The 57,671-nt window shown below is 43.8% G+C and carries 52 protein-coding genes (2 of these 52 running past the window's edge); 23 read left to right on the forward strand and 29 right to left on the reverse strand.

The features are described from left to right. From DN53_RS02130 to DN53_RS02145, 4 genes are all read left to right on the forward strand, one after another. Nucleotides 1-41, forward strand: the 3' end of a protein-coding gene (locus DN53_RS02130; RefSeq protein WP_129652764.1) for a nuclear transport factor 2 family protein. The gene continues 475 nt to the left of window position 1, outside the view; 41 of the gene's 516 nt are visible here — the last part of the coding sequence; its start codon lies beyond the left edge, outside the window; its stop codon occupies nt 39-41. Between the two features lie 27 nt (nt 42-68). Continuing rightward, a complete protein-coding gene (locus tag DN53_RS02135) occupies nt 69-836 on the forward strand; it encodes a hypothetical protein (RefSeq protein WP_129652765.1) in 768 nt (255 codons plus the stop codon). Nucleotides 837-963: 127 nt separating this feature from the next. Next, a complete protein-coding gene (locus DN53_RS02140; protein ID WP_129652766.1) occupies nt 964-1,857 on the forward strand; it encodes a DUF4382 domain-containing protein in 894 nt (297 codons plus the stop codon). Between the two features lie 121 nt (nt 1,858-1,978). Next, nucleotides 1,979-2,584, forward strand: coding sequence for an FMN-binding negative transcriptional regulator (locus tag DN53_RS02145; RefSeq protein WP_129652767.1), 606 nt, complete (start codon nt 1,979-1,981; stop codon nt 2,582-2,584). 11 nt (nt 2,585-2,595) lie between these two features. Here the strand turns inward: DN53_RS02145 and DN53_RS02150 are convergent, their stop codons facing one another. Next, nucleotides 2,596-4,386 carry a PorP/SprF family type IX secretion system membrane protein gene (locus DN53_RS02150; RefSeq protein WP_129652768.1) on the reverse strand — a complete coding sequence of 597 codons (1,791 nt, stop codon included), beginning with the start codon at nt 4,384-4,386 and terminating at the stop codon, nt 2,596-2,598. A 302-nt stretch (nt 4,387-4,688) separates the two neighbouring features. Here DN53_RS02150 and DN53_RS02155 point away from each other — a divergent pair, with 302 nt between their 5' ends. The 3 genes from DN53_RS02155 (at nt 4,689) to DN53_RS02165 (ending at nt 9,266) form a co-directional block, all read left to right on the forward strand. Then, nucleotides 4,689-5,168, forward strand: a complete 480-nt coding sequence (locus DN53_RS02155) for a GNAT family N-acetyltransferase (protein ID WP_129652769.1) — start codon at nt 4,689-4,691, stop codon at nt 5,166-5,168. A gap of 140 nt (nt 5,169-5,308) precedes the next feature. Further along, entirely contained in the window at nt 5,309-5,731 is a 423-nt protein-coding gene (locus DN53_RS02160; RefSeq protein ID WP_129652770.1) for a DoxX family protein, read from the forward strand. Nucleotides 5,732-6,020: 289 nt separating this feature from the next. Continuing rightward, nucleotides 6,021-9,266 carry a tetratricopeptide repeat protein gene (locus DN53_RS02165; protein ID WP_129652771.1) on the forward strand — a complete coding sequence of 1,082 codons (3,246 nt, stop codon included), beginning with the start codon at nt 6,021-6,023 and terminating at the stop codon, nt 9,264-9,266. 13 nt (nt 9,267-9,279) lie between these two features. On the opposite strand, the gene DN53_RS02170 is transcribed toward DN53_RS02165, so the two are convergent. The 3 genes from DN53_RS02170 to DN53_RS02180 form a co-directional block, all read right to left on the reverse strand. Continuing rightward, on the reverse strand, nt 9,280-12,729 hold the full coding sequence (locus DN53_RS02170; protein ID WP_129652772.1) for a 4Fe-4S binding protein: 3,450 nt from the start codon (nt 12,727-12,729) through the stop codon (nt 9,280-9,282). 74 nt (nt 12,730-12,803) lie between these two features. Beyond that, nucleotides 12,804-13,355 carry an OsmC family protein gene (locus DN53_RS02175; RefSeq protein WP_129652773.1) on the reverse strand — a complete coding sequence of 184 codons (552 nt, stop codon included), beginning with the start codon at nt 13,353-13,355 and terminating at the stop codon, nt 12,804-12,806. 177 nt (nt 13,356-13,532) lie between these two features. Then, complete coding sequence (locus DN53_RS02180; RefSeq protein ID WP_165357222.1) at nt 13,533-15,371, reverse strand: sigma 54-interacting transcriptional regulator; 1,839 nt, start codon at nt 15,369-15,371, stop codon at nt 13,533-13,535. A 165-nt stretch (nt 15,372-15,536) separates the two neighbouring features. On the opposite strand from DN53_RS02180, the gene DN53_RS02185 reads away from it, so the two are divergent. After that, nucleotides 15,537-16,478 (forward strand): LysR substrate-binding domain-containing protein, encoded by a 942-nt coding sequence (locus DN53_RS02185; RefSeq protein ID WP_129652775.1) that lies wholly within the window; start codon nt 15,537-15,539, stop codon nt 16,476-16,478. A gap of 26 nt (nt 16,479-16,504) precedes the next feature. Here DN53_RS02185 and DN53_RS18040 read toward each other — a convergent pair whose 3' ends face one another. Continuing rightward, the gene (locus tag DN53_RS18040) at nt 16,505-16,702 is read right to left on the reverse strand and encodes a hypothetical protein (RefSeq protein WP_116218058.1); all 198 of its coding nucleotides are present in this window, start codon (nt 16,700-16,702) and stop codon (nt 16,505-16,507) included. 121 nt (nt 16,703-16,823) lie between these two features. Between DN53_RS18040 and DN53_RS02195 the strand changes: the two genes are divergently transcribed. Then, the gene (locus DN53_RS02195) at nt 16,824-18,095 is read left to right on the forward strand and encodes a D-alanyl-D-alanine carboxypeptidase (RefSeq protein ID WP_129652776.1); all 1,272 of its coding nucleotides are present in this window, start codon (nt 16,824-16,826) and stop codon (nt 18,093-18,095) included. On the opposite strand, the gene nudK is transcribed toward DN53_RS02195, so the two are convergent. The 5 genes from nudK to DN53_RS02220 form a co-directional block, all read right to left on the reverse strand. Further along, on the reverse strand, nt 18,085-18,672 hold the full coding sequence (gene nudK, locus DN53_RS02200) for a GDP-mannose pyrophosphatase NudK (RefSeq protein WP_129652777.1): 588 nt from the start codon (nt 18,670-18,672) through the stop codon (nt 18,085-18,087). The two genes, DN53_RS02195 and nudK, sit on opposite strands and share 11 nt — an antisense overlap. Continuing rightward, nucleotides 18,669-19,322 carry a DUF2461 domain-containing protein gene (locus DN53_RS02205; protein ID WP_129652778.1) on the reverse strand — a complete coding sequence of 218 codons (654 nt, stop codon included), beginning with the start codon at nt 19,320-19,322 and terminating at the stop codon, nt 18,669-18,671. Before DN53_RS02205 ends, nudK begins: the two co-directional genes overlap by 4 nt. Nucleotides 19,323-19,530: 208 nt before the next feature. Next, nucleotides 19,531-20,331: a TIGR00266 family protein gene (locus DN53_RS02210; protein ID WP_129652779.1), complete on the reverse strand. Its 801-nt coding sequence runs from the start codon at nt 20,329-20,331 to the stop codon at nt 19,531-19,533. Nucleotides 20,332-20,530: 199 nt separating this feature from the next. Beyond that, nucleotides 20,531-20,977, reverse strand: a complete 447-nt coding sequence (locus tag DN53_RS02215; RefSeq protein WP_129652780.1) for a hypothetical protein — start codon at nt 20,975-20,977, stop codon at nt 20,531-20,533. A gap of 393 nt (nt 20,978-21,370) precedes the next feature. After that, the gene (locus tag DN53_RS02220) at nt 21,371-21,826 is read right to left on the reverse strand and encodes a DUF4442 domain-containing protein (protein WP_129652781.1); all 456 of its coding nucleotides are present in this window, start codon (nt 21,824-21,826) and stop codon (nt 21,371-21,373) included. A 247-nt stretch (nt 21,827-22,073) separates the two neighbouring features. Between DN53_RS02220 and DN53_RS02225 the strand changes: the two genes are divergently transcribed. The 8 genes from DN53_RS02225 (at nt 22,074) to DN53_RS02260 (ending at nt 29,881) form a co-directional block, all read left to right on the forward strand. Beyond that, the gene (locus DN53_RS02225) at nt 22,074-22,556 is read left to right on the forward strand and encodes a DUF4870 domain-containing protein (protein ID WP_129652782.1); all 483 of its coding nucleotides are present in this window, start codon (nt 22,074-22,076) and stop codon (nt 22,554-22,556) included. Further along, on the forward strand, nt 22,556-23,344 hold the full coding sequence (locus tag DN53_RS02230; RefSeq protein WP_129652783.1) for a nuclear transport factor 2 family protein: 789 nt from the start codon (nt 22,556-22,558) through the stop codon (nt 23,342-23,344). The genes DN53_RS02225 and DN53_RS02230 overlap by 1 nt, the downstream gene beginning before the upstream one ends. A 158-nt stretch (nt 23,345-23,502) precedes the next feature. Then, nucleotides 23,503-23,832, forward strand: coding sequence for a PadR family transcriptional regulator (locus tag DN53_RS02235; RefSeq protein WP_129652784.1), 330 nt, complete (start codon nt 23,503-23,505; stop codon nt 23,830-23,832). 9 nt (nt 23,833-23,841) lie between these two features. Beyond that, nucleotides 23,842-25,584 (forward strand): PspC domain-containing protein, encoded by a 1,743-nt coding sequence (locus DN53_RS02240; protein WP_129652785.1) that lies wholly within the window; start codon nt 23,842-23,844, stop codon nt 25,582-25,584. A 135-nt stretch (nt 25,585-25,719) separates the two neighbouring features. Beyond that, nucleotides 25,720-26,442 (forward strand): head GIN domain-containing protein, encoded by a 723-nt coding sequence (locus DN53_RS02245; protein WP_129652786.1) that lies wholly within the window; start codon nt 25,720-25,722, stop codon nt 26,440-26,442. A gap of 108 nt (nt 26,443-26,550) precedes the next feature. Continuing rightward, nucleotides 26,551-27,561, forward strand: coding sequence for a dipeptide epimerase (locus DN53_RS02250; RefSeq protein ID WP_129652787.1), 1,011 nt, complete (start codon nt 26,551-26,553; stop codon nt 27,559-27,561). Continuing rightward, nucleotides 27,561-28,613, forward strand: coding sequence for a pyridoxal phosphate-dependent aminotransferase family protein (locus DN53_RS02255; protein WP_129652788.1), 1,053 nt, complete (start codon nt 27,561-27,563; stop codon nt 28,611-28,613). Before DN53_RS02250 ends, DN53_RS02255 begins: the two co-directional genes overlap by 1 nt. A gap of 65 nt (nt 28,614-28,678) precedes the next feature. After that, nucleotides 28,679-29,881 carry a C40 family peptidase gene (locus tag DN53_RS02260; protein ID WP_129652789.1) on the forward strand — a complete coding sequence of 401 codons (1,203 nt, stop codon included), beginning with the start codon at nt 28,679-28,681 and terminating at the stop codon, nt 29,879-29,881. Nucleotides 29,882-29,952: 71 nt separating this feature from the next. Here the strand turns inward: DN53_RS02260 and DN53_RS02265 are convergent, their stop codons facing one another. Together DN53_RS02265 and DN53_RS02270 are read right to left on the reverse strand one after the other, a co-directional pair. Beyond that, nucleotides 29,953-31,440: a SusD/RagB family nutrient-binding outer membrane lipoprotein gene (locus tag DN53_RS02265; RefSeq protein WP_129652790.1), complete on the reverse strand. Its 1,488-nt coding sequence runs from the start codon at nt 31,438-31,440 to the stop codon at nt 29,953-29,955. 9 nt (nt 31,441-31,449) lie between these two features. After that, nucleotides 31,450-34,569: a SusC/RagA family TonB-linked outer membrane protein gene (locus DN53_RS02270; protein WP_129652791.1), complete on the reverse strand. Its 3,120-nt coding sequence runs from the start codon at nt 34,567-34,569 to the stop codon at nt 31,450-31,452. Nucleotides 34,570-34,856: 287 nt separating this feature from the next. Here DN53_RS02270 and DN53_RS02275 point away from each other — a divergent pair, with 287 nt between their 5' ends. After that, nucleotides 34,857-35,306, forward strand: coding sequence for a hypothetical protein (locus DN53_RS02275; RefSeq protein WP_129652792.1), 450 nt, complete (start codon nt 34,857-34,859; stop codon nt 35,304-35,306). Nucleotides 35,307-35,380: 74 nt separating this feature from the next. Here DN53_RS02275 and trxB read toward each other — a convergent pair whose 3' ends face one another. The 17 genes from trxB to DN53_RS02360 form a co-directional block, all read right to left on the reverse strand. Beyond that, nucleotides 35,381-36,349, reverse strand: a complete 969-nt coding sequence (trxB, locus tag DN53_RS02280; protein ID WP_129652793.1) for a thioredoxin-disulfide reductase — start codon at nt 36,347-36,349, stop codon at nt 35,381-35,383. A 559-nt stretch (nt 36,350-36,908) separates the two neighbouring features. After that, entirely contained in the window at nt 36,909-38,282 is a 1,374-nt protein-coding gene (gene rimK / locus DN53_RS02285; RefSeq protein ID WP_129652794.1) for a 30S ribosomal protein S6--L-glutamate ligase, read from the reverse strand. A 9-nt stretch (nt 38,283-38,291) separates the two neighbouring features. After that, the gene (locus tag DN53_RS02290; RefSeq protein ID WP_129652795.1) at nt 38,292-39,077 is read right to left on the reverse strand and encodes an RMD1 family protein; all 786 of its coding nucleotides are present in this window, start codon (nt 39,075-39,077) and stop codon (nt 38,292-38,294) included. Nucleotides 39,078-39,079: 2 nt separating this feature from the next. Continuing rightward, entirely contained in the window at nt 39,080-39,493 is a 414-nt protein-coding gene (locus tag DN53_RS02295; RefSeq protein WP_129652796.1) for a VOC family protein, read from the reverse strand. Then, nucleotides 39,459-39,908 carry an NUDIX hydrolase gene (locus tag DN53_RS02300; RefSeq protein ID WP_129652797.1) on the reverse strand — a complete coding sequence of 150 codons (450 nt, stop codon included), beginning with the start codon at nt 39,906-39,908 and terminating at the stop codon, nt 39,459-39,461. Before DN53_RS02300 ends, DN53_RS02295 begins: the two co-directional genes overlap by 35 nt. Nucleotides 39,909-39,953: 45 nt before the next feature. Further along, nucleotides 39,954-40,259 carry a hypothetical protein gene (locus DN53_RS02305; RefSeq protein ID WP_129652798.1) on the reverse strand — a complete coding sequence of 102 codons (306 nt, stop codon included), beginning with the start codon at nt 40,257-40,259 and terminating at the stop codon, nt 39,954-39,956. 54 nt (nt 40,260-40,313) lie between these two features. Then, nucleotides 40,314-40,622, reverse strand: coding sequence for a hypothetical protein (locus DN53_RS02310; RefSeq protein WP_129652799.1), 309 nt, complete (start codon nt 40,620-40,622; stop codon nt 40,314-40,316). A gap of 2 nt (nt 40,623-40,624) precedes the next feature. Next, nucleotides 40,625-41,599, reverse strand: coding sequence for a deoxyhypusine synthase family protein (locus DN53_RS02315; RefSeq protein ID WP_129652800.1), 975 nt, complete (start codon nt 41,597-41,599; stop codon nt 40,625-40,627). After that, nucleotides 41,592-42,530, reverse strand: coding sequence for an agmatinase (gene speB, locus DN53_RS02320; RefSeq protein WP_129652801.1), 939 nt, complete (start codon nt 42,528-42,530; stop codon nt 41,592-41,594). Before speB ends, DN53_RS02315 begins: the two co-directional genes overlap by 8 nt. A gap of 19 nt (nt 42,531-42,549) precedes the next feature. Further along, complete coding sequence (locus tag DN53_RS02325) at nt 42,550-44,004, reverse strand: arginine decarboxylase (RefSeq protein ID WP_129652802.1); 1,455 nt, start codon at nt 44,002-44,004, stop codon at nt 42,550-42,552. A gap of 424 nt (nt 44,005-44,428) precedes the next feature. Further along, nucleotides 44,429-46,636, reverse strand: coding sequence for a xanthine dehydrogenase family protein molybdopterin-binding subunit (locus DN53_RS02330; protein WP_129652803.1), 2,208 nt, complete (start codon nt 46,634-46,636; stop codon nt 44,429-44,431). A 29-nt stretch (nt 46,637-46,665) separates the two neighbouring features. Further along, a complete protein-coding gene (locus tag DN53_RS02335) occupies nt 46,666-47,121 on the reverse strand; it encodes a (2Fe-2S)-binding protein (RefSeq protein ID WP_116218087.1) in 456 nt (151 codons plus the stop codon). Between the two features lie 367 nt (nt 47,122-47,488). After that, a complete protein-coding gene (locus tag DN53_RS02340) occupies nt 47,489-48,118 on the reverse strand; it encodes an alpha-ketoglutarate-dependent dioxygenase AlkB family protein (protein WP_129652804.1) in 630 nt (209 codons plus the stop codon). Beyond that, nucleotides 48,087-48,350, reverse strand: coding sequence for an Ada metal-binding domain-containing protein (locus DN53_RS02345; RefSeq protein WP_129652805.1), 264 nt, complete (start codon nt 48,348-48,350; stop codon nt 48,087-48,089). The genes DN53_RS02340 and DN53_RS02345 overlap by 32 nt, the downstream gene beginning before the upstream one ends. Before the next feature lies 1 nt (nt 48,351). Then, nucleotides 48,352-49,065, reverse strand: coding sequence for a 2OG-Fe(II) oxygenase (locus DN53_RS02350; protein ID WP_129652806.1), 714 nt, complete (start codon nt 49,063-49,065; stop codon nt 48,352-48,354). 22 nt (nt 49,066-49,087) lie between these two features. Beyond that, the gene (locus DN53_RS02355) at nt 49,088-49,936 is read right to left on the reverse strand and encodes a methylated-DNA--[protein]-cysteine S-methyltransferase (RefSeq protein ID WP_129652807.1); all 849 of its coding nucleotides are present in this window, start codon (nt 49,934-49,936) and stop codon (nt 49,088-49,090) included. Between the two features lie 82 nt (nt 49,937-50,018). Further along, nucleotides 50,019-50,978, reverse strand: a complete 960-nt coding sequence (locus DN53_RS02360) for a helix-turn-helix transcriptional regulator (RefSeq protein WP_242502070.1) — start codon at nt 50,976-50,978, stop codon at nt 50,019-50,021. A gap of 276 nt (nt 50,979-51,254) precedes the next feature. On the opposite strand from DN53_RS02360, the gene DN53_RS02365 reads away from it, so the two are divergent. The 5 genes from DN53_RS02365 to DN53_RS02385 form a co-directional block, all read left to right on the forward strand. Next, nucleotides 51,255-51,755: a DinB family protein gene (locus DN53_RS02365; RefSeq protein WP_129652809.1), complete on the forward strand. Its 501-nt coding sequence runs from the start codon at nt 51,255-51,257 to the stop codon at nt 51,753-51,755. A 15-nt stretch (nt 51,756-51,770) separates the two neighbouring features. Then, nucleotides 51,771-51,989, forward strand: coding sequence for a hypothetical protein (locus DN53_RS02370; RefSeq protein ID WP_129652810.1), 219 nt, complete (start codon nt 51,771-51,773; stop codon nt 51,987-51,989). 320 nt (nt 51,990-52,309) lie between these two features. Further along, nucleotides 52,310-52,957, forward strand: coding sequence for an RNA polymerase sigma factor (locus DN53_RS02375; protein WP_129652811.1), 648 nt, complete (start codon nt 52,310-52,312; stop codon nt 52,955-52,957). 276 nt (nt 52,958-53,233) lie between these two features. Further along, nucleotides 53,234-54,271 (forward strand): FecR family protein, encoded by a 1,038-nt coding sequence (locus DN53_RS02380; protein WP_129652812.1) that lies wholly within the window; start codon nt 53,234-53,236, stop codon nt 54,269-54,271. Nucleotides 54,272-54,518: 247 nt separating this feature from the next. After that, nucleotides 54,519-57,671: the 5' portion of a SusC/RagA family TonB-linked outer membrane protein gene (locus DN53_RS02385; RefSeq protein WP_207211063.1), read on the forward strand. The gene runs 78 nt beyond the window's last position; only the first 3,153 of its 3,231 coding nucleotides appear in the window; it begins with the start codon at nt 54,519-54,521; its stop codon lies beyond the right edge, outside the window.

A 57,671-nucleotide genomic window follows, 5' to 3' on the forward strand; every position in this document is an offset into this window, starting at 1 on the left:
AGGCCGAGGCCAAAATGATGGAGGAAGAGCAAACAGAATGATCAAAAACTAAACTAAAACTAAAGACAATGAAACGATTATTTTTAACCCTAGTACTGGTGCCTATGGTAATGATGGGCCAACAGACCGAACAGCCTCCCATTTTTATGAATGTGATGATGACGCCGCATCCTGAAAAGATTGAGGCCTTTGAAGCTGGAATGGCAGCCCACAACAAGAAATATCATACCAATAATCCAGGCTCGGTCAGCGTGTTTTGGGTGGCCAGTGGCAAAAATTCCGGAAAATATGTGTGGAGTATGGGCCCAACCTCTTGGGCGGCCATGGACGATGTGAGCAACTATGACGACGCCCATACCAAGGACTGGAATACCAATGTGGCCGCCAATGCATTGGCCAAAATGGAAACCACCTATTGGAAAAACGATCTAAAACATTCCAATTTCAGCAGGGATTTCAACCTGAAGAACCTATCTATTTTTATGGTGGACGTCAAGCGGTTCAAGCAAATGGAGTTCGCCTCCATTTTAGATCGCGTGCAAAAGGTTTTCAAGACCAAAGACCCAGACCATCAGTGGGGAAGTTACTTCAACGAACTCCCCAATATGGACGGTCAGGATTTTGTTTGGGTGGATTTCTTTGACAAATCGGCCTGGATGGGAGAAGAGGACAAGTTCATGGAATGGTTTGAGGAAGTCCACGGTGCCGGTAGTTTTTCAAACTTTTTAAAGGATGTTGAAGCCGCCACAAACGGAGATCGTGGAGAATTATGGATCTATAGAGGTGATCTTAGCGGTTCCAGTGGAGAGGTGAAAACGAGAGGTGACGGACAGTGATTTTGTAGGATTTTACCTTAAATAGTATTAAAAAGCTTGCATTTCATCGAAAAAACAAGGTTTGGACACGTATAGACACCTTTTTGCCCGTATCTATAACACGAACCTATTGATTAAACCCCATACGATGAGAACAAAAATCTTTTTTTACGCATTGAGTTTTATCCTTTTAACCTTTACAGGCTGTTCAAGCGATGGAGATGGCGGCAATGGTGATACCATGGGAAGGCTAACGGTAAAAATGACCGATGCCCCTTTTCCATTTGATATGGTTGCCGAAGCCAATGTCACTGTCTTTAAAATAGACGCAAGATTAAAGGATGGAGAAGATGACGATGAAGAAATGGATGATGAAAGTGGTTCTTCTTTTGTGACCCTAATGGAAGAGGAAATTTCAGTGAACCTTTTGGATCTGACCAATGGTACCACTGAAACCATGGCCGATTTGGACATCCCTGTCGGCACCTATGACCTTATACGGGTCTACGTAAAGGGAGTGAATGTGGTATTGACCGATAATCGTAGCTTTGATCTCAAAGTTCCTAGCGGCGAACAGACCGGTATCAAAATTTTTATAGACCCTGCTTTGACCATTGCTGGTGGTCTTTCCAGTGATCTATTGCTGGATTTTGACGTAAGCCGCTCTTTTGTGGCCAAAGGCAATATGAATTCAGTTGATGGTATTACCGGCTTCAACTTTAAGCCAGTGATCAAGGTAAGTAATCTATCCACAGCAGGTACGTTGAGTGGAGCGGTTACCACCATGGATGGGGAATCTTCCGTTGCTTTGGAGGACGCCCAAATTTCCATACTGGATTTGGATGAAGAGCCCGTGACCTCTGGAGCCACCAATATAGATGGGAATTATGCCATCATTGGCCTTAATGCAGGAATCTACAAAGTGTTTGCTTCCATGAACGGATTTGTGAACAGTGATACCGTTGAAGTGGAAATTGTAGCCGCAAACAAGACTGTACAAGACTTCGTCTTGGAGGCCGAAGTAGTAGAGGCAGGCAACTAGTCTCACTCCAAAATATGTAATTGAAAAAGCGGGCAGTGCCCCGCTTTTTTTATGTTGACCTGAAATTGTAATAGGCGTGTATTCGTATCTTTGGACCATCATTCCATAACCTTACCACAGCATGTACATTCCACATTATTACAAGAATGAAAATCTTGATGAAATAAAAGATTTCCTGATCCAGAACAGTTTTGGCATTTTGATCAGTACGGTGGACGGAAAGCCTTGGGGCACCCATATCCCCCTGGAATTGGATACAAATGCGAATGGCCAGAATATCCTAGTGGGGCACATCTCAAAGGCCAACCCACAATGGAAAAACTTCAACAACCCTTCAGAAGTGCTGTGTATTTTCAATGGACCCCATTCCTACATTTCTTCGTCATGGTATAAAGAAGAAGAGGTTCCCACTTGGAATTATATTGCCGTGCACGTCTATGGGAAAGTAACCATTTTGGATGAGGAACAGACCATGGCCTCAATGTACAAGCTTGTGGACAAGTATGAACAAAACTCGAAGAATCCCATTTCCTTGGACCATATGTCACCCAAGACCCTTCGCCAGGTAAAAGGGGTGGTAGGCTTCGAAATTGAAATCACAGAGATCCAGGCGGCTTACAAATTGTCACAAACCCGCGTGGATGACCACCCTACCATCATTTCAGAGCTGAACGAAACCAACGACCCCGGAAGTAAGGCCATTGCCCACAAGATGAAAAAGGGATAACCCTGATTGCCTTATTCGTTGTCTTGGAAAATGGCATCGGCCCAATTGGAATATCGGGGATTGTCCACATGCATGATCCATATCTCGTCCGTGTACTTGCCCTTCATCTTGGAACGGTAGGCGGCATAAGCCTGTTCGTTTTCTTCGTACTTGGCCAAATACACATAATTAAGACCATTATCAGGATTCTTAAAGTATTCGGCGTCCAAGCCTTGGGCCTTGAGCTTATTCATAAAACTCTTTAAATAGCGTTCGCTCTTGAACACATTGGCAACAATGTAGTGTCCTTGCCCTACTCCATCCAGATTGATGAACTTTTCAATGGGTTTATAATCCCCTCCTGAAAAAGAACCCGTAGTCTTAGGTTTGACACCATTTCTGGAAGTGCTGGTTGAATTATCTGCCAACTGCGTTTGAGACATTATTTTTGCCAAAGAATCCAAATCCTCGTTCTTGGCCAAATAGAGTTCATGGGCTTTTTGCTCAATATCAGGTCTGGTATCCCCAGTCTGTTGTTTCACCATGTGCATCACCATTTCAAATCGCTTTTCCAAATCGCGTTGCCGGTTCTGCTCCATGGAATCCATTCTGAAAATAAGCTCGTTGATCACAGCGTAGTTGTCTTCCTGTTGTGCCCTTAATTGCTCGATTTGTTCTTCCCAAAACGCCAGATCCTCTTTGTTGGAAGGTCGCAAGGTGGTTGCTACATCCAATTTGCTTTTCTGTACTTCCTTTTTGGACTTCTTGGCATCGGCCACCAAACCTTCACCCTCAATAGGTTTTCTATTATCCTTGTCGTTCTCCTCATTGGAGACCATAACGTTCTTGGATAAATTGGGTACAAAGGAATAGGCTATGGACACCTCATGGGTTACCCCAAGATTGATCAGGTTGTTGTTGATGTTCTTTTCAAAGTTATACCCAAAGGAAAGTCTTCGGTTCAGGTTAAATCCTGTTCCCGCGGAAGCTCCATAAAATTGGTCGTACCCACCTTGGACCCAGCCCAATTTGGGAAGATCCAATATAACTCCGCCACCAAAGATAGGGTCATTACTGCCCTCAAGCCTTGCCCGTGCCAAAGGCATGAGCCTACCATCTTCCAAAATTCCATGGGCATTTTCAAACTCATGGGTAAACTGAACATGCCCAGAGAACGTCTTCTCCGCAATATTGGTGAGTGATTTTCCAGACTTAATGTTATAGTCCACCAAATTTTGGGCAAAAACCCCAAAATCAAACTTCCCCAAAGAAAGGTTGAGTCCCGGCTGGAAGGAAATAATGGAACTTTCGGATGCTTCGTTCAACAACGGGTCGTCCTCAAGCGCCACTGCCCTATCCGGGTCCAAACTACTTACATAATAAGGGATGTTCACCCCAAAAGTGAGGCTGCTTTTCTGTCCCAATTGTATACCGTGGGAATAATTGGCCATCACTCCCAAATTGGAAATCACTCCTGATTTCTGGTTGTACAAACTCAAACCCAGACCTATCCTTTCGCTTATCTGACCACTATAACTCAAAAAGTAGTTCTGGTTATTGTCACTGAATTCCGCACTTTGACTTCTGTGAAAAAAGTTCACATACGATTTATCCTCGCGGACCGCGCTAAAGGTCGGGTTTATCAAAAACCGATTGTATTTGAGCAGATTCTGAAATGGAATATCATAGCTCACATAAGGATTGCTTTCTTGGGCCAATACCGAATGTAAGGAAAGCCAACAGAAAAGTATCAAGGGTACGATTCCACTAGAACGGAATAAGCGGAGGGGGTTCCTTAAAGAGAATAGTAGTAGTTTTTCCATAGCCGATTGGAATTTGTAGGTTAAGGCACCTGATGGGGTCAGGTATGTAGATTTGGTTCAGTCTCATTGCAAGATTTGGGAACTTGTAAGAGTTTTATTACTAATATGAGTTGTAATATTACGCAATAAATCGGTAAACAACCAATTTTTTCGTTAAACGGAGAGGTTAATTATAGATATAACGAAGCTAGACCAAAAAAATTGGTTATTCCACTCAAAAAAAGAAGGTTATGACTCAAATCCTTGATATGCTTTTCAAGGTTTCCCCTTAACTTTGCGAGGCAACTTTTAACCGATTCTCCATGGCCATTTCCCCTAAAATAGTACCTTATTCCGATACCTATCGGGAGGCATTCAGGACCCTCAACGAAGAATGGATAAACACCTATTTCAAAATGGAGGAAGCAGACCGCATATCGCTGCACCATCCCAAGGAAAACATTTTGGACAAAGGTGGTTACATCGCTGTAGCCTTGTTGGAGAATGAGCCAGTGGGTGTATGCGCGCTTATCCCCAGTAAACATGACGGCTATGATTTTGAATTGGCCAAAATGGGAGTCTCCCCGAAAGCCCAAGGAAAAGGAATTGGCAAGCTATTGGGTATGCATATGGTTGACAAGGCCAAATCACTTGGAGCACGGAAACTCTATCTGGAGAGCAATAGAATTCTGCAACCCGCCCTCAACCTCTACAGCAAGCTTGGCTTTATTGAAATTGCTGGGGTTTCATCTCCTTATGAGCGAAGTGATATCCAAATGGAATTGGTCTTGAAAAATAGATAAAACCACAATTGGAATATAAACCCTATAGCCTTCCTTATACAATAAATATTGAACTAAAAACAGGGTTTCCACTCGGATTTATTTCCTCATATCACTAAAAATGAGTACCTTATAGTATTCAACCTATAAATCCGTTTACTATGGGGACCGTAAAGGACTTAAACAAATGGGCCAATGCCCATACCTATTATCCGTTGGATTTGTTGCGTATTGCCCTTGGGATTTTTCTTTTTATCAAGGGCATTGAATTTATGACAAATCATGAGCAGATGGCCTTGATGGCCAAGCCTTTTGAAGGTATACCGGGAGGTATGATTCTACTACATTATATTACGCCGGCCCATTTTGTAGGGGGCTTTTTAATTGTAATAGGTTTATTGACCCGTTGGGCGGTAATTGCACAGTTGCCCATTCTTATCGGTGCTGTGCTCACCAATTTCTTGGGAACCATGGACCCCACCAATTTAATCATGGCAACCTTGGTTCTGTTGGCATGCATTTTTTTTACCTTTTATGGATCCGGAAAACATTCAGCGGATTACTATCTAAAAATGCAGCAATAATCCATACAGCTACCTGAAAGTTTGAAGTGAGCTGCACCGAGCCATTTTTGTGGGTATCACTTTAATGCACTACATTTAATTTACTGTTTATCAACCTAAAGCCAACACTATCAAACGCTCTGCATTCATACTACTCTTCGTATGTCTTGTTGCCACCACTACGCAGGGACAAACAGGGCTTATAGACAGTCTTCAGCAAAAATATGCCACCGTTGACTCTGACTCTCTTCGGATACGGATACTCAAGGATATTGCCTGGGAATATCTGAACAATCGTGGGAACCCCGATTTGGCAAAAAAGCATATCGATAGCTTGCACACCATCAGTCAAAATGCAAACCTTTCTTGGGGAATTGCCATGGCGGACTATCAATATGCCGTATGGGAAAGACAGATTGGAAACTATAGCAAAGCCCTAGATCATATTGATGCGTATCTGAACTATTCTGGCACCCAAAAAGAACCTTTTGCACTGGCCAACGGCCTATACCAAAAGGCCATTATTCTGGATAATTTGGGAGATTTTGACAAAAGTTTGGGAATCTACTACGACATCCTGAAAATATATGAAGACCATGACGACCAGTTCAGTATTGCCACTACACTGAATGCCATGGGCGAAATCCTGAAAAAAACAGGCAAAATGTCCGAGGCCATGGACCATTACCAAAGAGCCTTGAACATCTTCAGTGCCTTGAACGATAAAACGGAAATGGCCAATTGCCTTTTTAATATTGGGGATACGTTCATGCACCAAGAAGATTATGACCAAGCCTTGGACTACTTCAACCGGGCCTTGGCCCTTGATCAGGAGACCAACAGCGATTGGGGAAAAGCATTTGATTATGAGGCTCTGGGAAAGGTATACGGACGTCAAAAAAGATATGCATTGGCCTTAGAGCATCACAATCAGGCATTGGCCTTGAGGGAAAAATTGGGAATGAGGCTGGAGCTCTCCATGAGTTATACCCAAATAGGGGCCATCAACCTTGAAATGGGAAACGCCAAAGAGGCTGAAAAATCCATCTTAAATGCCATTGCCATAGCCGAAGAAATCGGTGCGCGTTCCCACCTTCAGGAAAACTATGACATCCTTTCCCGTATTTATGAGCGTAAGAAGGAATACAACAAAGCGCTGATATACAAGAATAAGTTTGTGGCCTTGAAGGACAGTTTGTTCAATGAGGCCAAATCCAAACAAATTGAAGAGCTCCAAGTAAAGTTTGATTCCGAAAAAAAACAGGATGCCATTACCACGCTCCAAAAAGACGCAGAGATCAACCAGTTAAAAATCAAACAGCAGAAAACCCTTCGGAACATTATTATAGGGCTTGCCGTGGCCGCACTGTTGTTCCTATGGTTCGCCTTTAAACGTTATAAGCAGGATCAGCGCGTAAAACAGGCCGATGAGGAAAAAAAACGGGCCGTCCAAGAAGAGCGAAATCGTACGGAAATCGAAAGACAGCGGGTGGCCGAGCTTCAAAAAATCGATGCCTTGAAAGATGAATTCCTAGCCAACACCTCCCACGAACTGAGAACGCCCTTGGTGGGCATCATTGGCTTATCGGAATCCCTAAAAGATGGCATAGCGGGGAAACTACCCCAGGCCGCCTTGGAAAATTTGGAGATGATTTCAAATAGTGGAAAGCGGCTTTCCCATTTGGTGAACGACATCCTTGATTTTTCAAAACTCAAGAACCAGGACCTGTCGCTTACCCTACAACCGGTGGATCTTTATGCCATATCCAATATCGTACTACGGTTGTCCCAGCCCCTGCTCATGGACAAAAAACTAAAGCTCATCAATTCCATCCCAAAGGATATCCCCTTGGTAACCGCCGATGAAAACCGGGTACAACAGATCATGCACAATCTCATTGGCAATGCCATAAAGTTTACCGAGAAGGGGTACGTTACCCTTTTTGCGGAGGTGAAGGATACGATGATCTCCATCTCCATATCGGATACGGGAATAGGCATTTCAAAAGATAAGCAGGGTACCATTTTCAATTCGTTTGAACAAGGGGACGGATCCACTCAAAGGACTTATGGCGGTACCGGACTAGGCCTTTCGGTCACAAAACATTTGGTGGAACTGCATGGAGGCACCATTCAGGTTGAATCGGAACAAGGAAAAGGTTCCATTTTCTCTTTTACCTTGCCCGTTAGCAGCATCAAACGGAAAGAACTCAAACAAAAGGGACAAATGGGTCAAGACGTTGTCCAAACCTTGAGCCGGGACCATGAAGATTTGGTACCGCAAAAAATAAAGTCCGAATCTCTGGAGGGAGCCATAAAAATACTGGTGGTGGACGATGAACCCGTAAACCGAAGGGTATTGGAGAACCACCTTACCGTAGCAGGGTATGAAATTGTTGAGGCCAGTTCAGGCAAGGAAGCGCTCAAATTATTGGACGGAGAGATTCCGTTTCAATTGGTGTTGTTAGATATTATGATGCCCGGACTTTCCGGGTACGAGGTTTGTGAGACCATCCGTAAGCAATACACAGCCAGTGATCTGCCCATCATCCTGCTCACGGCCAAAAACACAGTCAATGATTTGGTCATCGGATTCAATTCCGGCGCCAACGACTACCTCACCAAGCCCTTTTCAAAGGGTGAATTGTTGAGCCGGATACGGACCCACATCAACCTGAACACCATCCATAGGGCCACATCCAAGTTTGTCCCCTCCGAATTTGTGCAATCCGTAGGAAAAGAATCAATTACCGATGTTAAATTGGGAGACCATATTGAAAAGAATGTGACGGTCCTTTTTTCCGATATCCGCGATTACACCACCCTTGCCGAAGGCATGACACCCGAACAAAACTTCAAGTTTGTCAACGCTTATGTAGGTCGGATGGGGCCCATCATAAAGGAAAATGAAGGTTTTGTGAACCAATATATGGGGGATGGCATCATGGCCTTATTCCCAAAAACTCCCGAAAATGCCTTGGATGCCGCTGTTGAAATGCAGCGCGCCCTTTCCCTTTACAACAAAAGAAGGGTGGAGGAAAAAGGATACAAACCCCTCTCCATTGGTATAGGACTGCACACCGGACCATTGATTATGGGAATCATTGGGGATTCCAAGCGAAACGATCCCGCCGTGATCGCGGATACCGTGAACAGTGCTGCACGGGTCGAGGGAGTCACCAAACATTTTGGGGCCAACATCATTATCAGCGAGGACAGCATACAGGCCATGGAGGATGCCACAGGGTTCAATTTCAGGTATTTGGGTAAGGTACGGGTAAAGGGCAAGCAAAAGGCCATTGAAATCTATGAATGTATTGATGGGGACAGCATTGAGAGCATTTCACTAAAGCTGGAAACCCTGTCCCACTACACCGAAGGCATCGAAGCCTATTTCAAAGGGGAATTCAACGAAGCATCCACAGCTTTTGAGTGGGTCCTCTACAAAAACCCGGGCGATTCCGTAGCCCACTATTTTAATGACCAAGCCAAAAAATATGCCGTGTTGGGTGCCCCGGAGGGTTGGGCCTCTGGAACCGTGATGCACGAAAAGTAGTGGACAATACCGCCTAATATACCGAACTCAATTCCAGCGTATTCGAAATAGCCAAATGGCTATACCGTTCAAACCGATTATCCACATTTTGCTGGGCTTTTTGAAAGAATCTTGTAGAAGTATCATCCTCCCTATCAAAAAAGGCATCAAACCGTTTTTCCATACGCAAATAGTTCTCCACAGGTAGGTTGGGTCGTTCCGAATCCAATTGTAGCGAAGCAAGACCTTTTTCCACCTTCGAGGGATCATTACGATACAACAACCACTGCCCCGATGCGACCGCAGCTTTGTGGTATTGGGAAGGATGTCTCATATCAATCCCATGGGCAGGGCTATGGCAATATGCGATAATGATGGACGGTCCATCATGACGTTCCACTTCCACAAAAGCCTTCAAGGTTTGTTCTTGATCTGCCCCAATGGCCACGGATGCCACATAAACATCTTCATACTGCATGGCCAAAGCGCCCAAATCTTTTTTTGGTTTCTGTTTTCCTTTGGCAGCAAATCTTGCCGATGCCCCATACGGCGTCGCCTTTGACATTTGTCCGCCCGTATTGGAATACACCTCGTTGTCCAATACCAAAATGTTCACATTCCTTCCCGATGCCAAGACATGATCCAATCCTCCATAACCAATATCGTAGGCCCAACCATCACCTCCAACGATCCATACACTTTTCTTTACCAAGCTATCGGCATTTCTGGACAGTATTCTTGCTTCGGGCAGTTGGACTTTCTTCAGTATGGATTTTAATTGGTCAACACGGTTCCTTTGCCGGTTGATTTCCTGCTCCGTGGTTTGCCTCGCATTTAAAATATCCCGAACCAATCGGTCACCGATAAATCCTGAAAGCTTTTGAAGCAACTTCTGTGCTTCCAATTCCTGTTGGTCCAGGGACAATCTAAATCCCAAACCAAACTCCGCATTGTCCTCAAACAAGGAGTTGGACCAGGCAGGTCCCCTACCCTCTTTGTTTTTGCTCCATGGTGTGGTGGGGAGTGCTCCCCCAAAAATGGAACTTGCCCCGGTGGCATTGGCCACCAACAAACGATCACCAAACAATTGTGACATTACTTTTAAATAGGTGGCCTGCCCGCACCCATCCTCACCCATAGGATACTTGAACAGGGGTTCCTGCAATTGTTGTTGACTTACTTTGGAAACATCAATTTTAGTTCGGTCCATCTCTGGAATGGCATCAAAATAATCCCAATGTTCCTTTTCCTGCTCCAAACGGGATTTGCCATGGGTCATTACAAGAGCTTTGGCAGGACAAGCATCCACACAGTTATGACAACCCGTACACTGATCCGGATTTACCTGAATGGTATAATCCAATAGATTGAGTCCTTCCATTTCGGCCAATATTTCCATAGATTTCCACTGTGAAGGGGCTTCCCCTAAACTTTTGGTGTCATAGGCCTTTATGCGTAGTGCCCCAGATGGACATGCCATGCTGCATGCACCACACTGTATACACTGATCCGGGTTCCAACTGGGGAGTTCTTTGGCCAGTTCCCTATCATTATATATTGAGGTTCCCGTTGGATAGGTTCCATCCACGGGGAGTAGACTCACTGGGGCTTCGTCCCCCTTGCCAGCCAAAAGTCGACCTAAAAGCGTTTGTGCAAAGTCTTCATCCCTATTCAATTCCCGTTCGATATGTTGATCTATGGATGACGTATCCACCCTTTTGATTTCTTCACGCCCTACAGAAAAGATTTGATGGCTGGAAACAGGGTTGTTCATCATCAAATAGCTGGCATGCAAAGCAGAAATGTTTTCGCCACTATTAATTATAGATTCCGATAGTTTTTCACTACTGACCACATAAAGTTTCACCTGCTTCTTTTGAATGGTCTTTTGGGTTTCCTCGGAAAGTGTATTCCACACTTCAGTGGACTGGTCTTCGGATAGCACCATGACCACCCCTTGAAAGGCTACACGCTCCAAGACAGAGTCTTTTTCAAGAAATTGAAGATTTTCACAGGCCACAAAATCCGCATTGGACACCAAAAAAGGTGCTTTTATGGGCGAATTGGAAATCCGAAGGTGGGCCACATTTCGGGAGTTTGATTTTCTATAGTCGCACTCCTCATAGCCTTGTACAAATTTGCCTTCTGTATTTCCCACATACTGCAAAAAATTTTTAAACTGCTCTGAAGTTTTTGGATTTTTGACCGAATAGATCAGGGCCTGGTCACCAAAGGGAATGGCAACCTCCATTTCAGGTTTGGGAAGGCTCAAATGGGTCACATCGTCCGAAATGCCTACCGTAAAATTATTCTTCGGCACTTCTTGCTTTAAATTGGAAATGATGGATTTGACCATAGGGGGTGTAAATTCCTTGGAACCCAACCCATACCTTCCTCCAACAATTTTGGGGAGAAAACCATTTTTATGGTTTTGCACCAAGGCTTGGGTCACATCCAGATACAAAGGCTCCCCTACGGAACCAGGTTCTTTGGTTCTATCCAAAACGGCAATGGCCTTGCACGTGCCCGGTAGGCTTTTGATAAAGTATTCCACACTGAAAGGTCGATACAATAGTACTTTTACCAGTCCTACCTTCTCTCCTTGGGCATTCAGATGACCTATGGTCGTTTCAATGGTCTCGGTACCTGAGGCCATGGCAATGATTACCTGTTCCGCTTGCGGGTGTCCCACATACTCAAAAATGTGGTACTGCCTTCCGGTAAGCTGGGCAAATTCGTTCATTTTTTGCTGCACGGTTTCTGGACAGGCATTATAAAAGGTATTCACCGCTTCCCGACTTTGAAAAAATACATCGGAAGCTTGGGAGGTTCCCCTGATCACGGGGGTATTGGGATTCAATGCCCTGTCTTTGTGGGCCTGTATGGTTTCGATATCCATCATCTGACCAATAACAGTGTCGGACACCTTCTCTATTTTGGAAACTTCATGCGAAGTTCTAAAGCCATCAAAAAAATGTACAAAGGGGATTCTTGATGCTAAAGATGCCGCTTGGGAAATCAGTGCAAAATCCATGGCTTCCTGAACCGAGGCGGAACCCAATAAGGCATATCCGGTATTGCGAACGGCCATAACATCGCTATGGTCGCCAAAAACGGACAAGGCATGTGTTGCCACAGATCTTGTGGCCACATGGATCACATTCGGGCTAAGTTCACCCGCTATTTTGTACATGTTGGGCATCATCAAAAGCAATCCTTGTGATGCCGTAAAGGTGGAGGTCAATGATCCAGTCTGCAAGGCACCGTGCATGGCCCCTGCCACACCTGCTTCGCTTTGCATTTCAAAAACCGAAGGAACATTGCCAAAAATATTTTCGTGTTGGTAAGCGCTCCATTCCTCAACCAGTTCAGACATTTCGGAAGATGGGGTAATGGGATAAATGGGAAATACCTCATTGGCACGATAGGCTACATGGGCTACGGCCTGATTTCCATTTACGATACTGTATTTCTGGTTTTGCATGGGAGCGAGGTAATTTTTGTTCGTTGGATAAAAAAATAAGCCGCCCATTTTTAGGCGGCCTATTTTGCTTCGTCTTACTTTTCAAACTCGATGGTAACCGGAGTTGGGTTGGTTATCATATCGAATACGGGAGAGAATTGTGACAAGGCTCTCAATTGCTCTTCGGAAGCATCGGATTTCACTTTGAACTTTACAGTGATACCATTGTATCCTTTACGCACTTCAGGATCAAGCCCCAAAAATCCGTGAAGGTCCACATCACCATGCAATTTGGATTCAACACCTTCAATGTCTATACCATTGGCGGCAGCGTGATAGGCCATGGCTCCTGTTAGGCAAGAACCCAAAGCGTGCAAAACAATCTCGGCTGGGTTGGGTGCTTGGTCTTTGCCCAAAAGAACCTCAACGTGGTCGGCTTCCATGGTAAAGGAATCCTTTCTTACAGGATGCTCTTGTCCTACTCCATAATAATCTTGGATGCTGGTCACACAATGACCTCCCTCGATCCAGTTGTTTTTGGCCCTGAACTCGAACTTTGCCAATTCTGGGTTTTCTTGTACTGCGTTGATCGTGTCTACTAGTTGATCTACGTTTACTCCGTTCTTAATGTTTGCTGTTGTAATCATGTTTTTAGATTTTTAAGATTAATTGATTAACATTTGCCTTAGAATATGCATTTGCTGTGCCAAAAAATATAAATAATTGATAATCAATTAATTAAAATCAAAAACAGCGAATAGGATACTTACGAAATTTCGTTTATTTACGAGATTTCGTAAGTATATTTACGAGATTTCGTCAATTTAGACCGGTCTGGAGATTCCCAGTGCCTTTATCTTGGAGTTTAGTGTGGTGGGACGCAGGCCCAATAGCGCTGCAGCACCATTTTTCCCCGAAATCTTCCATTGGGATTTCTTGAGGGCGTTCAGAATATTCTGCTTTTCCAGTTGGATCAATTCTTGGGAAGTATAAATATGTTCGTTCTTGATCTTTGGCACCATCTCCTCTGAAGGGTTGGAATTTGGGATGATGTTAGACCAATCTATCCCCCCGTTTTGGGAAACAATAACGGCCCTTTCTATAAGGTTTTGAAGTTCACGAACATTTCCAGGCCATCCGTATTCTAAAAACAATTGCTGCTGTGCCGAGGTCAGGGGTTTGATTTTTCTACCTATTTTCTTGGAGAAGTATCCGATCATGTCATCGGCAATCAAACAAACATCCCTTCCCCTATCCCGCAAAGCGGGAATTTCAATCGGAAATACGTTCAAGCGATAGAACAGGTCTTCCCTAAACTTACCTTCCTTGGACAGTTTCAGCAAATCCCGATGGGTAGCAGCAATGATCCGTACATTTACCTTTATGGTCGTTGAGCTTCCCACGGGGTCAAACTCCCCCTCTTGGATCACCCGCAACAGCTTGGGCTGGAGGTCCAACGGAAGTTCCCCGATCTCATCCAAGAAAATGGTGCCTTTGTCCGCCAATAAGAATCGTCCCTTTCTACTGTTGGTCGCTCCAGTAAAAGCGCCCTTTTCATGTCCAAAAAGCTCGCTTTCTATTAAATTGGCAGGAATGGCCCCACAATTGATACGGATCAAAGGACCATTGCTCCTGGCACTGGCTTCATGAATGGCCCTGGCCACCAATTCCTTTCCTGTACCTGTTTCGCCATGCACCAAAACCGTAGCTTGGGTTTGGGCCACTTGTTGAATGAGCTCCAGCACCTTTTTCATGGAACTGTGTTCCGCAATGATACCGTGGTCATGGGTAAGCTCCTTGATTTCTTCCTGTAAATACTCGGTCTGACTTTCCAGGGAGGTAATCTTATTTTCGGCCATCAACCGATCCTCCATATTCCTAAGAATCAACGTATAAAAGGTGTCGGTATCGTTTCCGTAATGACTCAACGTTCCCTCATTGAGGGTTTCCTTTCCATTGGATCCAATAATCTTTACCATCTTGGGCAAATAGGTGTTTGAGCCTTCGGCCCCGTTCTGGCAGACGGATTCCAACAGCTGGGCCGACTCCTCATCCAAAAAGAAAAGAACGTTCCGCTGGTCCACATCTTCATTTTCCAACAGCTTTTTTGCAGAATCGTTGGCCAAGAATATCCTAAAGTTGGCATCGAACATTAGAATGGCATCCATGGCACCATTGATGAGCCCCGTCATCTTGGAGTTGGTCAATTCCAATTCCTTCTTTGATGAGGCCAGGCGCTCTTGGACCCTATCCAGCTCCCTATGCCTTTTGATGAGAACGGACATGATCCCTTTTGTAAATCCGCTGTTCGAATCCATCAGTTCCTGAAAATGAGTGGTTTCTATTTTTAACAGAAGGGTTTCTTCTTCCGCAGTAACCGATACCGATCGTGGTTTACTGTCAATCAAGGCATACTCCCCGAAGCACTCGCCCTTGTGAAGCTCCCCATAGATATGATCTTTATCATGCACCTTGACATGGCCTTCCAAAATAACATACATGGCCTCCCCTAGCTCTCCCTTTCTTATAATAGTCCTATTGATTGGGTATTGTTCCTCCGCCCCATTTTTGCACAACTGCAACAACGACGCCTTATCCACTTCAGAAAAGAACGGGACTTCCTTTAAAAAATTCACCAAATCCATGAGTCGTGCCGAGGTCATTGTACGCTTACAAGAGGTTATAGATGAAATAAATATAGGGATTTGCCGCATAATACAGGCTTGGTCAAAATCTATTGTTCCATTTTCACGGAAGGAAACATATCTTGGTTTACCATAGATTAAACTGATGGTTTTTTATACTTTTATGCTTCAAATTTATAATTGATGACCATTACCCAACTTCAGTATGTGCTTGCTGTTGCAGAATACAAGAATTTTACCTTAGCCGCCGAAAAAAGTTTTGTTACCCAGCCCACGTTGAGCATGCAGGTACAAAAATTGGAGGATGAACTTGGTGTTTTGATATTTGACCGGAGCAAAAAACCTATTTCCATCACTGCTGTTGGAGAGAAAATTGTAAACCAGGCCAAAAATATTGTTGCCGAAGCCGAGCGCATCAAAGACATTGTGGATCAAGACAAAGGGTTTATTGGTGGGGACTATACTCTGGGTATCATCCCCACGGTAATGCCCACTTTGCTACCCATGTTCCTCAATACGTTCATTAAAAAATATCCCAAAGTCAATCTTATTATAAAAGAGCAGTCTACGGATGCCATGATACGGAATATCTTGGATGGGCATTTGGATGCCGGTATTGCGGCCACCCCATTGGAAATTGAGTTTATCAAGGAACGTCCCCTCTATTACGAGCCGTTTGTAGGCTACGTTCCGCAAAGCCACCGATTGTCCCAAGAACCTATGCTCACCACAGAAGACCTGGATGTGAACGATGTGCTGCTACTACAGGACGGACATTGTTTTAGGGATGGGGTGATCAATCTGTGTAAAGCTTCCAAAAATGTACAGGGAGAAATGTTCAAAATTGAAAGTGGCAGTTTTGAAACCTTGGTGAGTTTGGCGGATGAAGGCATGGGAATGACCCTACTTCCTTATCTGAATTCCTTGCATCTAGACCCTAAAAAACGGCCCAACATACGACCCTTTAAAAATCCATCCCCCGCCCGCGAGATCAGTTTGATCTATCATAAAAGTGAGCTCAAGATACAGATAACCGATGCCCTCAAAGACGTCATTTCGGGTATTGTCCGTGGTGCCATAGCCTTTCAGGATGTAAAAATTGTGAGCCCTTTGGCCCAAAAATAAAAGGGCCGCTAATCAGCGGCCCGTGTTTATGCTTTTAACAATAATAATGTGGGTCGTAGTTCTGGTTTGTCCAAAATATAGAATTGTAACCAGATCTTAAGTTCCTCTATTTCGCTTGGCAGTAGCCTGGAAACAGCTTTCTTCAATTCTTTAGCGAAGAGTTTGGCATCAAAACTCACCTTTTGAAGGATTGTTTTGGTGTAATCTAACATGGCTCTGGGCATTGAATTTTTGATTAAATTGGATTAAATGGTTGCACTACTAATTTAGAAAAAATCTTAATTGTTTGTTTGTGCCCGCAGTTAAAAATTGGATAAATTCGTGTTAAATTCGATAAACTACCTCATGCAAATAACTTTCAAGTATTTGAAATACAGTATTTTAACATCATTATTCTTAGTCATCGGATGTTCTTCCGTAAAGAAAACCCTCAACACGCAGCTACAAAAAGATCCCTTAAAAAATTCATTCCACGGTCTGGTAGTGGTCGATGCCCATTCCCAAAAGACCCTATATGATCAAAACGGTGACCGTTATTTTCTACCTGCCAGCAATACCAAGGTGGTAACCTTCTATACAGGGGTGAAAATGCTTCCCAAAAACATCCCTACCCTAAAATATGCGGTGTCCAACGATACCCTTTTTATTGAAGGAACGGGAGATCCATCATGGTTACACCCGCACTTAAAGGACAGCACGGCCATTCAATGGCTAAAAAAACAAGGCACCATTGCACTCTACCTCAACAATATCGAAGAAGATAGATATGGTCCCGGTTGGGCATGGGAAGATTACGACACTTACTTTTCCCCCGAAAGAGGAAGCCTACCCTTGTATGCCAATGTGGTGACCTTGTCTGCAGTGGATAGTCTGCAAGTGTCCCCGTCTTATTTTGCCGAGAGTGTGAGCCTGCAAAAAAAACCGAAAAGCAGGGTGGAGTTTTCCAATCAATTTTTCATAGACCCCAAGGAGCAGGACACTTTGGAAGTTCCTTACATCACGGACAAGAACATTACCAAAGCATTGTTGGAAACGGTACTGGAAAAGGAGATTGTCCTAGTGGACCATTTTCCGGATACGCCCAAGCAAACCCTTTATGGCATGGAAACCGATTCCATTTATAAACAGATGCTGTACAAGAGTGATAATTTCTTGGCAGAACAACTGCTGATTGCGGCCTCCTCCACTATTTCAGATACTTTGGGAACCAAAAGAGCCATGGATTATATGCTGGAGCACGATTATAGCGACCTAAGTCAAAAACCCCGATGGGTGGATGGTTCCGGGTTGTCCCGATACAATCTTTTTACCCCGAGGTCCTTTGTGGAGATTCTCCAAAAACTCCATAACGAGATGCCGGAAGAGCGATTGTTCGGAATTTTTCCCATGTGGGGTCCGTCCAGTACCGTAAAGGAGTGGGAAGATCCCACCACCGAACCTTTTTTGTTTGCCAAATCCGGCTCTTTTGGCAATAACTACAATCTAAGTGGTTATGTGAAGACCAAATCGGGGAAGTTGCTCATCTTCAGTTTTATGAACAACCATTTTAGAATCCCGTCTTCCGAAGTGCGAAAAACCATGTACGAAACCCTCAAAGAGCTCTATCTTACCTATTAAAAAGGTTATTGATTTGGGCATATTGAAGTAGCATAATGGTTTTGGCATCCTTGATTTCGCCTGTTTGCATCATCCGTAGGGCTTCATTGAAATCCATTTCCAAAACTTCGATGTTCTCCGTTTCATCCTCGGCTCCACCGCCCTCGCCTACTTTCATGGCATCTTCATACTGTCCAATAAAAAAGTACAGTATTTCGGTAACGGAACCTGGGGACATATAGGCCTCGAACACCTTTTTTACCTTATCTATCTTATACCCGGTCTCTTCCTCCACTTCCATTTTAATGGTCTCCTCGGCATTGCCCTTCTCCAAAAGCCCGGCACAGGCCTCGACCATCATCCCATCCTCATTTCCATTCAAGTAAGTGGGCATTCGAAACTGTCGGGTAAGTACCACGGTTCCTTTTTGGGTATTGTACAGCAGGATGACCGCACCATTGCCTCGGTCATAGGCTTCGCGGATTTGGGTCTCCCATTCCCCATCTTCCCGTTGGTACTCAAAAGTGACCTTATTCAAGGTATACCAGTTATTGGAGAGCAATTTTTTTGTGATGTTTCTTACGTTCCCATGTTTCATACTGATGCAGCTTTGTTCAAATATTGGCGGAAAGGGAGCATTTCCTTATACACCTCCACAATTTTTTCCTTGAATCCTTTTTGAAAGACCTCTTCCCTTTTCAGCTCATGGACCACCGCAAAGGTCTTGTTCCGTAATAAATGAATGTGCGGATGATCGTTGGAAAACCCTTTTGGGGCATTGGTCAGTTTCTCATCTTCGTACAGACCGCCAAACAATTTTCTGAAAGAAGGTTTATTCAATAGGGCCTGCAGTTCCTCCCCATTGTAATCTATCCCGTCACGAATACTGCGCAGGGTCTTGGGGTCAGGTCGCCAAAATCCTCCGGCCAGCATGCAGTGCTTTAATCCAATTTCGATATAAAAATCAGCAGAATGGGGTGCCTTGTCCAAACCCGCACCAAAATGGTCCTTGTACACCGGCTTGTTGGGATGGAACATGAGGTTATTATTGATTCGGTTGATGCCTTTTTTTCCAGGAATGGGATAATAATCCGAATGCAATTGTGCCACGGTCAAATCCAAGTCATCCAACCACCCGATAAAATCGCTGCGGAGGGATTTGTACCATTTCCGGTTGGCATCCATCCATTCCTTATTGTTGTTTTGTTGAAGTTCTTCCAGAAATTGGAACAGGTCTGTAAAGTTCATAGTACGAACATAGGAAAAATACCTCTAAACCTTCTTGGGAAATCAGACTTCAGACATCAGACATCAGACATCAGACATCAGACATATATAAAACAAAAGATTTCTCGACTGCGCTCGAAATGACCTATTATGCCAATTCCCAACATGGATAGTACATACACCATTCCCTAACTCCTAACTCCTAACTCCTAACTCCTAACTCCTAAAATTAAAACCTATTGTCCCCGTCCAACAAATCGCCCAAGCCACCCAGAAGACTACCTTCCCCTTTATCCTTTCCACCTCCTTTGGGAGCAGCGGCCCATACCCTACTGGCCAATCGGCTAAACGGCAAAGATTGGATATACACGGTACCGGGTCCCCGCAATGTGGCAAAGAACAATCCTTCACCGCCAAAAACGGTATTCTTGATTCCGCCCACGAACTCAATATTATAATCCACGGTTTGTGAAAAACCCACAATACATCCAGTATCCACTTTCAAGACCTCGCCCGGACCCAACACCTTTTTGGCCATGGTTCCCCCGGCATGCACAAAGGCCATTCCGTCACCTTCCAGTTTTTGCATGATAAAGCCTTCTCCTCCAAAAAATCCGCGGCCCAAGCGCCTGGAAAACTCTATTCCTACCGAAACTCCTTTGGCGGCGCATAGAAACGCATCTTTTTGGCAGATGAACTTACCTCCTTTTTCCGAAAGGTCTATGGGAATGATCTTACCCGGATAGGGCGAAGCAAAGCTTACCAGCTTTTTGCCCTGACCTATATTAAGGAAGGCGGTCATAAAAAGACTCTCACCCGTGAGCAAACGCTTGCCTGCGGAGAACAGTTTCCCCAAAACCCCGGAATCTTGGTTGGAACCATCACCAAAAATGGTGTCCATTTGAATATCGGAATCCATCATCATAAAACTGCCGGCCTCGGCCACAACAGCTTCTTGGGGGTCGAGTTCAATCTCTACATATTGCATTTCTTCCCCATAAATGTGATAGTCTATTTCGTGTGCGTTCATGTTTGTTTAACTTATTGTATTAAATATATAGTTGCCATCTTATAACCTGTTAGTAGGCATCCTTGGAGTATTGTTACATGTAAAGGCCAAAATTCAGTACCCTTTGAGGAACCCTTCTCATTACATATACCTCAGACCTTCCATTTATAAAAGACTAAATACTGTCTGGTTATCCTACATTTAATATACCAAATGAGCCTTATCCTTGACTTTGGTGGGTTTTCTCAATCAAGGTTCCCATAAGAAAATGGAACTCATCCAACTTCATGAATTTTGACACAATTGGGATGGGTTCCTCCAAGTACGTCAAGTGTATATTAACACACAAAACGGAATCAGATGCATCAATACCAAAGTCTTTAATATCACTATAATTGATTTCAATCCCGAAAAGAGAAAAATTGTGCTCTCTAAAAATAATCTTGTCATCCTTCAACCGGTAAAACTGCAAAAACGAATATATCAGGTACACGGACCACCCAATAATACCCAGAACTGCCATTAGGCATACCTGGTTGATCCATGCCTCTTTTATGGTCAACACTCCCAATCTATAGATGACAAAAGCACCATATAATTGACCTATCCCTAAAAACAGCAAGGCATATAATGGTCTAATTTTTATTATTTTCAACGGTTCTGCCATAATCATTCACTATCTTCCAACTCCTTTTTAAAGAATTCCATGGTTAGCCTTTTTGTTTTGTTACTCGTTTTCATTTGGGGATATAAGTTGACAAAAATCCTACTTAATTCAAAGGATTTGATAAGATTCGCGGAAGAATTTGACAAGCTCTCCAAGAAATACAAATTTTCGGATACGCAAAAATCGGAGCATTATCGGATAGAAGCAAAACACTATAGGATGTTCAATAAAAAAACAACTAGGTCCAGTTTAATTTGGTTTTTTGTTGAAATAGGGAGCATCGTGTTGATTTATTTAGTTTTTGTAAAAAAATATTTTTCATCCAACCTATTCTAGTTCTGCTCCTCAAACCTATGATCAAAAATTAATTATTTTTTTGGTGCAGGAAATCTATCAGTTTTTCACCTTCACCGTCCACTCAAAGTGAAAAGTGGATACTTCCACTCCATCGGCATTCACACCTACGGATTTCATCCAACAGGTCTGCCCCTCGCCTGTGGCTATTGTTTTTTGGATGGCGTCGGCAATCAAATGACCATCCTCGCAGGTAAAAGTGATACGTCCCGTGGCCTTTTTGGTAAAGGTGGCCTTGTTGTTGGCCACGAGCATGGAAATCTTCTTACCACTTTTTTGGATTTCATTCATAACCAAAGCCCCGGTACTCAGCTCAGCGGCCATGCCTTGAACCGCCCAAAACATGGATTTAAACGGATTCTGGTTGATCCACCGATGCTTTACAGCAGTTAACGCCTTCTGCTCATCTATATACGTTAAACGAATTCCCGTCCACCATGCAGAGGGGAGCTTAAAGAAGGTAAAAGTATTGATTTTACTGGGTGTCAGTGCCATACCATTAATTTAGGAAGTCTAAAAATAGTCAAATTTGAATTGATTCCAACTTGTTAAAAAAATGTTAATTTATAGTACTTTGTTTTGCATAGTACTGTCTTTTGGATATATATTTGCATCGTAAGCTAATAGGTGATGCTTGTCATCAACCTGAACTTGATTCAGGTTCTCATCAAAATAGAGGCCAGCTTTCATAAAGATTCTGAACTAAATTCAGAATGACAATTTGTAAATCATCAATCAAAAAATGGCTACAACATTAACCAAACACGAACGAAATCTATCCGCGATCATACACGCGTCCACCTTTTCAAAGTACTTTATTCCCTTTGGGAACTTTATACTTCCCTTGATCTTGTGGACGGCCAATAAGAAAGAGCATCAATTTGTGGATCACAACGGTAAGCAGGCGCTCAACTTTCAAATGAGCATGCTCCTCTACTCCATTGTGGCCGGCTTGATCAGCATTCCCTTTTTTTTCGGTGCTATGCCCGACCTGTTCAACTGGGATCTTTTCGGCATCCATAGATTAAGCGACCTCAACAACCTGAATATCCATATAGACAGTGACAACTTTAGGCTTGGACGGTTGTTTTGGCCTGCAGGTATCAGTGGTATTATCCAAGTGGGATTGGCTTTGGTAAACGTTGTGTATTCCATCTTGGCCACCATCAGAACCAATGAAGGGGAATATTTCAAATATCCCTTCACCATAAAATTCATCAAGTAATGCAAAAGGCAAGATACATATTGGGAATGGGCATCATGGTCCTATCGCTTAGTCTTCAAGGGCAGGTCGCCAAGGACACTGAGTTGTACAAGACCTTGAAATCCAAGGACAGTATTTTGTTCGATGCTGCCTTCAATCAATGTGATGTGACCACCTTGGAATCCTTGTTCACCGAAGATTTTGAGTTCTACCATGACAGAGGCGGTTTTACCGATGGCAGGAAGGCATTCTTGAAATCTGTCCGGGAGAATTGTGCGAAGCAGAATCCGGCCGAGCCCCAAAGTTCCAAACGGATCTTGGTGGACGGAAGTCTGGAAGTATATCCGCTCTACAAGGGCGGGGAACTTTATGGGGCTATTCAGCATGGGGTACATACCTTTGAGTTTTTAAACGACAGAAAAGAATATCAAAAAGGGGATATCGCCAAGTTTACCCATGTTTGGCTGTTGAAAGATGGACAATGGCAGGTAAGAAGGGAATTGAGCTATGACCATCATGCCCAGACAGTATCCAAGGAGGCAATCGTCCTTTCGGAGGGTACCCTGAACAGCTATGTGGGGGATTATGAATCGCCTCAAGCGGGGAAGGTGACCATAACCAAGGATTCCGATCACTTGCTATTGCAATCAAACGGATTTGAAGCGAACCTTTACCCGGAGGCCGAAAACATTTTTTTCTTGAAGGAACGGGGCACCAAGTTCAAATTTATCTGGAGCAATGGCCATGAGGTTTCAAAAATGATCATCTTGGAAAACAATACCATTGTGGACGAAGCAAACAAAATCTAAATACAAAAGGGAGTTTAATCATCAATCAAAAAACGGACAATTCATCAATCAATCATCAATCAATCATCAATCAAAAAACCGTTTCCACTCCCCTGCTCATCACAGGGGACTGGAGTGGAAACAAAAGCGAACAGTTAATAAAATAGAACCATGAAGTTATGAACATAGAAAACACAAAAGCACAGATGCGCAAGGGGGTTCTGGAATACTGTATCCTGTCCATCCTAAAGGATGACGACAAGTATGCATCGGAAATTCTGGAGGCCTTGAAAGACGCCAAGATGCTAGTAGTGGAAGGGACCATTTACCCTTTGTTGACGAGGTTAAAAAATGCGGGGTTGCTCAACTATCGTTGGGAAGAATCCACATCGGGACCTCCACGGAAATATTACGCCCTCACCGAAACGGGCCGTTTGTTCCTCAAAGAACTCAACGGTACTTGGGATGAACTAAGAAACGCAGTGAATTTGGTAACCAACACTAAATAACAATCTAAAATGAACAAGACAGTAAATATAAATTTGGCCAATACGCTCTTCCACATAGACGATGACGCGTATAACAAGCTAAGACGCTATCTCGAGTCTATAAAACGGTCGTTTGCCGGAACTCCCGGAAGCGATGAGATCATAGCCGACATTGAAGCACGGATTGCCGAACTCTTTCTCGAGAAAATGGAGAACGAACGACAGGTCATCACCCACAAACAAGTGGATGAGGTGATCAACGTCATGGGTCAGCCCGAAGACTATATGGTGGACGAGGATATTTTTGAGGATGAACCCAAAAAGGCCTACGAACGCACCACTACTGCCCGTTCCAAGAAATTGTACCGGGATATCGACCAGAAATACATCGGTGGAGTCTGCGCGGGTCTGGAGCACTACCTGGGGTTTGATGCCTTATGGATCCGTTTGATCTTTATCCTTTTGGCCGTATTCACCGGTTTCGGGTTAATTGCCTATATCCTATTATGGATCTTGGTACCCGAAGCTGCCACCACCTCGCAAAAATTGGACATGCGGGGAGAGCCTATCAACATCAGCAATATAGAACGCAAGGTCAAAGAGGGGTTTGGTGATGTTGCCGACAAGGTAAAGAACGTTGACTACGAGAAAGTGGGCAACAAGGTCAAAAGCGGCTCCAAGACCTTTTTCGACACCTTAGGGGATATCATCATGTTCCTGTTCAAAATTTTTGGCAAGTTCATTGGTATTATGTTGATCATCATAGGCGCATCTACCTTGATCGGATTGTTTGTGGCCCTATTTACCGTAGGCATGTTCAACGCGGTAAACTTTCCCGGAGTGGATTTCTACGAAATCGTGAACACCACCGGAGCCCCGGTTTGGGCTGTTTCCCTGCTATTGTTCTTTGCCATTGGCATTCCATTCTTCTTTATCCTTTATTTGGGACTGAAGATTTTGGTAAACAACCTAAAATCCATCGGGAACATTGCCAAGTTTTCCCTTTTGGGACTGTGGTTGCTTTCCATAGGCTCCCTATTTGCCTTGGGAGTTCGCCAAGCTGCTGAATTCGCCAATGTAGGTAGTGTACACGAAGACTATGAAGTGGTGATGGAAAATCCTGCCGACACGTTGTTCATCAGCATGAAGGACACGGGCTATCAATACGGTATGGATGATGTTCATTTTGGACGCATGACCTTTACCTATGATAAGGACGACAATAGAATCCTGATTTCTGACGAAGTGGATATCAGAATCCGTCAGTCCGATGATGAAGAAGTAAAAATCAATGTGCGTAAGGATTCCCAAGGAAGCTCGGTACGGGCAGCCAGGGACCGGGCCAAGAACATCAACTACAATTATGAGGTTAATGGAAATCAAATCCTGTTGGATGAACATTTGACCACCGATGTTTCCAACAAGGCCAGGAACCAAGAGGTCACGGTGACCATTTATGTGCCCGAAGGAAAAACCTTGATTCTTAAAGAATCCACCCATGGGCATATTGGCCGTGGCATAGAAAATGACAAGGATTATTACCGCAGTAGTATGGTGGGATATACCTGGGTCATGGGAAGCGATGGGGAACTCAAGTGCCAGGATTGTCCCGAAGAGGAAGAAGAAAACCCCGACGAGAGAGAAGAGGGCGGAAAGATCATCATCGATGAAAATGGGGTAAACATTGACATCAAGGACCATAACGATTCCTTTGAAATGAAAATTGGCGAAGGCGGTATTAAAGTTAAGGCCGGTGACAAAAACAACAATTGAGAAAGCATTTTCTACAGTTGGGTAAGCTTTACTGTATTAAATAGAAAACAAAAACGAGTTTTACACCTAAATAATAAGTAACAATCATCAATCAAATCACGAACAGTCCCTGAACTGGGGCAAAAAACAACAACCATGACAACACTAGCAAGATTAGCAATCGCAGTACTCTTTTCCTTATTTGCTTCTTCCTGTATGATGGACATCAACTTTGGAAGCGGTAAAAAAGGAAATGGCCAAGTGGTGGAAGAAACCCGAAATGTCTCTGAAGACTTTACCATGATCTCCGCTTCGGAGGGTCTGGATGTTTATGTTACCCAAGACCGGGACTTTAAGATCTCTGTGGAAGCGGATGAGAACATTATAGACTTGATCGCCACCGATGTAAGGGATGGAAGGCTTAAGATCCATACGACCGAGAACATTGGCAGGGCCACTAAAAAAATCTATGTTTCCCTTCCAGAGATCACTGCTTTGGAAAGTTCCAGTGGGGCAGACCTCATTGTTCAAAATGTCATTGAGGCCCAAAAAATCGAACTGGATGCCAGTAGCGGGTCCGACCTACAGGTTGAACTTGTGGCCGATGAGATTTCAGCAGAAGCCAGTAGCGGTGCCGATATCAAGATTTCCGGAAAGGCCAATATGCTCTACGCCGATGCCAGTAGCGGGTCCGACATCAAAGCAAGTGAATTGACCACCAAAACATGTAATGCCGATGCCAGTAGCGGTGCCGATATTTCTGTGAACGTAACCGAGTCATTGATTGCCGATGCCAGCAGTGGAGCGGACATCTCCTATACCGGTGAGGCCAGTGTGCAAAAGAAAAAATCCGTATCAGGGAGCATTCATAAGTATTGAAGGGACCAAACCATCCAAAATCTTGAAAACCCACTGAAATTTCAGTGGGTTTTTGCTTTTTCAACATCCGATGTGGTTATCTTAGCAAGTCCAAAAATCATTGTACAAATGCGCATAGAAATCAAAAAATACGTGTTGCAACTGCAACATCCCTTTGGCATCTCAAGAGAAACCCATGTCACCCAAGACACCATGATTGTCTGTCTTTCGCTTAACGGAAAAACAGGCTATGGGGAAGCTACCTCCAATCCGTATTACAACATCACGGTGGAAAGCATGAAGGCCGAAATAGAAAGCCTACAACAGGAGATAGAGAGCTACGATTTTGATACGCCCGAAAAGTTTCATGCATACCTAAAAGGTTTAGGGCTACAAAACTTCACCCTTTGTGCCATGGATTTGGCCGCCAATGATCTTTATGGTAAACTCCAAGGGAAGCCTCTATATGAAATCTGGGGCACCAATACCTCCAAATACCCCATTACCAATTATACCATTGGTATTGACACCATTCCCAAAATGGTTGAAAAACTACAGGAAAAACCTTGGCCTGTCTACAAAATAAAACTGGGCACATCGGATGACGTGGCCATTGTGAAGGAATTGCGTAAACACACCGATAGTGTATTCCGCATAGATGCCAATTGCGCATGGACCGCCGAAGAAACCCTAAGAAATGCTCCTCTTTTAAAAGAGTTGGGGGTTGAATTTTTGGAACAACCCTTAAAGGCGGATGATTGGGAAGGCATGGAAAAAGTGAAAAAGGAATGTGTGCTCCCGGTCATTGCCGATGAAAGCTGTATCGTGGAAAGCGATGTTGAAAACTGTGGTGGGTACTTTGATGGCATCAATATAAAATTGACCAAATGTGGTGGCCTTACCCCTGCCCGCAGGATGATCCAAAAAGCCAAGGAACTAGGATTAAAAGTAATGGTAGGTTGTATGACCGAGTCCACTGTGGGCATATCGGCCATTGCCCAGCTACTGCCCCAACTGGATTTTGTGGATATGGATGGTCCGTTGTTGTTAAAAACCGACATTGCAAAAGGCGTACAGATTCTGGATGATGGTAAACTCATTTTTCCAGAGCTTCCCGGTAGTGGAATACAATTGCTGTAATGGCGCACTTGCTGCAACACATACCTGACCGGACCATATTGCTAGATGGTAAGGAGTATCTCTATTTTGGGGGCACTGCTTATCTGGGATTGCAGTCCCATGCTCCTTTCATGGAAGTATTTTTAAAGAATGTGCAGCAATACGGACTCCATTATGGGGCGTCCCGAAAGTCCAATGTAGCCTTGGAAATATATCCCCAAGCCGAAGAATGGTTGAGCCAGTGGGCAGGTAGCGAAGCGTGTGTGACTTTGTCATCAGGATATTTGGCCGCCCAGTTGGTGGTCCAGACCCTTTTGCAAAAAGGGCATCCCCTTTTTGCCGCACCCAACGCCCATACGGCCCTCTTGGTACATGGTGTGGTGCAAACCCAAAGTTTTGAGGAGCTGCACCAGCACATCACCCTAACCTTGGAAGAAAACCCTGAAAGTAAACCTCCCGTGGTGCTTTTTGACACTTTGGATTTTTCGGGCAGACAGTTTCCCAATTTTGAGGCACTACGCGAACTCCCGTTGGAAAAAATCATTTTAGTGGGCGATGATTCCCATGGTATTGGCATTGTGGGAGAACAGGGCAAGGGTTGTTATGCATTGTTAAAAGATCTAAGTCCGGCACAGCTTATGGTCTGCTGTTCCTTGGGAAAAGGTCTTGGGATACAGGCCGGGGCAGTACTCGGAACCTCCGACAACATACAAATGCTCCGAAACACAGCTTTCTATGGAGGTGCGAGCCCGGCTCCGCCTGCATTTATGGGTACCCTTTTGGATGCCGCCCCAATTTATAGGGAAAGAAGGGCTGTTGTCATGGAGCATTTGGAGCTTTTTAAAAAATCCTTGCATTCTTTGGAAACCTTCACCCATATTGAAGGGCATCCCACCTTTGAGTTTTCCAATCCAAAATTGGCCAAGTCACTGGAAAAGAATGGTTTTATCTTTACCAATTTCAATTATCCGGATGACAATGGGCCCATCATCAGTAGAATTGTATTGAGCGCCTACCATCAAAAAGAGGACATCCTACGATTGGCAAATGATCTAAACCGCCTGATGAGTTAAGCCCATATCACTCTAATTGGTTATTTTGCATGGATTAACCAACCAAAACATTTAAAAACACATTCATGAAGTATCCAAGCTTTCGCGAAAAAGGATTATCACTCCTACTGACGCTGTCCATTCTCTTTACGGCATGCAAAACAGATACGACCGAAGAAAATGACAAAGTCGATGCCCTTATTTCCTCTACCAAGGAAACCTTTGCACCGGACAAGCGCGTAGCCATCTTTGACGTCGAAGTTGAGAAAAATGCTCAAGGTTATCTTATAAAAGGTGTGACCAACCTTCCCGATGCTCTAGAATCTTTCCGAGGAGCGCTTGAAAATCAAAAAATCAGCTATACCGACAGTATTGAAGTGCTTCCTTCTGCGAGTTTGGAAGGCAAGGTTCAAGGTGTGGTAACAGTTTCCGTGGCCAATTTAAGGGGAAATCCTGCACATTCCGCCGAAATGGTGACCCAAGCAACCTTGGGAACCCCATTAAAAGTGTATCAGAAAGAACGAAACTGGTATCGAGTACAAACCCCCGACCACTATTTGGGGTGGGTAGATAGCGGTGGATTGGAATTGATGGACCAAACCGTTTTTGGGGAATGGCAAGCCTCCGATAAGTTGATCTACACCCAAACCTATGGAAATGCCTTTGCCGAAGCGGATCCGGCATCCCAAGTGGTATCCGATTTGGTCTTTGGCGACATTTTGCAATTGACTTCCGAGCAAGGTAATTTCTATGCGGTAAGCTATCCTGATGGGAGAAAAGGCTTTATTTCCAAATCAGAGGCAGCCCCTTACGCAACGTGGACCTCCGCATTGCCCCTTACCAAGGAAGCTTTGGTGGCCACTTCCAAAAAAATGCTGGGCGTGCCGTACCTATGGGGAGGGACTTCAGCCAAAGGTGTGGATTGCAGCGGTTTTACCAAAACCGTATATTTTATGAACGGGATGATCATACCCCGTGATGCTTCCCAACAAATTCATGAAGGGATTTTGATCGATGATTCCAAGGATTTTGACAAATTGGTTCCCGGTGATCTGCTCTTCTTTGGAAGAAAGGCAACCGATACCAACCCAGAAAGGGTAATCCATGTGGGCATGTGGGTTGGAAACAATGAATTTATACACTCTGCCGGGGATGTGCATATCAGCAGTATGGACAAGGACTCTGAAAATTTTGATGAATACAACTACAATCGCTATCTCCGTAGCAAACGTATTCTAAACGAAACGGACGAAGGACTTTTGTACTTGACGGAAAAGAATGTCTTTTAGGTTCAAAATATTCAACAGTAAAAAGGCCATCCCAATTGGGATGGCCTTTTAATTATACTCTAAGTCTATTACTATTCATCCCACCAAACAGGAGCAACAGGATCCTTTTGGTTGGCCAGTACGTTGGCTTCGTTCCTGTTCAACTCACTGGAAGGGTAATTTGCCCTTCTGAACCATTGGCCAGGAAATTCAGTATCCGCACTTTCTTCCTCACTTCTGATTTCCAATCCAGTGAAAACATCGTCTGAAAAGTCATATCTCCTGTAATCCACAAAGGTTTCGGGATTTAAGAAATTATGGATGTACTTTTCTTTCATGATATGGCTCAACATCAAGGCGCCTTCACCAACGGCAATGGCACCATCCGCCATATAATCCGCACCGTCCACTTCGTACATTTCCATACTGGCGGCAATACCGTCCATGTATGCGGTGTACGCTGCTGCGTTGGAGCCCACACTGGTCTCATTGCCTCCATTCGCCAAGAAAGCGGCTTCCGCTTGAATGAACAATACTTCGGCATAGCTAATGAGGATCAAAGGAGAATCCACGCTGGTGTAAAACCCATCTGTTCTGAAGCCCGTATTGGCATCAGTACCATCAGGTGCCACACCGCCTCCGCCACTTACATAACCTTTGTATTCCGCTTCATCATTGTTTTCGGCAAACAAGGGAAGCCTTGGGTCTATTTCCACGGTTCCACCTACAAAGGGAAAATACTCCCCGTTCATGGAACTCACCAATTGACTTGCGATATCCTTGCTCAGGTTTCCTGTATTTCGGGCCAAAACCTCCTCAGAATACCAAGGGTTGATGTTTCTATCGTCATAATACATGGCGAAGTTGTCTTCGTTCGAGGTAAACCCATTTGCCACGGTGGCCAGTACATCATTTGGTGAAACAACCCCTTTGTTGACCAAATGTAGTTGATAGCGTGCTTTCAATGAATACGCGGCCCTTAGCCATTTATCAGTATCCCCTCCATAAATCAAATCAGAGGAGCCTAAGTCGAACACAGAGGTATCCGCAGCTTCCAATTTGGTGATGGCAGCATCCAACAGACTAAAAATCTGCGTGTAGATTTCCTCTTGGGTATCAAACGTTGGGAAATTGTTCGCTGGGCCATCGCCTGCTTCAGAATATGGGATATTGTCCCAAGTATCCGTAGCGATACCAATATTGGCCGCGATGAGAATGTCTGAAATGGCCTCTATATGGGTCGCTCCATTTTCCACTGCCTTTGCCTTTATCACTTGCAGATTGGGCAAAATATAGAGATACACCTGGCTCCATAAACCATCCACTGAAGTCTGCCCGGCAGCGCCTCCGCCGGTATTCACAAAATATTGTACGTAATTGCCAAAGGAAAGTTCGGCAGATCGTTGCCCTTCCATGGTGCTGTGTATCACAGGAGCCATCAGGTCCTGCATACGCAATGCTTCCTCAGTGGCGGTATTGGAAGGGGTGTTCACATCAAAATAATCCTCACTGCAACTCACGGCAAACACTAGGGAGCACAGTAGAAAAACCTTATCTATACTTATTCTTACTCTTTTCATAGTCATTTTTTAAAATGCAATATTTAAACCAAACGAATAGCTTTCACTCAATGGAATGTTCAATCCGGTGAAACCATATACATTGCTACCAGCACTGTACTGGTTTCCTTCTGGATCATACCCATCAAAAGGAGTCCAGAGCAAAACGTTATTGACACTGGCCGAAACACTAACCTTTTCAAGGTTTAAATCCCTGATGATCTTACTTTGGATATCATAGGACAATGAAACGCTCCTAAGCTTAACCCATGAGGCATCCTGAACCAAAACTTCCGAGGCACGGTTGTACGCGTTGGAATTTCTGTAGTAATTGGCATCAATCAAAGTCTCTGTTGTATTGGGAACAAATCCTCCATTTCCATCATCCATGACACCATCCAGCACCACGTTGACATCACGTTGAAGGGTACTCTCCAATATTCCGTTTCTGATGGAATTTCTTTGGCCTGCATCGTACAAATCCCCGCCTTTCTTGTATTCCAACAAGAAATTGAAGCCAATACCTTTCCATTTGAGGTTACTTCCAATGGAAGAGATGAAATCTGGGAAAGCATTTCCTACTATGACCCTTTCGTCTGTATTGATCACGGGTAAACCATTGGCATCTATGTAACGTTCCCCGTTTTCATAGACCCATTTGTATCCGTATAGATTCCCCATTTTATCACCTTCCCTCACTTCTGAGGTCACCCCTGCAAATCCAGAGTCGGCAAAAATGATGGATTCAACATCGTCAGGAATTTCAAGTACCTCCCCTTCACTGGTAGACCAGTTTAGGATAAGTTCCCATCTAAGATTTTGGTTTCTGATGATATCCGCACTTAAGAGAAACTCATGTCCAAAAACTTTGTAATCCCCTGCATTTCTGAAAATCTGGGAATATCCTGAGGAATTGGCCACCCCTACACCAAATATTTGATCTTTGACACGGGAGTTATAGTAGGCATAATCCAACCTAATGCGGTTGTCCATAAACCTAAGATCGGCACCAAATTCCGTGGATTGGTTCTTTTCGGGTACAATTTCGAAACCTCTTTGGGTACTTCTTCTGTATCCACCAACACCACCAAAGGGAAAGTCACCATCCACTACGTAGTACTGTCCTGCTTGTCCAAATCCTGGACCCTTACCTACTTCGGCCCATGAAGCTCTTAACTTACCAAAAGTAAACACGTCGTTCTCCCCAAATAGGTCGGATATGTCATAGGCCAAACTTGCCGATGGGTAAAAGAACGATCTGTTTTCAGCGGGCAAAGTGGAAATCCAGTCATTTCTTCCGGTCAAAGACAGGAATAATTTGTCTTTGTATCCGAATTTAAGCTCTCCAAAAACACCCATTACGCGTTCCTGTACCACACTTTTATTGATAAAAAAGTTGGTGGTATTGCCTATTTCGTTCAATCCGGGAATGTTCAATCCCTCTCCCCTAGCTTCAAGATAGGATCGTTTTGAATCGGACAATTGATGTCCAACAGTCAAATCCGTTGTAAAATCATCTGACCAAGATTTATTGAACGCTGCCAAAAAGTTGGATTCCAACCCTGTAAAATTAATATTCTGTTCCAGGATAAAACCGCCCACTTGCGAGCCGCCATCCAAATCAGGGCCCACATAACGGTTCCTGGCATCGGAGTAGTTGTCTATCTGGGCAGCGTAGGTAAAGGTGACCCAATCTTTTGGAGACCACGTCATGGTGGTGTTCCCAATCCATCGGTTTACATCATCCTCCAAATTACTGGTTTCCATAAGGTACCTTGGGTTGTCTATAATACCAAAGGAATAATCCCGCTCACTACCGTCAGGGTTCTTGTAATCATTGATAGGAAAGGTTCCTGAATAGTAGGAAAGGGCACTCATCACGGATTTATCACCACCATTGGCCCTCTTTCCTCCAGAATTGGAGAACGCTACCGAACCATCGATGGTAAAGTTATCCGTTACCTTATATCCTGCCTTCAACCTAAAATTGGTCTTTTTATAATCCGTATTGGGCAAAACCCCTTGCTCGCTGTTGTTACCCACAGAGAAATAATAATTCAACCGTTCACTGGCCCCACTAAGGTTCAAGTTGAGCTGGGAGTTGAACCCGGTTCTAAAAATGTCATACGGACTGTAGAAACGGTCATTGGACAAATCAACAATCTCCCCTCCACCCAAATCGTAGGAATCCAAGGCATATTCGGGACCCCATGAGTAGAAAGAAGTTGCATTTTGAACCCGGTTGAACCCTGTTTCGGAGTTTGGATCGTACAATGTTCTTGGAGCACCGGAAAACCCTTCCCTGTATTTGGTTTGAAGGGGCGGAGTGGTCCTCACCGTCCTGAAAGTAGTGGAAGCGGTCAAATTGATCTTCGCTTTGCCCTGCTTTCCTTTCTTGGTGGTAATGATAATTGCCCCATTGGAAGCCCTTACCCCATAAAGTGCCGTTGCCGCCGCACCTTTTAACACGTTAAAACTTTCGATGTCCTCTGGGTTAAGATCCCCCGCCCTGTTCGAAAAAGCAAACTGCTCCGAACTGTTTGGCGAGTTGGAACCTGCACTGGGTCGTACTTCACCCGCAAAGGTATCGTTGTTAAGGGCCAGACCATCCACAATAATCAAAGGTTGGTTGCCCCGGGAAGGGTCAATGGAAGTTACCCCACGGATCAAGATGTCCACCCCACCACCGGAAGTTCCAGATGTACGATTGATCTGTACTCCTGCAATACGTCCTTGCAGGGTTTCGATTGGGTTGGCCTGTCCAACAAGGTTAACATCTTCAGCACTTACCTTGGTAACCGAATACCCTAGGGATTTTTGCTTCTGTTCAACACCAAAAGCGGTTACCACCACTTCATCCAGTTGTGTTGAATCTTCTTCCATGACCACATTGAGCCTGGTCTGCGACCCAACGGTCACGTCTTTCGTCTGCATTCCCAAATACGAGAATTGCAGTATCTGTCCGCTTGAAGCGGTGATGGAGTAATTCCCATCAAAATCTGTTGTCGTGCCATTTGATGTTCCTTGAACAACTATGGTCACCCCTGGTAAAGGTTGGCCCGATGAATCACTGACCGTTCCTGTGATAGTCTGCCCATAGGTGGTTAGCCCCATAAACAGCCCCATCAAAATGAAATAAACGTTCTTCATTCTTTAGTTTTTGTTATTTAATGATGAATATTGAGAAAAAAATTTAATAATCAAACAATAACTTAAAAAAATGTTGTATTTGTAAAAATATTGAGATAAGAGTGTGCAATATTCAAAAAAATCATGGAACCGCAACTTTTTTCTAATTTTTATTTCTCCTATCCATTTCAGACTCAAGAATCACCTGATTGAGATATTGTTAATTTTTTAATCCTGTTTTTGTGGATTGTTCAGTTTTTATCGTATCTTATTAAGGCTTAACAATCATTAACTTAAACACACCGATCATGAAGAAAATACTTGGATTGGTTTTATTGGTGTTGGTTTTTATTTCCGCAGCATGGCTCACACCGCCAAAACCTGAAACAATGCATTCCATTGAGGGAACATGGGAATTAAAGAGTTTTTACAGCTACGATGATGGAGTAAACATTTCGGACACGGTACCCAAAGCAGATGGATACCGACAGGTAAAGATGTATTATAATGGCAGGGTCATGTGGTCTCGTTATGTGCCACAGGATACTGTGGAATGGTTTGGGTATGGTAGCTATAAAATCACACCGGATTCCTTGATCGAAACCTTGGAATACGCCTCTTCCTCCATGATGAGCGCTTTGGATACCCTACGGGTGTTCCGTTTTGAGCTTAAAATCACAGAGGATACCTATAGCCAAATAAGCTTTGATGAAGAAGGTAACAGGACCTTCTCCGAAAACTACGTTCGAATTGATTGATTAAATCAAGGTTGCACTAAAAAAGGCACTGGAAATCCAGTGCCTTTTTTAATTTAATGAAATGCTTTTCAAGCTTAGGAAACCAAGGTCTCCTTGCTTTCCACAGTGGCCAAATAACGCTCTGCGTCCAAGGCGGCCATACAACCTGTTCCTGCTGCGGTTATAGCCTGTCTGTATATCTTATCCTGGGCATCGCCACTGGCAAATACACCGGGCTTACTGGTCTTGGTGGACTTAGGCTGGGTAATGAGATACCCTGTTTCGTCCATTTCCAGTTGACCCTTGAAAATATCGGTATTGGGCTTATGTCCAATGGCAATGAAGAGTCCAGTGATGGCAATTTCCTCTTTTTCCCCAGTCTGGTTGTTTACCATTCTAAGGCCTTCCACCACTTGGTCCCCAATCACTTCATCCACTTCGGTATTGTACCGAACCTCTATGTTTTCAAGACTGTTCACCCTGTGTTGCATAGCTTTTGAGGCCCTCATTTCGTCCTTACGGATCAGCATGGTGACCTTTTTGCAGATATTGGCAAGGTATGATGCTTCTTCCGCAGCAGTATCCCCACCACCTACGATGGCCACTTCCTGACCTTTGTAAAAGAATCCATCACAAACCGCACAGGCTGATACTCCCCCACCCCTTAAACGTTGTTCGCTTGGGATGTTCAAGTATTTTGCAGAGGCTCCTGTTGAAATGATAATGGTCTCGGCTTCCACGATTTTGGAATCATCCACGGTAACTTTATGGATTCCTCCCACCTCATCGCTCAAATCCACTGCAGTGATCATTCCTATTCGCACCTCGGTGCCAAATCGTTCCGCTTGCTGTTGCAGTTGCATCATCATGGTGGGTCCATCTATCCCTTCGGGATATCCAGGGAAATTATCCACCTCTGTTGTGGTGGTCAATTGCCCACCAGGCTCCATTCCAGTGTATAGTATAGGTTTTAAATCGGCCCTAGCAGCGTAGATTGCCGCCGTGTAACCCGCAGGTCCCGAACCAACAATCAATGTTTTTACTCTTTCCAGTTGTTCTGACATAACAAAAATCTTCCTCAATATTCTATCCTACAAAAGTAGGTTTTTTGTATAGAAACTTACAAAGCGGGATTGGGCATTCCGCTTTAGATTTATTAAAAAGATGTGAACATTTATCAAGCAGAGACGTAAACCATGACCATGGATAAATAAAAAAGAGCCGTTGGGAGCGGCCCTTCTTGCTTATAAGTAGATTCAGTCCATGAAAAAACAATTTTGCCTGGCTTTTCAAAAACCGTTACAACCAAGGGGCTCAACCTCAAAAACCCCCTGGCGTAACGGAAACCTCTTTAGAACTAGAACTTAGGTAAAGAACACTATGAGTACCCTACAATTACCCCATCCTATTTTAGGAGGTTTGTGCTTTTAACTTTAAAGCATCTTGTTTTGACTGGGGTAAACTTACAGTGAATCGTTTTTTAAAATAGGGGTGAATTAACCAATGACCCTTTTGCGTTCACGAATGGCCGTTTTGAATTCATATTTTTAAAATGACTTCTACAAAACGGTATGAAGGGAAAGAAAATTCCTTCGAAAAGTAAATTACAATTGGAGTGTTCCGCTATCTGGAGTATTTCAGTTTTTTTTCAATGGTCTCGATCATGACGTTGGCGATGTCCATTCCCGTGGCATTCTCTATGCCCTCCAAACCGGGGGAAGAGTTCACCTCGAGCAGCAGTGGCCCTCTATTGGAACGGATGATATCCACTCCCGCCACATCCAAGTTGAGTACCTTGGCGGATTTAATGGCCAATTTTCGTTCTTCCGGGGTGATCTTTACCAAAGAGGCGGCCCCACCTTGATGGATATTGGCCCTGAACTCCCCTTTTTGTGCCTGGCGCTGCATGGAGGCCACGACTTTTCCATTCACCACAAAACAACGAATATCCTGACCGTTGGCTTCCTTGATGAATTCCTGTACCAAAATGTTGGTCTGCACACTTTTGAAGGCATTGATGACACTTTCGGCCGCTTTATTGGTCTCTGCCAACACCACACCTTTGCCCTGGGTACTTTCCAAAAGTTTTATGATCAATGGGGAACCGTTTACCATTCGTATAAGGTCCTTGGTATCCATGGGGGATTTGGCAAAACCGGTAATGGGGATATGGATATCGTTTTTGGAGAACAATTGGGAAGCAAACAGCTTATCCCTGGACTTGGTAATGGAATCAGCGGTATTGAGACAGTACACCCCAAGGGTATCAAACTGCCGTAGTAGAGCACACCCATAAAAGGTAACGGAGGGTTTTATCCGAGGAATCACCGCATCAAACTTATCCAGAATATTCCCGCCCCGGTACCGAATCTCAGGAGAGCCTGCATCCAGTTTCATGTACACGTTTTCCACGTTCAGAAAAACTACTTTGTGTCCCCTCAACTCTCCAGCTTCAACAATTCTTTTGTTGCTGTACAGTTCTGGGTTGCTGGCCAAGAGACCCAAGGTCAATCCCGACTTTTCGGTCATGAAAGGCCTGTACTTTCTGGTAATTTCGTCTTGGGGAACATCACCCTGACAAAAACTTTTGGAAGGATCTACCAAAAAACGTCCATTGAGGGCCTCGCGCCCCAAGAGCATACGATACTCCATGGTATCCCTATTGGCAAGGGTCAACTCTATTTCAAACGTTTCGTCGCCAATGGTAACCGGGGTCTTGATCACTGGGCGTTCCTCGGAAATACCTTGGGAACTCTTTACGTTCCTTACATCGTACAACTTTGCTTGGCAAAGGATGGAAATACTTCGGTTATCCTGCAATGGGTTTACTTCAAATCGCACCCAGTCTTCCAATCCTTTTGTAAAAATCTTGATTTTGTTGGCTTGAATCGAAGAGGTCTTCGCCCCTGAGTCCACCCGTGCCTTTATGGCCGGAATTCCCATTTCCTCCAAACGGCACCACTCCTCGCTGCCCAATATTTTTGTTACGTCCAAAATAAATTATGATTAATTGATCAATCGCATAATGAATAGGTCCATGACCTCGACCAAAATCAAAATAATGATGATCCATTCCAGTCTACTACTTTCCCTATGGTCCATTATGTCCTTGAAAAGACTTAAATTTTCCTTTATGATGTATCCTTGTTCCTTAATGGTACGATATCTTTCCTTAAGGTCAAAGGTCTGTTTTAAATTTTTGTCCAATCGGTCCAAAGCCTCATCTTCCCAAGCCACTTCATGGGAGTCAAAAATATAAAGGTTTTCGGATATCTGGTTGTTGATGTTCAATACCCTACCGATATGTTTTTTCAGTTTCTTTCCACCCAGGTCCAACTTTCCAAAGCGTTCCAGATAGGTCGTATGGGCCCTCGTCTCTTTCATGATCTGCTCGGAAAGCCCGGCAAAATAATCCAAGGCCACAGATTGTGAAAGATGGAGTAAGGTAAGGCGCATGGCCTCTATGTTGGATTTTGGTAAGATTACTTTATTGTTCCCTACTTTGGGCTGAAAATCCTCCGATTCCAGTTGTACCTCTATTTCTTCCGTAAGTTCCGGGGAACGCCATTCCAAACAGAAAGGTTTGATCATTTCTGAAATTTGGTCTATCCCATTCCAATCATACCCGTAGAACGCTACAATTCCGTACTTGAATATGTACAAATACCCTATGTCATCGGAATAGAACAGCTCATCACGGTCCCCAAACAGAAGCTCCCCCTTGATGGCCCGTCTGCAACTGGAAATATCGATGCTTGCGGCCAAGTGTACCGCTATAGCTTTTGTATCCATTTTTACAGCGCAAAAATCTCACCGGAGTCCTTGAAGCTTTTGAACTCTACCATATACCCATTGGGGTCTTGCACAAAAAAGGAAAGGTGTTCCCCCGTTTTGTTTTGCATAAAGGTGGCTTCGGTGGTGATTTCCAAATCCAATTGGAACAATCTCGAGTATAGTTCGCCCCAAACATCCACAGGTACAATGACACCAAAATGGAACGAGGGCAAGATATAATCCTCCAAGCGGTAGTTTTTAAAATCGAAATTAAAACTGCCCGATTCGGTAAAGGTCAGTTGATGGCCAAAAAGGTCAACATCCAACCACTTTTCAGTCTGCCTTCCCAAATTGGCCTTCACCACATCTTGGTAAAAAGCTTTGGTCTCGGCAATGTTCTTACATGGCAAGGCGAGATGAAACTTGATGTCCATTATTCTTATTTTTTGCTTTTCTCTTAAAACTTTTGAAATAGGACCGTACTGCCATTCGGTCCGATTTATCCATAAAGGGCAAGGCTTCTTTCCAAGGCATCCAACTAGCAGCCGCAAACTTGTGCTTTTCCTTCACTTTGATGGGTTTTGCCTCCAAGTGTACCAGATAATAGTTTTTGACGACAGCACCTTCTTTTCCTTTTTTGAGGTGCGAAAGGTAAAATTGGAACTGCCCAGCGGACAACTTCAGCTTAACTTCCTCCCCAACTTCACGAATCAAGGTCTCCTCTTCGGTCTCCTTCCTTTTCTTGACACCGCCGGGCAAGGTATATCGAAGTGGCTTATCCACCTTTTTCAACACCAACACCTTGTCCTTATGGGTGGCTACCAACCTAGATTTGACCACTTTTTTCATTTGAAAGTGTATGGACAAGGGCAGAGGCTATCTGCCCTTATCTGATTATTCCAATACTTTTAAATCCACTATGACAAGAATGTCATATTCTTCTTCGTCTTCATCAATCGCGGTATCAACTTTGTAGGTAACCCTAAAGAGTTTCCCCACTAAATCGGTTGAATCCAAATCGTACTTTTCGGCTGCAGAGGGTTCAATCTCCGCGAATCCATAAGTAGATCCGTCCGCATCGGTGAAATCGTACAAGTCCTCCACATAACCATTAAACGTAGCCTCCACAGCAGATTCCTGGGTGGTAGGCACTTCCATAAGGGTTGCCAAGGACAAGAACATTAAAAAAATAGTCTTCATACACTAAAAAAAATTAATGACCTGTACTCATTGTTTGGACCTTTTACTGGATGCTCACTCCTCTTCGGAAGTCTCCAACCCATCCGTGTCCAGGGATGTTTCTTCGTCGTTATCGTTGTCGGATTCTTCATGGTCCTCCATGGCCATGACCAATCGCTTGCTCACTTTTACCAAATACGCCGTATCATCTGTCCTGACCTCGATGCATTCCACAATCTCATTGTCACTGTTTCTGTAGGTAACAATGTCCCTATCGTCGTACCCATCCGGATATTTCTCCACCAAAAGATCCAGCACATGCCGGTTAAGTTTTTTGTAATCGACGATTACCCTTTTCAATCCTAAAGTTTGCCTGTTCTTCATCATTACATATTTAAAAGGTAGGCAAAAATCAAAGGCGCCACGATGGTCGCATCGGATTCTATGATATATTTTGGGGTATCGATATCCAATTTCCCCCAAGTGATCTTCTCATTGGGTACTGCCCCAGAGTACGATCCGTAGCTGGTGGTAGAGTCGCTGATCTGGCAGAAATAGCTCCAAAAAGGAGTTTCGGTCTGTTCCAAATCCTGATACAACATGGGCACCACACAGATGGGAAAATCCCCGGCAATACCTCCTCCAATTTGAAAAAAGCCAATGCCTTTTTCAGAGTTTTTCAGGTACCAATCGGCCAAAAAGGTCATGTATTCTATTCCCGATTTCACGGTACTGGCCTTTAACTCACCCTTGATCACATAGCTGGCAAAAATGTTCCCCATGGTGCTATCTTCCCAACCAGGGACCACAATGGGCAGGTTTTTTTGTGCAGCGGCGTACATCCAAGAATCCTTTATATCAATCTCGTAATACTCTTCTAAAACGCCAGATAAGAGCAATTGGTACATATACTCATGCGGAAAATACCTTTTTCCTTCTTCCTCGGCCTTCTTCCAAAGCTTGTAAATATGCTGTTGCAATCTTCTAAAAGCCTCTTCCTCTGGGATGCAGGTGTCCGTAACACGGTTCAATCCCTTTTCCAGTAAATCCCATTCTTCCTGAGGGGTAAGGTCCCTGTAGTTTGGAATTCTTTTGTAGTGGGAATGGGCCACTAAATTCATAAGGTCTTCCTCCAAGTTGGCCCCGGTACATGAGACAATGTGTACTTTGTCCTGGCGTATGATCTCCGAAAAGATCTTGCCCAGCTCCGCGGTGCTCATGGCCCCCGCCAAGGAAACCAGCATTTTGGCCCCTTGATCCAATTGTGCTTCATATCCCTTCGCCGCATCGACCACGGAGGCCGCGTTGAAGTGAAGGAAGTATTTTTGAATGAATTGTGATATTTCTCCTTTGTTATTCATCGTAATCGTCTATGGCATTGGAAGATTTCTTAAAGCCATCCTCAGCTTGTGAAAAACCTTCTTCCTGAAAATCGTTTTTCTTTAAAAATTTATAACTCAACATTTTGTAGTACAGCTTTGCGGCTAAAAAATCCGAGGAGCGGTCCACTTCATTAGGGCATAGCTCCACAATATCAAAACCTACCACGTTCTTTTCCTCGAACACCCTTTTTAGAAAATCCAAGGTCTCGTACCAAAACAGGCCTCCCGGCTCCGGAGTTCCTGTGGATGGAAGGATAGAAGGATCAAACGCATCCAAATCAAAGGTAATATAGACCGTATCGGTCATCAGGTCCAAAGCATTGTCCATCCAAAAATCATCAGTCACCATTTCATGGGCAAAGAACACCTTATCCCTATCCATGACCAAGGTCTCGGCATGATCCATGCTACGGATACCTACTTGAACGAGGTTGGTAGTCTCATTGGCCTCATAGAGGGCGCAGGCATGGTTGTACTTGGTGCCAAGGTATTCCTTACGCAAATCGGCATGGGCATCAATCTGAAGCACGGTCAAATCTTCAAAAGACTCATTAAACGCGCGGATTGCACCAATGGATATGGAATGCTCCCCACCGAACATAGTCACCAACTTGTTTCGTTTGATGTATTCCTTCACGGTTTTGTGCACCGCATTGACCATGGTCTCGGGGGTCTCAAAATCCGTGATGGGTTCAGAAAGGTAAATACCTTCCTTGTACACCTCACTATCCGTTTCAATATCGTATAGCTCCATGTTTTCAGAGGCATCCAAAAAGGCATCCGGACCTTTGTCCGCACCTTTACCCCAAGTACTGGTGCCATCATAGGGAACGGGCAACAATACCACTTTGGCCTTTTCGGCCGAACCGTATTCCTTTGGAATACCGGCGTATGTTTTATTCGTATTCATTTTAGTTTATTATTCGTATTCAGTTTTTGCTGGAAACCAGCAGTTTTTTTGGGTCTATCAAGACGTTTTCATCTTTTTTGGTTCCGTATCCCAAGATGGAAAGAAACTCTTGTGCGGTCTGCTGTTCTGCAAACACGGAGGTGTCTATATTTCCATCCTCATCCTTGTTGATCAGAATGTGTTTGGGATGTGGTATAAGGCAGTGTTGCAAACCGCCAAATCCGCCAATGGTCTCCTGATATGCCCCAGTATTGAAAAATCCAATATATAGCGGTTTGTCTTTTCTGTATTTGGGCAGATAGATGGCGTTCATATGTTGTTCCGAGTTGTAATAATCATCACTGTCACAGGTAAGTCCTCCCAACAGGATACGCTCATACTCCTCGTTCCATCGGTTAATGGCCAGCATGATGAACCGTTTACTAATGGCCCAGGAATCTGGCATGGTAGTAATGAACGAAGAATTGATCATGTTCCACTTTTCCCGGTCATTCTGTTGCTTCTGGTACAGCACCTCATAAATGGTTCCTCCGCTTTCTCCTACGGTAAAGCTTCCAAACTCGGTAAAAATGTTGGGCACCTCCACTCCTGCCTCATCACAAGCCTGTTTGATCTGATGAATGATTTCATCCACCATATAGGCATAATCATACTCAAAGGCCAAGGAATTCTTGATTGGGAACCCGCCACCAATGTTCAAACTGTCCAAAGTAGGACAAACCTTCTTCAGGCTTACGTATACTTTCAAACATTTTACCAGTTCGTTCCAATAGTAGGCCGTGTCCCGAATCCCCGTATTAATGAAAAAGTGCAACATCTTCAGTTCCACCTTGGGATTTCCCTTTATGGATTGATTGTAAAAAGGCACAATGTTCTTGTATCCAATGCCCAACCTTGAGGTATAAAACTCAAACTTGGGTTCTTCCTCGGAAGCAATCCGTATTCCTACCTTAAAATTGTCCTCAATGGACTCTCCCAAAAGTTCCAATTCCTCGTAGTTGTCAATAATTGGGATGCAGTTCTTGTGTCCATTGTTGATCAACCGGGCAATGTTCTGCACATATTGGTCCCTTTTAAAGCCATTGCAAAGCACATAGGTATTCTTGGAAATCTTCCCGCTTTTCTTCAAATGCTCCACGATATCAATATCAAAAGCTGAAGAGGTCTCAATATGGATGTCATTCTTAAGAGCCTCATTGAGCACATGCTCAAAATGGGAACTTTTGGTGCAATAGCAATAATGATACTTTCCCTTGTAGGCATGTTTCTCCATGGCTTCGCCAAACCATTTTTTAGCCCGTTGTATGTTATCGGAAATCTTGGGCAAATAGGTAAACTTCAAGGGAGCTCCATAGCGCTGTACCAAATCATATAGGTCAATACCATGGAATTGTAATTTATTGTCCTCCAATTGGAATTCCTCTTGGGGGAAATCATATGTCTGCTCGATCAAGTCGATGTATTTTGTTTTCATCTGTATTTCGCGTTGTTAAAAAACTAATAGGTAAAAATTGAATGGAAAGAGAACAGCTTCTCAGATGCGAAATTCAAATACGGTATAGGCCACAAAGAAAGGTCTCCGTGAGAAATCACGGATTACGGAGTGCATTTCGGAAGTCAGCCCTAAGATTCGGTGTCTTATCCCTAAGACGGCTTTTTGGGTAGACTTCCTTATTCCCAAAAGCCCGAACATGAAAAAAGCTTTCAAAGTATAGGCAATGCGACCCTTTATGGGGTCTCATTCATGGGTCAAACATAAACAAAAAATGAATACAACAATTTTTTTGATAAAAAAATTTTAGACCCTATACCATATTGATATTCAGTATATTGAAACCTAAAACTTCTTTCCTATAGATTACAATACCATTAAACAGTCCACTAAAAAGTATTTCTTATCAGCCCACCAATGGTGGTTTATCATTAATAAAAGGCTGATGGTAATACCTCCTACCCGTTGCACGATATAGCGCATTGGCCAAAGCCCCCATGATCGGAGGCAATGAAGGTTCACCCAATCCGGTTGGATCTATACCGTTATCCACAAAAAAGCTCTCTATTTCCCTGGGAGCTTCCATATTCCGAATCAAACGGTATGTATCAAAATTCTTTTGGTCCGATTGGCCATTACTGAAGCTCAAGGCACTATAGGTAGCATGCCCTATTCCATCTACAATTCCTCCTTCAATTTGGTTTTTGGCACTCAACGGATTGATTACAATTCCACAATCCACCGCACACCATACCTTATCGATATTAGGTTTGTCCCCCTCCAGGGTCAAGTCCATTACCTGGGCCACATAGGAGTTGTGGCAATAGTAGGCCGATACGCCCCTTGATTTACCATTGTTGGCCCCACCGGTCCAACCGGATTTCTCCCGGACCAATTTTAGGACTCCCGCATAACGTTCTGGGTCATAATCATTGTTTTTTGGATCTCCAACCGGGTTGGTTATCGCCCTATCAAAAAGCTCCAAACGAAAGGCGATGGGGTCTTTTCCTGCAGCCTCGGCCACTTCGTCCATAAAAGCTTGCTCTGCCCCTGCAATAAAGTTGGAGCGTGGTGCCCTCCATGCGCCTGTGGTAACATTGGTCTGTAAGCTATGCTTTTCGGCCAAATAGTTATCCACGGCCCCAGCAGGGAAACGATTTTCAAAAATCAAGTCGTCATTGGTTCCTGCACCTCTTACATGCCAAGCAATCAGATTGCCTTTATCATCCAAACCGGCTTTATAACGCACTTTGTACGATGGGCGATACGTCCCTTGGGTCATATCGTCCTCACGGGTATATACCAATTTAATGGGGGCTTGCATTCTTTGGGAAATCACAGCGGCTTCCACTGCAAATGTTCCGTATAGACGTCGACCAAATCCCCCTCCCATCCGGGTCATCATGATATCGATTTTCTCTGCCGGCATTCCCAAAACGGACACCAACGTCTTTTCCAAGAATTCCGGCGTCTGAATGGGTCCCAAAAGCTCCGCTTTTTCCGGGGTCACATGGGCGAAGAAGTTCATGGGCTCCATGGTGTTGTGCGCCAAAAAGGGAGCGGTATAAACGCTTTCCACAATTTTGGCGGCATTTTTGAAAGCCTTATCCACATCACCGTCCTTACGTGCTGCTTCCTTGGGGGCAGTTTCCAACAATTGGTTCAACGCCTCATCATGGTAGGCACTGTTTTCCAAAGTAGAAGCCTCTTCCCACTCTATATCCAAAGCTTTTTTGGCCTGCATACATTCCCAAGTGCTATTGCCCACTATCGCCACTTGTTCTGCGATGGCTCCTCCATCGGACCATTGTTTTTCAGCATCTTCGGGATACACCACAACGGGAAACACATCCTTGATTCCGGGCATGGCCTTGGCTGCCGTGGCATCCATGGATTTATATTTCATTCCAAATGCGGGAGGGTGCACAATCATGGCGGTGAGCATTCCTTCCCGTTGAATATCCAAACCGAACAAAGGTTTTCCTGTCACTATCTTGGGACCATCCACATTTTTTCGGTCTGTACCCACGATTTTGAATTCGCTTATTTCTTTCACCGATACCTCTTCCGGAACCTCCAAACCTGCGGCGATGGACGCCATTTCACCATATCCGGCCGATTTATCACTGGCCGCATGATGAAGCATGCCTTCCCCTGTGGTGATCTCATCCACGGGAACTTGCCAAGTCTGGGCAGCGGCCTCTTTCAACATTTGGCGGGCCGTGGCTCCTGTCATTCTTAAACTTTCCCATCCTTGCCGAATGGATTGGCTTCCCCCTGCCAATTGACGGGTAAAAATGTCCGTGTTCAGAGGTGCCTGTTCCACAATAACATCCTTCCAAGCTACATCCAACTCTTCGGCCACGATCATGGGCATGGCGGTCTTTACATTTTGACCTATTTCGGGATTGGGAGACATGATGGTGACCATGCCATTATCCCCAACCTTGAGAAACCCATTGAGTTCAAACCATTCTTTGGGCATGGCGTTGACCTGTTCCGGGGTCATTTTACAGGATGCCAGCCAATTGAACCCCAAAACGAGGCCCCCACTGGCCAAACCGGTATTTCTGATGAATGATCGTCTTCCTATTTTTGTCTTTACAAGTGTCATGGTGGTAGTTTTATGTTCGCCCGGTTCGTTTATGATTCTGAAGCCATTTTCACAGCTTTTCGGATACGGAGATACGTACCGCAACGGCAAATATTCCCGTTCATGGCCGTTTCAATTTCTTCGTCTGTTGGATTTGGATTCTTCTCCAATAAGGCCGATGCTGTCATAATCTGCCCTGCCTGACAATACCCGCATTGGGGCACGTCCACTTCCAACCATGCTTTTTGCACAGGGTGGTCCCCATTCTCGGAAAGCCCCTCAATGGTCGTGATGTTCTTGTCCCCGATACTGGATACCGGCAATATGCACGATCGTGTGGCCGTTCCATCCAGATGAATGGTACAGGCGCCACATTGGGCGATGCCACAACCAAATTTTGTCCCGACCATGTTCAAATGATCGCGAAGAACCCAAAGTATGGGCGTGGAGGGGTCTACGTCCACCTCTTGTTTTTTTCCGTTGATGTTCAGTGTAAATGTTGCCATAGTCTCAAAAATTCCATTGAATTTATAAAATTTTCATCACCTATAGGTTGTAAAAATCAAACATCTAATAAAAAATTAACATTGAAATTGATTTCCATGGGATTCCATAACTTTTTTAGACGAAGAAACAGCCTAAATCTTCCTAAATAAAGGCTTCAATCCATACTGACTTTTTTTGGCTTCCTGCCCCTTCACAAATCCAGAAAACAACAGAAGGAGCAACAGGAGCGAACACGTTGATGCAATGACACTTTTGTTTTTCATGACAAACGTTATTTGTTATCAAACGCAGCTGTGGCACAATGCCTTACAACAACATATTTCAAAGGGATACTTACAAATTTCAAACAATGGTTAGATGTGCCGTTCAAAAATGGATGTCATCATCAAAATCTACTATCGTACGGAAGGTAAGGTTGATTCGGGGTGTCTTCACCATTTTGGTGGGGGGTAAGCGGTGCAACCAATGGCTCTGGGTGGTTCCCTTCATCACCAACAAACTCCCATGTTCCAGGGCAATGGAAACCTTTTCCTTAGTAGTTTTGTGTTTAAAAGCGAACTTTCTTTCCGCCCCAAAGCTCAAGGAACCTATGGCTCCATTCTTTTTTAAGTCCCTTTCGGCATCACTGTGCCATGCCATGCCTTCCTCGCCGGAATGGTACAGGTTCAACAAGCATGAATTGAAGCTTTCCCCAGTGCGTTCCTCCACCAATTTTTTAAGCTCAAGAAGCTCAGGCGTCCACGGCAATGCTCTTTTGGTAGTATTGGAATAGGTATACTCAAAAGGCAGATCCCCATACCAGGCCACCTTTCTTTTGGTCTCAATGCGTTTGCCATAGATAACGGCCACATCATTTTTCCAAGCAATGGCATCCATCAACTTTTTATAATACGCATTGGCTCGATCATACGTCATAATGGACCCATGATAGTTAACGATACCATCATGGGGAAGCCAATTTTGGTCAGGGTTGTTTTGGTTGGAGAACAGGTTCATCTTTCCATTTTTTAAAAGCCGTTCGCATACAGTGGCCACAGGGTCTATATCCCAAAGAAATGGCCTCTTTCCCGGTTTTGAAAAAGATACGGTTTTCCCGTTTCATGCGTTTGCCCGATGCGCATTTCAAGGTACCATAAATCTTTAACTTCCTATGGCCGGCATATGTGATTTCTCTTTGCCTAATTCCTTTTCTTACCTCAAAATCTTTCAGATGGGCGTGGTACAACATATCAACTTATTGCATCGTGAAAAATGATTCCCAAAGTATAGCGTTCCCCATGGGAAACTTCACTGACTCCATGCTTCATAGTTGCCCTGTAGTACCCTTTTTGGCCTTGTATGGGCCTAAAATTGGTGGTGAACACAAGCATATCCCCTTTTTTCGGTCTCAAGACCATTGCTTTTGATTGTGCCCTAGGTGTTTGCTGGGTCAAGACAAATTCCCCGCCTTCATGATCCTCACCGGGTTCACTCAAAAAAAATACCAATTGAAGCGGAAAATATACATCACCATACAGGTCTTGATGCAAGGTATTGAAGCCCCCTTCTCCATATTTGAGAATCAAGGGAGTGGGTTTCAACTGGTTTTGCTCCAAGCATTCCCCCAACAGTTCTTGATGGGCATTAGGAAACATCTTTTCCATTTTCAACACTTTCATCCAAAGGTTGGCCACAGGTACCAGATGGGGGTATATGGCCTCACGAAGGGTCTGAATCATATTGGGTAAAGGATAGTCAAAATACTTATACTCCCCCAATCCAAACCTATAGCGTTCCATGACCACGGTCTTCCTGTACCCACTAGGATTGCCGTACAGCTCCTTTAACCCCTCACACTCCTTTGGAGTGAGCAAATTGGGCACTAGCGCATATCCGTTGGCATGCAGATTTTCTTCCACAAGGGACCAGTCCACTTTATGGATTCTTGATGTTAAATCGTTCATTTTTCAATAGGTTCTGTTATAATTAGCTTGAGGTATCCGTTTGGGCCGCTTCCCAACCGATTATGGCGCTCTTTCGGGTAGGTCCCCACATGTACCCCCCAAGCTGGCCCGAGGATTGAATGACCCGATGACAGGGAATCAAAAAGGCAACGGGATTGTTTCCAATTGCAGTTCCCACAGCCCTGGACGCTTTGGGCTGATTGATTTTTTGTGCAATGCTCCCGTAGGTGGATAGATTCCCCATTGGGATTTTAAGGAGTGTTTCCCATACTTTTAGTTGAAACGGGGTACCGTTCAGGTGGAGTTTTATCTGGTCCAACCTCTCCCAGTCATGCTGAAAGATAAATAGACCATCCTGTTGGTTTTTGTCCAACATTTGATGATACTTGGCCTTAGGAAATCTGGATTTCAGGCTTTCGAATGCCTGGGTCTCATCACGAATAAAGGACATATGGCAAATTCCTTTGGGGGTTGATGCCACCAATAAAGGGCCAAATGGACTTTCTGCAAAGCTATAATTGATGGTCAGGTTCTCGCCTCCATTTTTAAACTCACCCGGGGTCATCCCCTCAATGTTTATGAACAGGTCGTGGAGTCTACTGGTTCCCGAAAATCCGGTTTCCTGGGCCGTATCGAACAAGGTGGCCTGTCGTTCCTTCAGCAGCTGTTTTGCATATTCAACACTGATATACTGCATGAATTTTTTAGGACTCACGCCCGCCCATTCCGTAAAAAGACGTTGAAAATGATATGGACTCAAATGCACGGTCTCGGCCACTTGATTCAAGGTGGGTTGCTCCTTGAAGTGGTCCCGGATAAAATCAATAGCCTTTGCTATTCGTTTGTAATTGTAATCTGCCTGGGTTTCCATAACTATACTATTTGAAACCAAAAGTATGGGGAAGTCCTTCGCCCCAAAACCCGATTCTTGCTCATTTGGAAACCACGGATTGTCACTCCAACATTTCTTGGCTTTTTCTCAACAGCTCCACTACTCTTTCCTTGAGGGCCTCCGGCTCAACTATCTTGGCAAAATCCCCGAACATCAAATACCATCGGGCAAAACCGTTCTCCAAATCCATGGACATAAAGGTCATCTCCACAAACTCTCCTTTTGGGGTTTCGGAAACAAAACCGTAGTGTTTTCTGCTTCCTTGTATGTATCTGGCCACGGTTTTATCCACCAATATCCTGACCTTTGTCTTTGGTGGTTTTTTTTCCTTTTGACGGTACTCATCCAAGGTGCCGTGCTCCAACACAAAATCAAGCGGTGTACGTTCAATCCTGTGGATTCTGTCGGTTCGGAAATATCTATAATCCTTCCGCAAATGGCAGTACCCCAAAATGTACCAAAACTCATTTTCGTTGAAAAGTCCCACGGGTTCTATCTTCCGTTCCGACGGTATTTCTGTCTGAAGGGCCCCATATCGTAAAAAGACCTGCTTTTTTTCCGCAATGCTCTCGAACAGAATCTCGAGGGCGTTTGGCACCTTTTCATTAAAAAGTTCCTTTCCGGGCGTAATGGACACTTGGGATTCCAAGGTTTCCACCCAAGCCTTTTCCCTTCCGCGCAACACCGATTTAAGCTTATACATGGCCGATTCGTGATAGGCCCCCAAGGATTTGTCGGTAAACTTTTGCATGAGCTTTTCCGCAGCGACAAAGCTCCCCGCTTCCTCACGGGTGAACATTACCGGAGGTAACCTGTACCCCTCCATGATGGAATAGCCCACCCCTGCCTCGCTGACAATGGGCACACCTGATGCCTCCAAGGTACGAATGTCCCTATATATGGTTCGCAGGCTTACATCAAAGCGATCAGACAATTCCTGTGCCTTTACGATACGCTTGGATTGCAGTTGAATCAAAATCGCCACAATCCTATCAAAACGTTTTACGGTATCCATTCCCATAATTGAATGCGCTATCTCCCAAAGATAGGATTTCAATCCAAGGACGGGAGACCATTTCCATTTCATTTTAATTCGATTTAAAATCTATTTTATGGAAGCTGCCCGTATCTGGATTTCCAAGGAGCGCGCGCAACTTCGCAGCTTACAAAAATCTGTATGGGATATGACAACCCTATGTCAGCACCATTTTTTTTGATTGTGTTTTTGCTGTTGACAAAGGGCTGTCACATCCCGCTTCTACCTTTGGTTCCACAATCAAAATCTAAATCATGTATCATGGAAAAAACAATGGAACAACAAAAAGAAACAGCACAGCTTATCACCCCTTCCCAATTATTGGAACATTGGCTAGGACACAGAAGGGTCACGCGCCGGGTCATCGAAGCATTTCCAGAAAAAGAACTCTTTACGCACTCCATTGGAGGGATGCGTCCATTTTCGGAAATGGTGAATGAGCTTTTGGGTATTGCCGTTCCGGGACTTCAGGAAATTGTTTCAGGTAAGACCACAGAACTTCAGGAACATTTTGATCACGGAAACAGTAAGGCAAAGGTTCTTGAAGCCTGGGATAAATCCACGGAAGAAATCACCAAGCTTTGGAACAAGATCACTTTGGAACGCTTTCAGGAGAACATTGTCCTATTTGGTCAGTACGAAGGTTCCGTGCAATCTTCTATCTTCTATTTTATAGACAATGAAATCCACCATCGTGGACAAGCATATGTTTACCTGCGGTCTTTAGGGATAGAGCCCCCATTTTTTTGGGAAAGGAACTAAAGACACCTATATAATATGAAGACCGTTTTAGTATTTAAAACATCCGTTCTTGACCAAAAAGGGGTAAAAAGGCTCAAACCCAAGTTAAATCAGCTGGTAAACAAGAATGGAGAATGGAATTTTGACCTGGAGGATTGTGACAACATTCTCCGGGTCGAAACCAAAAATATTGGAGCCCTTACCATCTCTTCCCTCCTCCAGAAAAATGGATTTGTTTGCGAGGAATTGCATTAATTTACGAAAAACCATTCCCCAGTCCCTGCGTTAGGTGGTTTCTAAAGTGAAAATGCAACTATACCTTTCCTAAAATTTGTAGGAAATTACATTCAATTCGTGGGTCTAAAAGTTAAATCTTCATCCTGCTAAAGATTTATTTTGCTCACTTGGATAAGGCCTCCCATTTACCGGAGGCCTTATCAATCAAGGCTCTTGAATCATTTTGCCATACCCTCATTAAAGGTCTGTTAAATATTTCACAAAATGAATCCCTTATAAAAAGTAGGACTTACGTTTTTTTTTCTATATTAGGAAAATATTATCAACCTCTTAACATAATGTCATTAATACATAGCATTTCGGAAGGTTACGATTATAATGATAAGAAAAGTTCTTCTCAGGATTTTTCGAAGTCTTTTGATTGTGCCATGGAATGGAAGCTGTTCTGTGACGGCAGTGAGTCTGCTTTTGTTAAGATATACAACCACTATTTCCAGTCTCTTTATAATTTAGGTCGGCAATTTTCAGGAGACACCGACCTCCTTAAGGATTGTCTTCAAGAAACTTTCATTTCCATTAGAAAAAAGAGACATGATCTACACAAGGTAATATCCGTAAAAGCTTTTCTAATTAAATGCTACCGAAACAAGATCATTACCGAGCAAAAGAAACAAAAGAAAAAGAATAAGAAGATGGACTTTGACCTAGCCAATGAATCTTTCGGTTTTTTGGTCACCCCATCCCATGAAAGCTTACTTGTAAACAAGCAGTTTCATACAGAACAGGTAACTTTAATACAAAATTCCCTGAACAAACTGACCCAAAGACAGCGTGAGGTAATTTATTACTTCTATTACAATGGGCTTTCGTATTCCCAAATTAAGGAGGTTATGGGCTTTTCCAGTGTAAGGGCCGTGAGGAATTTGATGTACCGATCACTTTCCGAGTTAAAAAAATATGCTGAGGCTCCAGTAAAACAACAATAGTCAATCTTGTTTCAAAACCTTGCCCTACACTTTCAAAAACCTTAGTTAATGCCGATATACTGGTCGCTAAATAATTCCACAATCAACCGAAAAATCAGTTTCGACATTCTACGCGCCACACCCATTTTTAGTGTTAAAAAATATACCGGATTCTCAACAAATCAAAAGCATATCTGCGTAGAAAACAGAATCTTGAATTTTTTTTTAAAAAAAAGTTAATCTTTTTTGATGTCATTTGAGAATTTTTGATGTCATATAGATATAGTGCCAAAGTTTATGGATTATCACGAACACGAATTGGAAGATTTCATGGCTGACCCAGAGTTTAGAAACTGGGTATTGAAGCCAAATCCTTCCAACCATTTCTTCTGGAAAAAATGGTTGGCTGCCAATCCGTGCAAAAAAAGAACGGTCTTGGTAGCAAGGGAAATCATCCTTTCTTTCAAATATCGTTCTTCAGAAGATATAGATCTTATCGATCAAGGCGAAATCCTTAAATCCATTTTGGCAAAGAGGGACACGCAGATTTTACCAAAGAAAACAAGTAGTTCCCTTATGGCATTCCAAGCCGCTGCCTGTGCTTTGATCATGGCAGCACTGACCATAGGAATGAAATGGTCTTCATCCACAGAGATTGTTCCCACATTCAGTCCCGCAAAACTTATTGTAAAGGAAAATTTCCGGGGACAAAAATCAAGAATCACACTGCCTGACGGGTCTACCGTATACCTTAATAATAACAGTAGGGTTTCCTACAGTTCGAGTTTTGTTCACAAAAGGGAGATTTTTTTAGAAGGAGAGGCCTTTTTTGAAGTGGTAAAAGATCCCTCGAGACCTTTCGTGGTCAACTCCAATGGTTTATTGACCAAAGCTTTGGGGACCTCCTTTAATATAAGGGCACCACAAGGAGAAAAAGTTGAAGTTGGACTGGTTACCGGAAAAATTTTGGTCTCCCCCGTCATATCGGACGAATCGGGCACAAAAGTCATTGAAGACCTTGGAGGCAAGGCAACTTATGATACCCATGACGGTAAATTGGACATATCCTCTTATCCCGACATGGATTTTTATCAGTGGACCAAAAGGATATTGGTATTTAAGGCAGCAAGCTTCAAGGAGGTCAAGGAAACCTTGGAAAACTGGTACGATGTGGACATTTCGGTACGAAACCTGAACAGGGCCATTACGTATACTGGAAAATTTCCGGCGGAAAGTTTGGAAAGCGTATTGGAACAAATGGCTTATGCTGAGCGCTTTTCCTTTAAAATGGACAAGAAAGACTCAAGAAAAATAACAATCAATTTTAATAACTGAAACCTTTAAACTTTAAATCTATGGGAATGAAAAACTCGACGTAAAAATAAGTTTGCTCCAAAGAAAATGGCACTTTCGATGGAGACAAACTTATCATCAAAAGTTCAATTAAAAAATATATCAACTAAACCGACGTAAAAGTATGAAATTTAAACTAACTAAAACGATCGCTGTGCTCTCAAGAATCTTTATTTTGCAACTAGTGTTTTGCTATTTTGCAATGGCCAATGAGGGGTATACACAAAGCTTGAAAGACATTTACCTCCAGTGGAATTCCGCTAAGCAAGTGGATGTATTGGATGTCTTTGAAGAAATTGAGAGTCAATCGGCTTTCAAGTTCAATTATGACGAAAGAGATGTCAACAGAAAGGCAAAACTCGTCATTACCTCAGGTTCATACTCTGTTTATGACCTGTTGGAACAAATAAGCCGGGAGGCCGCCCTTAATTTTAAAAGGACCAACAGTACTATTGCTGTTAGCCCAAGACCTAAGAAGGAAACTCCTGTAATTGTGGAAAAAGAGGTGGTTCAAAAAACAGTGACAGGTACTGTTACTGCAGCTTCAGATGGTATGCCCTTGCCTGGGGTGAGCATCTTGGTGCAAGGAACTACCAACGGTACCCAAACTGATTTTGATGGAAACTATACCATTGAGGTATCCCAAGGGGATGTCTTGGTATACTCCTATTTGGGAATGTTGTCCCAAAGTATCACTGTAGGTGCCTCCAACTCAATCGATATTGTAATGCAGGAAGACGCCAGCCAATTGGACGAGGTGGTTGTTACCGCATTGGGTATCAAGAGACAGGAAAAAACCCTAACGTACGCCCAACAGACCGTAAAGTCTGATGAGTTGACCAAAACAAGGGACCCCAACTTCATGAACGCACTTTCTGGTAAGACCGCAGGTGTTGAAATCAAGAAAAGTAGTTCAGGTGCTGGTGGTTCTACCAAAATTTTGCTTAGGGGTAACAAATCCCTTAGTGGAGACAGTTCCCCTCTATTCGTAATCGATGGTATCCCAATGGCCAACAACAAAGGAAACCAGCCCGGTATGTGGGGTGGTACTGACGGTGGTGATGGACTTTCCGCTTTGAACCCTGATGATATTGAAAGCATCAGTATCCTTAGAGGTGCCAATGCCGCTGTACTTTATGGTAGCCAAGGTGCCAATGGTGTTGTATTGATCACCACCAAAAGTGGTGCTGAAGGAAAAACTACCGTTACCGTTAACAGTAGCTACACTTTTGAGCACTATTTGGAATTGCCAGACCTACAGTTTAAGTATGGTGCTATTGGCAGCGCCAAAGAAAGCTGGGATACTACGCCAGGTAACTATGAAAGTGATTATGTTGAAGACTTTTTCCAAACAGGACACAACTTCTTCAACTCTGTAAGTGTTAGTGGTGGTACCGATAAGACCCAAGCGTATTTTTCTTATGGTAACATCAGTGCTTCAGGTATTACTCCAAATAACAAGTATTTGAAGAACAACTTTACCTTCAAGCAATCCACAAAATTGTTTGATGACAAGTTGACCATTACTTCAAACGTTATTGGAGCCTTTGAAAGTAGCCACAACAGATTGCCTTCAGGGTATTACCTAAACCCACTTACAGGAATTTACTTTTTCCCAAGAAACCGTAATTTCAGTGCTTACAAGGAAAATTACTCAGTTTTTGATCCTGTAAGAAACTTGGAGTCCCAAAACTGGTTTGTTTCGGATCACCACCAATCCAACCCGTATTGGATCATCAACAAGCAGCCTCAGATGAACAAGAGAGACCGTTTCATCGGTAACCTTACCCTGAGCTATGATATTGCTGATAACCTTAACATTCAGGCTAGGGCCAACTATGACTACTCAACTGTCTTGGCCGAGCAAAGACATGCAGCAACATCAAACTCTACCAACGTGCATCCAAACGGTGCTTGGAACTACAATAAGTATGAGGATAAATTGATCTATACCGATGTTATCTTGAACTATAACACCGATTTGACCAGTGACCTTAGTCTGAACGCTTCTTTGGGTGCCAGCCACCAAGAGACCGAGTACGGATTGGGTGTTTCTGTAAACACAGGTACTCTTGGATTGCTTTATCCTAACGAGTTCTATATGCAAAACCTTCCTACCAACGTTCCCGTAAGTTCCAATACTGCTGGAACAGTAGTAAAAGAAGGGGTTTTCTTGAACGCACAGTTTGGCTACAAGGAAATGTTGTTCTTGGATCTATCCGGACGTAACGACTGGGCTTCTACCTTCGCACTTACGGATAACGAGTCATACTTCTATCCATCTGTTGGTGTTACCGCCATTATGAGTGAAATGTTCACTATGCCTGAAGCTGTTAGCTTCTTCAAGCTTAGGGGATCTTGGACCCAGGTAGGTAACGAAATACCTTGGAACAGAATCGCCCCTCAAAATACTATTACAGCCAATGGCGGTGTAAGCAGGAACACTACAAGACCGTTCTATGATGCCGAGCCTGAAATCATTACCAGTGTTGAAGGAGGATTTGACTTTAGAATGTTCAACAACAGACTAGGATTGGATTTCACGTATTACTCCATCACCAGTACAGATCAGTACATCTCTGTTCCAACAATATCCGGAGAAGGAGGATTTACCAATGAATTTATCAATGCTGGTGAAATCAAGAACACAGGGGTTGAAATCACCTTGAACACTACTCCTATCCAATCACAAGACTTGGAGTGGAACTCTTCTTTGAACTTCACTTCCAACAAAAACGAAGTGATTGATATAGGACCGGATGATGAGAGAATCTATGACCTAGGTTCTTCTGAAGGATACTTCTCAAGACTTGTTGAAGGTGGTAGATACAACGACCTTTATGTGTACAAGTTCCTAAGGGACGATCAAGGCCGAATCATAATGAGCAACGGTACTCCAAGAAGATCAGATCTTCCTGAACTTATTGGTAATTTGGATCCTAAGTTCAGCTTGGGTTGGAACAACAGTGTTTCCTTCAAGCGCTTCTCTTTTGGAGCATTGATCAATGCCAAGTTCGGTGGAAAAGTATTCAGCCAGACCCAAGCCATGTTGGATGGTTATGGTGTGTCTCAAGTTACTGCTGATGCACGTGATGCCGGATCGGTAACCATAAATGCTGTTGATGATGAGACTGGAACCGCCATTACTAGTATTGATCCTGAATCTTGGTATAGAGCTATCGGTGACAGGAACGGTGTTGGTGAGGCATATGTCTACGATCGTACCAACATTAAATTGAGCCAGCTTTCCGTTGGATACAACTTTGATATGTCCAATTCAAGTTTGCCTTTCAAAGCAGCTAGTTTGTCATTCATAGGAAACAATCTGTTCTTTTTCTACAAAGATGCCCCATTTGACCCTGAATTGGCGATGAACACGGGT

This window comes from Flagellimonas olearia (genome assembly GCF_004150225.1).
Classification (GTDB): domain Bacteria; phylum Bacteroidota; class Bacteroidia; order Flavobacteriales; family Flavobacteriaceae; genus Flagellimonas; species Flagellimonas olearia.

What these genes read in the sequence shown, in the direction of transcription:
- DN53_RS02355 (WP_129652807.1), bottom strand. Translation starts at nt 49,936, where the DNA reads ATGGAAACCCAGGCAGATTACAATTACAAACGAATAGCAAAGGCTATT.
- speB (WP_129652801.1), bottom strand. Translation starts at nt 42,530, where the DNA reads ATGAATACGAATAAAACATACGCCGGTATTCCAAAGGAATACGGTTCG.
- DN53_RS02135 (WP_129652765.1), top strand. Translation starts at nt 69, where the DNA reads ATGAAACGATTATTTTTAACCCTAGTACTGGTGCCTATGGTAATGATG.
- DN53_RS02250 (WP_129652787.1), top strand. Translation starts at nt 26,551, where the DNA reads ATGCGCATAGAAATCAAAAAATACGTGTTGCAACTGCAACATCCCTTT.
- DN53_RS18040 (WP_116218058.1), bottom strand. Translation starts at nt 16,702, where the DNA reads ATGCCCAGAGCCATGTTAGATTACACCAAAACAATCCTTCAAAAGGTG.
- DN53_RS02160 (WP_129652770.1), top strand. Translation starts at nt 5,309, where the DNA reads ATGGGGACCGTAAAGGACTTAAACAAATGGGCCAATGCCCATACCTAT.
- DN53_RS02275 (WP_129652792.1), top strand. Translation starts at nt 34,857, where the DNA reads ATGAAGAAAATACTTGGATTGGTTTTATTGGTGTTGGTTTTTATTTCC.
- DN53_RS02220 (WP_129652781.1), bottom strand. Translation starts at nt 21,826, where the DNA reads ATGGCACTGACACCCAGTAAAATCAATACTTTTACCTTCTTTAAGCTC.
- DN53_RS02155 (WP_129652769.1), top strand. Translation starts at nt 4,689, where the DNA reads ATGGCCATTTCCCCTAAAATAGTACCTTATTCCGATACCTATCGGGAG.
- DN53_RS02265 (WP_129652790.1), bottom strand. Translation starts at nt 31,440, where the DNA reads ATGAAAAGAGTAAGAATAAGTATAGATAAGGTTTTTCTACTGTGCTCC.
- DN53_RS02360 (WP_242502070.1), bottom strand. Translation starts at nt 50,978, where the DNA reads ATGGGAATGGATACCGTAAAACGTTTTGATAGGATTGTGGCGATTTTG.
- DN53_RS02215 (WP_129652780.1), bottom strand. Translation starts at nt 20,977, where the DNA reads ATGGCAGAACCGTTGAAAATAATAAAAATTAGACCATTATATGCCTTG.
- DN53_RS02340 (WP_129652804.1), bottom strand. Translation starts at nt 48,118, where the DNA reads ATGAACCTGTTCTCCAACCAAAACAACCCTGACCAAAATTGGCTTCCC.
- DN53_RS02270 (WP_129652791.1), bottom strand. Translation starts at nt 34,569, where the DNA reads ATGAAGAACGTTTATTTCATTTTGATGGGGCTGTTTATGGGGCTAACC.
- DN53_RS02310 (WP_129652799.1), bottom strand. Translation starts at nt 40,622, where the DNA reads ATGAAGAACAGGCAAACTTTAGGATTGAAAAGGGTAATCGTCGATTAC.
- DN53_RS02290 (WP_129652795.1), bottom strand. Translation starts at nt 39,077, where the DNA reads ATGGATACAAAAGCTATAGCGGTACACTTGGCCGCAAGCATCGATATT.
- trxB (WP_129652793.1), bottom strand. Translation starts at nt 36,349, where the DNA reads ATGTCAGAACAACTGGAAAGAGTAAAAACATTGATTGTTGGTTCGGGA.
- DN53_RS02255 (WP_129652788.1), top strand. Translation starts at nt 27,561, where the DNA reads ATGGCGCACTTGCTGCAACACATACCTGACCGGACCATATTGCTAGAT.
- DN53_RS02345 (WP_129652805.1), bottom strand. Translation starts at nt 48,350, where the DNA reads ATGTTGTACCACGCCCATCTGAAAGATTTTGAGGTAAGAAAAGGAATT.
- DN53_RS02230 (WP_129652783.1), top strand. Translation starts at nt 22,556, where the DNA reads ATGCAAAAGGCAAGATACATATTGGGAATGGGCATCATGGTCCTATCG.
- DN53_RS02305 (WP_129652798.1), bottom strand. Translation starts at nt 40,259, where the DNA reads ATGAAGACTATTTTTTTAATGTTCTTGTCCTTGGCAACCCTTATGGAA.
- DN53_RS02145 (WP_129652767.1), top strand. Translation starts at nt 1,979, where the DNA reads ATGTACATTCCACATTATTACAAGAATGAAAATCTTGATGAAATAAAA.
- nudK (WP_129652777.1), bottom strand. Translation starts at nt 18,672, where the DNA reads ATGAAACATGGGAACGTAAGAAACATCACAAAAAAATTGCTCTCCAAT.
- DN53_RS02195 (WP_129652776.1), top strand. Translation starts at nt 16,824, where the DNA reads ATGCAAATAACTTTCAAGTATTTGAAATACAGTATTTTAACATCATTA.
- DN53_RS02205 (WP_129652778.1), bottom strand. Translation starts at nt 19,322, where the DNA reads ATGAACTTTACAGACCTGTTCCAATTTCTGGAAGAACTTCAACAAAAC.
- DN53_RS02335 (WP_116218087.1), bottom strand. Translation starts at nt 47,121, where the DNA reads ATGGCAACATTTACACTGAACATCAACGGAAAAAAACAAGAGGTGGAC.
- DN53_RS02235 (WP_129652784.1), top strand. Translation starts at nt 23,503, where the DNA reads ATGAACATAGAAAACACAAAAGCACAGATGCGCAAGGGGGTTCTGGAA.
- DN53_RS02315 (WP_129652800.1), bottom strand. Translation starts at nt 41,599, where the DNA reads ATGAATAACAAAGGAGAAATATCACAATTCATTCAAAAATACTTCCTT.
- DN53_RS02350 (WP_129652806.1), bottom strand. Translation starts at nt 49,065, where the DNA reads ATGAACGATTTAACATCAAGAATCCATAAAGTGGACTGGTCCCTTGTG.
- DN53_RS02185 (WP_129652775.1), top strand. Translation starts at nt 15,537, where the DNA reads ATGACCATTACCCAACTTCAGTATGTGCTTGCTGTTGCAGAATACAAG.
- DN53_RS02210 (WP_129652779.1), bottom strand. Translation starts at nt 20,331, where the DNA reads ATGAACGCACACGAAATAGACTATCACATTTATGGGGAAGAAATGCAA.
- DN53_RS02380 (WP_129652812.1), top strand. Translation starts at nt 53,234, where the DNA reads ATGGATTATCACGAACACGAATTGGAAGATTTCATGGCTGACCCAGAG.
- DN53_RS02245 (WP_129652786.1), top strand. Translation starts at nt 25,720, where the DNA reads ATGACAACACTAGCAAGATTAGCAATCGCAGTACTCTTTTCCTTATTT.
- DN53_RS02365 (WP_129652809.1), top strand. Translation starts at nt 51,255, where the DNA reads ATGGAAAAAACAATGGAACAACAAAAAGAAACAGCACAGCTTATCACC.
- DN53_RS02240 (WP_129652785.1), top strand. Translation starts at nt 23,842, where the DNA reads ATGAACAAGACAGTAAATATAAATTTGGCCAATACGCTCTTCCACATA.
- DN53_RS02180 (WP_165357222.1), bottom strand. Translation starts at nt 15,371, where the DNA reads ATGACCTCGGCACGACTCATGGATTTGGTGAATTTTTTAAAGGAAGTC.
- DN53_RS02150 (WP_129652768.1), bottom strand. Translation starts at nt 4,386, where the DNA reads ATGGAAAAACTACTACTATTCTCTTTAAGGAACCCCCTCCGCTTATTC.
- DN53_RS02225 (WP_129652782.1), top strand. Translation starts at nt 22,074, where the DNA reads ATGGCTACAACATTAACCAAACACGAACGAAATCTATCCGCGATCATA.
- DN53_RS02300 (WP_129652797.1), bottom strand. Translation starts at nt 39,908, where the DNA reads ATGAAAAAAGTGGTCAAATCTAGGTTGGTAGCCACCCATAAGGACAAG.
- DN53_RS02170 (WP_129652772.1), bottom strand. Translation starts at nt 12,729, where the DNA reads ATGCAAAACCAGAAATACAGTATCGTAAATGGAAATCAGGCCGTAGCC.
- DN53_RS02175 (WP_129652773.1), bottom strand. Translation starts at nt 13,355, where the DNA reads ATGATTACAACAGCAAACATTAAGAACGGAGTAAACGTAGATCAACTA.
- DN53_RS02330 (WP_129652803.1), bottom strand. Translation starts at nt 46,636, where the DNA reads ATGACACTTGTAAAGACAAAAATAGGAAGACGATCATTCATCAGAAAT.
- DN53_RS02375 (WP_129652811.1), top strand. Translation starts at nt 52,310, where the DNA reads ATGTCATTAATACATAGCATTTCGGAAGGTTACGATTATAATGATAAG.
- DN53_RS02260 (WP_129652789.1), top strand. Translation starts at nt 28,679, where the DNA reads ATGAAGTATCCAAGCTTTCGCGAAAAAGGATTATCACTCCTACTGACG.
- DN53_RS02295 (WP_129652796.1), bottom strand. Translation starts at nt 39,493, where the DNA reads ATGGACATCAAGTTTCATCTCGCCTTGCCATGTAAGAACATTGCCGAG.
- DN53_RS02325 (WP_129652802.1), bottom strand. Translation starts at nt 44,004, where the DNA reads ATGAAAACAAAATACATCGACTTGATCGAGCAGACATATGATTTCCCC.
- DN53_RS02370 (WP_129652810.1), top strand. Translation starts at nt 51,771, where the DNA reads ATGAAGACCGTTTTAGTATTTAAAACATCCGTTCTTGACCAAAAAGGG.
- DN53_RS02140 (WP_129652766.1), top strand. Translation starts at nt 964, where the DNA reads ATGAGAACAAAAATCTTTTTTTACGCATTGAGTTTTATCCTTTTAACC.